Below are 56,466 nucleotides of genomic sequence, written 5' to 3' on the forward strand. Positions count from 1 at the left end.
CGGCGCCTGGCTGGTGGGAGCCGACGGGGCGCATTCCGCCGTCCGGCGCTCGGTGGGAGCCGAGTTCCACGGGATGACCTATCCGGAGCGGTTCCTGGTCGCCTCCCTGAGCGAGGACCTCCAGGCGGTCCTGCCCGACCTGGCGCCCATCGCCTACGTCCTGGACCCCGACGAGTGGATGGTGCTGCTGCGCACTCCCGACCACTGGCGGGTCCTGCTGCCCACTCCCGGCGGCACCCCCGACCGCGGTGAGCTGGACCGGCTGCCCGGCCGGCTCCGGGAGCTCACGGGGCGCGCGGACGGACCGGCGGTCCGGCACGCCAGTCTCTACCGCGTTCACCAGCGGGTGGCGGGCACCTTCCGCAGCGGGCGGGTGCTGCTGTGCGGTGACGCCGCGCACGTGAACAATCCGCTCGGCGGCATGGGCATGAACAGCGGGATCCACGACGCCGTGCTGATGGGCGGCGCTCTGGCGGACCTCCTCACGGGTGACGGGACCGACGAGCGGCTGTCGGAGTGCGCCGAGGAGCGCCGCGGCTGCGCGCTGGGGTACGTGGGGGCGGAGACGCACGCCAACTGGGAACGGCTGCGCGCCCGGGACACGGCCCGGCGGGCCGCGCTCATCGCGGAGTTGCGGGCCACGGCGGCGGATCCGGTGGCGGCGCGGCGGTCCCTGCTGCGCAGCTCGATGATCGACTCGCTGCGCGGGGCGGGGGCGTCGCCGTGACCCTTCCCGAGGCCGACACGATCACCGTGGAGAATCCCGCGTGCACGGCCCGGCCGGTGGGGAGCGTGCGGGTGCACACCGGTGCGGAGGTGGACGCCGCCGTCGCGGCGGCGGCCGGCGCGGCCCCGGCCTGGGCGCGCACGCCGGTCGCGGACCGGTCGGCGGCGCTGCTGCGGGTCGCCGACGGCCTGGAGGCGGCCGCGGAGGGCCTCGCGGTGCTGCTGGCGCGGGAGTCGGGCAAGCCCCTGGGCGACTGCCGCGGCGAGGTGGGCTACGCCTGCGCGGTGCTCCGCTGGTACGCCGAACGGGCGCCGGGGCTGCTGTCCCGGCACACCGTCGACGACGCCGGCGGCCGGCTGGAACGGCGACCGCGGCCGTACGGGGTGGTGGCCGCGCTGACTCCGTGGAACGCCCCCGTGATCCTGACCGCGGTCAAGCTGGCTCCGGCGCTCGCCGCGGGCAACGCCGTGGTCGTGAAGCCGTCGCCGCTGGCGCCGCTGGCCGTGTCGGGGTTCCTCCGGGGGGCGGCGGGCGAACTCCCGTCCGGCGTGCTGAAGGTGTGTCACGGGTACGCGCGGACGGCTCTGCTGCTGGCGGGCCATCCGGGGGTCGACAAGGTGTCGTTCACCGGTGGAGCGGTGGCGGGCCGGGCGCTCGGCGCGGCCGCCGCCGGGGCCCTGACGCCGACCACGATGGAGCTCGGCGGGAACGACGCGGCCGTCCTGCTGGACGACGCCGTCCTGTCGGACGCGGATCTGGACCGGCTGGTGCTGGCGAGCTTCGCGACGGCCGGGCAGGTGTGCATGGCCGCCAAGCGGATCTACGTGCCGCGGGCCGGGCTGGAGACCTTCACGGAGCGATACGTCGCGGCGGCCGCACGGGTCCTGCGGCTCGGGGATCCGCTGTCCGCCGGCACGACGGTCGGGCCGGTGATCTCGGCCGAGGCCGCGGCGCGGGTGCGCGCGCTGGTCGCGGATGCCCGGGCGCGCGGAGGCACCGCCGTCGAACTGGGGGTGGTGGGGCCCGGGACGGACCCGGCCGCCGGGCATTTCGTGCGGCCGGTGCTGCTGCTGGGGCTGCGGGAGGACGCTCCCCTGGTCCGCGAGGAGCAATTCGGGCCCGCGGTGCCCGTGCTGGGCTACGAGGACGAGGACGACCTGGTGGCCCGGGTCAACGCCGGGCCGTACGGTCTGGCGGCCTCGGTGTGGAGCGGCGACGAGGACCGCGCCTTCGCCCTGGCCGCCCGGCTCGACGCCGGCTTCCGCTTCGTCAACACCCACAACCGGACGGGGATGGCGCTGCGGGCGGCCTTCGGCGGGGTCAAGCGGAGCGGTCACGGTCGGGAGTACGGCGCCGAGGGACTGGCGGAGTACGTTCAGCCGGTTCTGACGCACGCCCCGTCCGCCTTCCGCCCGGGCGGCGGGGGGATGGCCCCGGGGGCGTACCCGCGGCTCTGAGGGCGCGGGGTCCTCGGAGCCCGTGTCGCGGGGTCCGGGGCCAGGGAGGCGGCCCCGGAGGGTCACCGCTCGACGTGGTCCACGACCGCGCGGTGGGCGAGGCGGGGGCGCAGCCAGGCGGCCAGGGCCAGGTGGTCGGGGTGGTGCTGGTAGGCGGCGAGCGCGGCGGGGTCCGTGTGGCGGGTGGTGAGGGCCAGGTCGTAGGAGTGCTCGGCGCCGGTGATGTCGAGGCCGACGTCCAGAGCGTGGATCTGCGGGACGGAGTCCGTCAGACGCCGCAGGCGCTCGGCGGCCTGCGGGGCGTCGGCGGAATCGGTGAAGCGCATCAGAACGATGTGCACCAGCACGGCACTTGCTCCTTCGCTCGATGTCGCGTCCCTCTGTCGCAAGAGGGCGCGGCGAGTGTATGTTCGGGAAACGCTGTTCCGCTAGAGGAACCGATGGAGTTCACCATGGACGAAGCGCGCACGTTCCGCGTCGCGGCCGCACAGTTCGCCGTGGGCCGGGACCGGAAGGCCAATCTGGCCGGATGCCACAGGACGATCGACGCCGCCGCGGAGCAGGGCGCGATTCTCGTGGTCCTGCCGGAGTTCTGCAATCACCTGTCCTGGTACGACGACCGGGACCAAGCGCTGGCCGCCGCCTGCCGGCCCGGGGACGACTTCCTGGGCCCGATCGCCGAACAGGCGGCCCGGCACGGCATGTACGTCAAGGTCCACGTCACGCTGGCCTCCGGCGGCGGCCCGACCGGGGCGGAGCGCATCACCGCGGCCGGCCTGCTCTACGGACCGGACGGCACCCTCGCCGGGGCCGCGGACAAGCAGGTGCTGATGGGCAGCGAGAACGACCACCTGGACCCGGCCACCGAGCCCGGCCCGGTCGTCCACACCGCCCTCGGGCCGGTCGGCCTGTACTCCTGCATGGAAGGCGTCGTCCCCGAGGTGTGCCGCGGTCTGGCCCTGCGCGGGGCGCACCTGCTGCTCAACAGCCTCAACTCGTTCGCCCTCGACGAGGCCGCACTGCACATCCCGGTGCGCGCCGCGGAGAACCGGGTGTGGGTCATCGCGGCCAACAAGGTCGGGCCGCTGCTCCCGGCGGACCGGATCGGCGCGATCAGCGACGCCATGGGCGTGCCGGCCGAAGCCCTCGACGGCGCGGGCGAGAGCCAGATCGTCGCCCCGGACGGCACGGTCGTCGCCAAGGCACCCCGGTACGGGGAGGCCGTCGTCACGGCCGACATCCGGCCGGCCGCGGCCGCCGACAAGCGCAGGGCCGACGGCACCGACGCCTTCGCCGTGCGCCGCCCCGCCCTCTACCGGCCCATCGCCTCCCGGCCCGCCCCCGCCCCCGCCTTCGCCCGGACCCGCGCCGAACGGATCGAGACCGCGGTCGTCCGGCCGGCCGGCAGCGGCCGCGCGGCCGTCGAGGACGCGGCGCGTTTGGTCGGCGAGGCCGCCGGGCGGGGAGCCGCGCTGATCGTGCTGCCCGAGCTGTTCTGGTACCCGGGAGGCGTCCTGCCCGATCCGCTACGGCCGGACGTCGAGGACGCCCGGGCGGTCCTGCGCACCCTGCGCCACGCGCTGTCGGGAAGTCCCTCGTATCTCGCCTGCGCGCTCCCACTGCCCGAAGGCCACGCCGCGCTGCTCCTCCGCCCCGACGGACCGGTGCTGACGCAGCACCAGCTGCACGAGGGCGCCCGCCACCGCGGCTGGGCCCGCGCGGGCGAGGCGCGGGCGCTGCGCACCCACGACGCGCCCTGGGGCCGGATCGCGGTCGTCACAGGCGACGACGCGGCCCAGCCCGAGACCCTGCGCCTCGCCGCGCTGGCGGGCGTCGACACGGCGGCCGTCTGCCTCGGCGGCGCGGCCGAGCCCTGGGAGTACGCCCTCGGCCTGCCCGAGCGGGCGGCGGAGAACCGGGTCAACCTCGTGGCCGCCGGCCACGGAGCCGGCGCCGTGCACGCCCTGCCCGTGGAGTTCGGCCTGTGGCGCACGCGGGAGGTGCCCTTCGACGGCGTCATCAGCACGCCCGTCACCACGGAGGCCGGTCCCGGCCTGACCCTCGCCCCCGTACGGCCCCGCCAGGCCGAGCGGCGGCTGGTCTCGCGCGCGACGGACCTGGTCGACGGCCGGCCCTGGAGGCTGGCGGACGCCCTGGTGGCGCCCCGGCCGGCCGCGGCCCTCGCGCACCGCACGACCGATCGATGACCCACGCCCGCCATCCCGCCATCCAAGGAGCGCTGTGAGCGACGTGTCGGAGACACTCAAGGCCGTCCAGGACATGACGGACGAAGCTCCCGTCACCGATGTGACCGAGACGTTCGTCCAGTGGCAGGAGCTGCTTGCCGAACTCAAGGAGAAGATCGACGCCCGCTTCGAGCTGCGCCGGGACCCCTCCACCGAGGAGCTGGAGACCTTCGGCGCGCGGGCCGACGGCCCGCGCGGCTCCCTGGCCGGCTACACCGGCCCCGAGATCGACTGGATGATCCACTCCTGGGTCGGCGACCCGGAGCGCGGCTTCGTCAACCTGCACCTCACCGTCTGGCTGGGCCCGCACGTCCGCGTCCCGCACCTGGGGATCGCCCTGCTGTGCTGGCCCGGCGGCTGGTTCTACCTCGACTCCGTGCCCCGGGCCAGCCTGGTGGCCGACGGCGACTACTACGACCGCTACTACGCCCCCGCCGAGGAGGAGTGGCTCGCGGTCCGCGAGGAGTACAAGGACCTGACCTGGTTCACCAGCCGCGCCGGCTTCATCCGCGGCAGCCTCTCCCCCACCGCCTACTGCTACTCGATGCCCCGCGACGAGCGGCACATCGGGCTGGTGCGCCGCCTGATGCACGAGCAGGTCGACCGCTGGCTGACCTGGGTGCAGGAGGCCGAGCCGGTACCGGCCGCCGAGCGCGGGGCGCTGGCCGCCGCCGACCTGGAGATCCGGCGCAACATCGTGGAGCGCGATCCGGCGAACGTGATGGGCGTGCGGTACTTCGGCGAGCAGGTGACCGACCGGCTGGTCCGTGCCCTGTGGGGCGGCGACCGGAACCTGCCGAGGCCGTCGTGAGCCGGGTCCGGTCCGAGTGGCGGGCCTGCCGGGTGCCCGGTCTCAAGGAGCCCTACGACACCGCGCACCTGCGGGTCTTCTACCCCGCCCGCGCCACCGGGTCCGACGCCGAGCGGCTGACGGGGGTGGTCGCGGCCGACGCCGGGCGCGCCCCCTTCCCGCTGGTGGTGCTGCTGCCCGGGATCAACGTCCCGGCCGACTCCTACCGCTGGCTGGCGGTGCTGCTGGCCCGGCGCGGCTTCGTCGCGGTGACGCCCGAGCTGGTCGGGGAACTCTTCGGCGGGAGCCACGGGGTGACCCCCGGCATCGATCTGGAGGCCTGCGCCCCCGGAACCTACGGGACCCGGGCGACGACCCCGCTGATCGGCGCGGTGCTCGGGGCCCTGGCCGAGTCGGCTCCGCGTTCGCCGCTGGACGGGCTGCTGGACCTGGAGCGGGTGGTGGTGGGCGGGCACTCGGCCGGCGGCACCGTGGCGCTGCAGTCGGCCGCCCATGTGCCCGGGCTGCGCGGGGTGTTCGCCTACGGGGCGCACACACAGGTGGCGGCCGCGCTCGGCCATCCGCCGGGCACGGTGCTCCCGGTCGGCGCGCACGTGCCCGTCCTGCTGATGTCCGGCGAGAACGACGGGGTGATCGCGGCGAGCGCCGACCGCTACGCCGCGGCGGACGCGGACGCCGACCCCGTCGCCCGCACCTTCCACGAGGCGCTGACGGACGCCGGCGGTGCGCACGCCTGGGTCCGGATCGCCGGGGCGGGCCACTTCACCCTCTGCGATCCGGTGGACGCGACCAGCGCCCGCGGCTTCCTGGAGGCCCCGGAGCCGGAAGGGAGCGGGGCCCGCGCCCTCGCCGGCCACCTGGTGGCGGCGTTCTGCGCGGCGGTCATGCCGCCGGGGCGGCCGGCCGCGCCGAACCCCGACGACGACGCGGAGTTCGGCGCGCTGCTGGCGCCGCCGCACCCCGGACTGCTCGACGTACGGCGGCGCTGATGTCCGCCCCCGTCCCCCGCCGGCCGCTCCCCCCGTGCCCAGACCGAAGCCGAACGTCCCGAGAACGCGAGGTGCTCCACTGATGCTGAAGAACTTCTGGTACGCGCTCGAGTTCTCCGACCGTGTCACCCGCAAGCCGCTGAAGGCCGTGTGCCTCGGCCAGTCCCTCGTCCTGTACCGCACGGCGGCAGGGAGGGCGGTCGCGCTGTCGGACCTGTGCGCGCACCGGGGGGCCGCGCTCTCCGCGGGCACCCTCGAGGACGACTGCGTCGTCTGCCCCTACCACGGCTGGCGCTTCGACCCGGAGGGCGTCTGCACCGTGATCCCGGCCAACCAGCCGGGCCGCGGCATCCCGAGGAAGGCGCGGGTCGACTCGTACCCGGTCCAGGAGCGCTACGGCTTCCTCTGGGTCTTCCTGGGCGACCTTCCCGAGGAGGAGCGGCCGCCGATCCCCCACTGGCCGGAGTTCGAGGACCTGGTCCGGGACGGCGGCCGGTTCAAGGCGGTCACCGGTGAGTTCCTGTGGCACTCCAACTACGAGCGGGTGCTGGAGAACGGCTGCGACATCGCGCACACCCCCTTCGTCCACGCGGGCTCCTTCGGCAACCCGGACCGGCCGGACGTGGAGGAGTACACGGTCGAACAGCCCGACGAGTGGTCGGCCTTCGCGACGGTGGCCCTGCACCCGCCCGCCGCCAAGGGGCTGTGGGCGAAGCTCTACACCGACCGCCGATCCCAGGGCAAGGACCGTCCTCCGGTGGTGACGACGGCCGGATGGATGCTGCCCAACCTGATCAAACTGCACGTGCGGCTGCCACTCGGCAACATGGTCATCTACGACACCAACATCCCGGTCGACGAGACCACCACCCTGGTGAAGTGGGTGGCGCTGCGCGACTTCTTCACCGGGGACTGGGCCGACAAGAACGCCCGCAAGCGGGTGCTGGGCATCTTCGACCAGGACGCCCCGGTGGTGGACGGGACCCGTCCCGAGCTGCTGCCGGCCGATCTCGGCGCCGAGCTGCACCTGCGCTCCGACATGATCTCCGTCGCCTACCGCCGGCGCCGCCAGGAACTCGCGGCCAAGGGCTGGGCGGTGAGCGACGCCGACCGGATCGTCGGTGACGTCCCGGCGCGCAGCGCCACCGTCATCGCCTCACCGGCCCGGCGGGCGGTCCCGGAGCTCGCCCGCGCCTGGGAGCAGAAGGCCCAGGGATTCCACCCGACGGTCGAGGGGGCCCAGTCCCCGGCACCGGACCGTGAGAAGGAGTAGCCCCATGACGTCCCCCCTTCCCGCCCTCGCCCCCTCCACAGGCGCCCCGACGCCCGCGGCCCGGCTCTCCCGGACCGTGCTGGACGCCCTGCTGGCCGGTACGGCGCTCCGGGAACGGCCCACGCCCTGGACCGTGCTGACCTCCCCGGCGTCGCCGGATCCCGTGGGCTCCGTGCGCTACTTCCGCGATGCGGACCGGGACAGCGGCGTCGACGCGGCCGTCGCCGTGTCCCTCGTGGTGCCCGCCCTCGGGCTCGACAGCCACATGGTGTTCGCCTTCGGCGACGGCGCCGGCCCGCTGCCGCACTTCACCCTCGACTCCGTGCAGGCGGGCGGCGGTTACGCCTTTCACCTGGACCTGGTCCAGCGCGTCGACCTCGCCGTCAGCCCCGCCTACGCCGACCTCGTGTACGGGCCGCTGACCGCGCCGTTCGCCCGCGCGGCGGAGATCCCGGGCCTGACCCCGGCGGCGATCGGCCCGCGCCAGCGCTCCCTGATGTCCCCGTGGATGCTCGTGCACCGCGCCGACGAGCCGGCGCTGCACGCCATCACCCCGATCGCCGCGGAGTACCTGCGGCATTGGCTGGAGCTGGCCCGGGCGTTCCCCGCCGACGCCGCAGGGGAGGCCGAGGAGGGCGACGCGCCGGTACGCGACCGGCGGCTGCGCCAGGCCCTGTTCAGCCGGGAGATCGACCCGGTGTGGGCGCAGGTGGACCGGCTGCTGGGCCCGGCGACGACCGACGGCCTGCGCGGGCTGCTGACCACCGGCAGACTCGCCGGCGAGGAGGCCGGGGCATGAGCGGCAACGGAAAGACCGCCCCGGCCCCCGGTCCGAGCACGTGGCAGCGGCGCATCGCCGGGGAATGGCACGGCCGGCCCTCCCTCTTCGACGCCCAGGGAACGTGGTGCGGGTACGAGGACATCCGCCGCTCCTCCGAATTCACCGACGGCCGCACCCTCTACCGGATGGACGGCGGTCTGTGTCAGGGCGGCCCGCTGGCCGGCCGGTTCCAGCTCGCCGCGCCGTTCGCCTTCGGGGTGAGCGACGCCGACGACAACCGGCTCTACACCGGGCCGGACTTCCACGGCAGCGGGCAGCCGTACGGCTCCTTCGTCGACGCCCACTACTACGGCCCGGGCTGGCAGGTGGCGCTCAACACCTGGAACCACGTCCTGCCGGACGGGCGGACCCAGGTCTACTCCTCGGTGCTGCACCAGGGCTGGACCGTGATCGGCTGCTTCAACGGCGTGTACGTGCGGACCACCGACCACGACACCGACGAGGCCACCCGCGCGCACGTCGCCCGCCACCTGGCGGCCGAGACGGACGCCGGCCCGGTGCCGTGGATCCTGCCCACCAAGCAGCCCGGCGCCTTCACCGGCTCGTGCGAGCTGTGGAGCGCGGAGCAGAAGCACCTGGGGGAGGTGGAGGTGGAGATCGCGGTGCGGCCCGTGGACCTGCTGCGCGCACGCCACGACGTCACCTGGCGGGGGGCGGGACTCGACCGGTCCTTCACGGTGGAACGGCGCCGCGACGGGACCCGCGAGTTCTGGGAGGGCCCGGACGCCTGGGGCAACGCACAGGCCTTCGGGCGGGCCTCCTTCCCGCTGTGGCACTTCACGGACGGGGACGTGCACCGCGTACGCGGCCGGGAGTTCGCCCTGGACGCCCGCCCCGGGATGGCGGCCGGCGGCCGTCTGGCCGTCACCTACGAGCTGTTCGGCGGGAACCTGCTGACGGCCGTCCTGCACGGTGTACTGGACTGGGAGGCCGCGTCATGACCTCGACGGTGGTCATCACCGGCGGCACCCGCGGCATCGGCCACGGCCTGGTCCGCGCGTTCCTCGACCGCGGCTGCCGGGTCGCCTTCTGCGGACGGAGCCCGGCCGGTGTCGAGGCCGCCCTCACGAGCCTGGGGAGCGGCGCCGACGCCGTCGGCCACACGGCGGACGTGACCGACCGCGCCGAGGTCGCCGCGCTGGGGGCGGCTGCCGAGAAGGCGTTCGGCCCGGTCGACGTCTGGATCAACAACGCCGGGGCCACGACGGCCCGCAAGCCCCTGTGGCAGCTCGACCCCGGCGAGGCCGACGCCGTGACGGCGGTCAACCTGCGCGGCGTCGTCAACGGCAGCGCGGTGGCCACCGAGCACTTCCTGCGCCAGGGCCGCGGCCGGCTGTGGAACATGGAGGGCTTCGGCTCGGACGGCCGGACCCTGCCCGGCCTCAGCGTGTACGGGGCCGGCAAACGCGCCGTCACCTACCTGACCGGCGCGCTGGCGGCCGACCTGGAGCGGGAGCGGGAGACCCGCCCCCACGACGTGCGGGCGCTGCTGCTTTCGCCCGGGATCGTGGTCACCGACCTGCTGCTGCACGACTACACCCCGGCGGAGTACGCGAAGGCCCGGCCGGTGCTGGACATCCTGGCCGACCGGGTCGAGACGGTCACCCCGTGGCTGGCGGACCGGGTGCTGGCCGACCGGACGGCCAACGGCGGCCGGGTGGCGTGGCTGACGCGCCGCAGGGCTGCCGGGCGTTTCGCGACGGGCGCGCTGCGCAAGCGGTCGGTGCTGCCGCGGGAGCTGCCCTCCCCGGCGGACCCGGAGGGGGCCTCGTGAGCGGAACCCTGGACTATCCGCTCGCGCTCGCCGTCGAGGACTTCGTCCCGGTCGTCCTGACGGGCCTGGGAGCCGCCCTGCTGACAGGCCCGCTGCGCCGGCACAGCGCGCGCACCGGGCTCACCGGCACGGTCGGCACGGCGCTGATCCTCCTGGGAGGGCTCTCCAAGGCCGTCTGGAAGCTGGTGGTGGCCCTGGACGGCCCGGACCTCCAGGTCCTGAACAAGGCGCTGTTCCCGTGCCTTTCGGCCGGCTTCCTGCTGCTCGCGCACGCGCTGCTGACCCTGCCCGCCGCCCGCGGTCCCGAACCGGCGGGCGGTCGCCGGACGCCGCCGCTGTGGGGGTTCGCCGCGGCATGGACCGCCACCGGCGTCGTCGGGTTGCTGCTGACGTCGACGGCGCCGCACATGGTGCTGACGATCGTTGCGGTCACCGTGTGCGCGGTGCGGCTGATCCTGCTGGCGCGCTCCGACCGGGACGTGGTGGCCGCGACCGCGGGCGGGCTGTGGCTGACCGGCATGTACGTCCTCGGCCCGCTGGCGGCCCGCCCCGATCAGAGCGTGGCGCTGCAGTGGGTGGAGCAGTCGGCGAACACCCTCACACAGGGGGCGTTCGTCCTGCTCGCGTGGCGGCTGGCGAGGCGCCGGCGCACGGACCCGTCCCCCGCTCCCTCCCCCTCCTCCCCTCCGGCCGAACGGCGGCGCGCATGACGGACAGTCTCGGCTGGCGGCGCAAGTTCGGCGTCATCGCCCCCAGCACCAACACCATCGTGGAACCCGACTTCGCCCGTATGGCCGTGTCCGGGGTGACCTCGCACTTCTCGCGCATTCACATCCGCGACCAGAACATGGACCGGGACGCCGGCATGGAGAGGCTCCTGGAGCAGATCCGCGACGAGATCGGCGCGGCCTGCGAGCGGGTGCTGACCTGCGAGCCCGACTACATGGTCATGGGCATGAGCGCGGAGACCTTCTGGGGCGGTGTGGAGGGCAACAGGGCGTTCGTCGAGCAGATCCACGACATCACCGGGCTCCGGGTGGCCACCGGCGCAGAAGCCTGCGAGCGGGCGCTGCGGCTGTTCGGGGCGCGGCGGATCGCCGTGGTGACCCCGTACCAGCCCGTCGGCGACGCCAACGTCCACCGGTTCTTCACCGAGCTGGGCTTCGAGGTGGCCGGCATCACGGGCCTGCGCTGCCCGACCGCCGTGTCCATCGCCCACGTGACGGAGGCCGAACTGCGCTCCGCTCTGGTCGAGCTGGCGGCGCTGCCGGGCGTGGAAGCGATCGTGCAGTGCGGGACGAACCTGTCGATGGTCTCGCTCGCCGACGAGGCGGAGCGGTGGCTCGGGCTGCCCGTGATCGCCATCAACGCCGCCACGTGGTGGATGGCGCTGCGCGACAACGGCTGCCACGACACGCTGCACGGCCACGGCACCCTGCTGCGGGAGCACTGAGCCCGTCGACCACGCGTGGCCGCTGCGCGACGAGGCCGTGTTCACCGTCTCCGAGTCCGACGGCCTCGTGGTCCGGACGCGCGACCGACCCGCTGCCGCCGCGCAGGGCGTCGAGCCGATCCCCGGTGGTGCCCACCGGGAATCGGCTCGGCGCAGTCCGCCGGATCGGCACCGCACGCGCTCCGGGCGAGACCTCGCGTCCGTCAGGACGAGGCGCCGGCGAGGCCTTCGGCCGAACGGTTCGGAGCCGATGCCCCACCGCTCGGCCGCGAGCCTCGCCGGCGCCTTTCACCTGCCGTCACCCGGTCGGTGACCGCGCTCAGGATCTCTGGGAGACCTGCTGGACGGTGACCGCGGGGTCCGCGCCGTCGCCCCAGAAGTGGACGTAGGAGCGTGCGAAGGCGTCGCCGAGGGCGGCCTTCAGGAAGAGCGCGGACCAGCGGGCGGAGGTGCGGATGCCCTCCACCTGGTCGGTGGTCTGGGGTGAGGGGTCGGGGGCGGCGCCGGGCGGGTTCTGCGCGCCGGTGATGCCGTAGTGGTTGACCCCGGCGACCGTGACGAGCGCCTTCGGCGTGCCGGTCAGGGCGTCGTAGGTGGCTTGTGCTGCCGCCGGGGCCGCGACGCCGTCGGCGGATCCCTGGATCAGTGCGACCGGCACGGTGTTGTTCACCGGGGCGACGGGGCCGCCGCCGGGCGGGACGTTGTTGGTGCCGAAGAAGGCGGCCGCCTTGAGCTCGGCCGGCTTGACCGCGCCCGGCGGCAGGCCGAAGCAGAACGGCGCGGCGCACTGTCCCTGGACGGTGGCGACGCCGGCGGCGCCGCCGAAGGAGTGGCCGAGGAGGGCGAAGCTCGCCGGGTCGAGCCGGTTCGCGAGGGGGCTGCCCGTCCGGGTGTTCTCCGTCTTCGACCAGGCGACGGTTGTCAGGCCCTGATCGGCCGAGGCCCACAGACCGGGGATGCCGAAGACGGAGCGCACGTGGTTGGGGACCACCACGACGAAGCCGAACGCGGCGACGGTGCGGGCGTATCCCTCGTAGTGGCTCTTGTCGACGTTGGCGCCCTGCTGGAGCAGGACCACGGGGAGGCGGTCGCCGTTCTCGGGGTAGTAGACGTCGGCCGCGTCGGCCCCGACCGAGGTCGCGTAGACGAGTGTCGGGACGGGGGTGGGGCTCTGCGGCGTTTCGGCGGCGGCCGCCGGGCTCGCGATGCTCGCGGCGGTCAGCAGGGCGCATCCGAGCAGGCCGAAGGCGATGCCTCGGTTCCTGCTGCGGAGCGTGCGGGTGCGTCGCGTGTGTGAGGCGTACTCCATCGGTCGTCCAATCTTCTCGGGGTCTTCGGCATGCGGGTCAGACGGAACGGTGGGTGGCCGCGGCGGCGTCGGCGTCGTAGTGCCGGCGGCCGCGCAGGACGACGGCGGAGCCGACGAGCAGAGGTACCAGTACCGCCGCGAAGGCGTAGCGGAGCGATCCCGTCGCGTCGGAGGCGAGCCCGATGAGCCAGGGGCCCAGTGATCCGCCCAGGGTGACCAGGAGTTGGAGTACGGCGAAGCCGAGCCCGCGTCGCTCCGCCGCGACGACGTCGGCGTTGGCGGCGGTGAGGTTGGCCAGCGCGGCGGCGAAGCCGAAGTTGGCGAGGCCGAAGCACAGGGCCTGCGGGACGAGGACGGGAACCGCCACGGCTCCGGCCAGGGCGACGGTTCCCAGCATCAGTCCGGCCCCGCCCAGGGTGACACGGCGCCCACGGCGGGGTCTGCCCTGCCGGTCGCCCAGCCAACTGCCGGTGATGATGCCCGCGACGATGCCGACCAGCCCGGTGCCGCCTGCCACGGCGGCGGCCTGGGCCTCGCCGAGGCCGAAGAAGCGGCCGTAGTAGGAGGGCATCCAGTAGAAGAGACCGCCCAGGCCGAAGAAGAGGATGCTGAGACCGGTGACGACGGTGCGCAGGGTGCGGATCCGCAGGAGTTCGCGGATCTGGGCGCGCAGCGGGACGGCTGCGGCGCCGACGCGGGCGTCGGGGACCGCTCGTGCGGCGGGCGGGGTGCCGCTGTCGTCCCGGTACCACAGGGTGAGGCGGTCGCCGGTGCCGCGGACCGGCTCGCGCAGGGTGAGGACGAGCAGGGCGACGAGCAGGCCGGGGACGGCGACGAGGAAGAAGCCGATGCGCCAGCCGACGCTCTGCGCGAGGGCGCCGCCCGCGATGACCCCGATGGGCAGACCGCCGAAGTAGGCCATGCGCTCGTATCCGAACGCACGGGTGCGGCCGGGGCCGGGGTAGTAGTCGGCGAGGAGGCTGGAGGCGGGCGGGTTGTAGAGCTGTCCGGCGGCCCCGAGGAACACCCGGACGGTGAACAGGGTCAGGTAGCCGCCCGCGAGCCCGGTGCCGACGGTCAGCAGGGACCAGACGGCCACGACGGCGGCGATGGTCCAGGTGCGGCGGGCGCTGTCGGCGAGCCGGCCCGCCGGGAGCAGCAGGACCACGGCGGCCAGTGAGCCTGCGGTGGCGATGGCCCCTCCGGCGGCGTCGCCGAAACCGAACTCCTCCTGGATCCGGGGCAGGGCCCCGGCGAGGAGGTTGTACTCGATGCGGTCGATCGCGGCGACGAGGGCGATGCAGATCGCCGGCCACCATCCGAACGGTGCGGGTGCGCCGCGTCGAACGGTGACCGGGGGCCGCCCGGGGAAGGGACTGAACGCGGCCGGCTCTTCGTCGGGTTCGGAGCGGGAGGCGGTCGGGCTCATGTGGCTCCTCCGGGCGGGCGGTGGGCGGGGGAGGTCAGGGTTTGGCCGTGTACACGACGCCCGGAAGGGTCTGGGCGGCGCTGCCCCAGACCTGGTCCCGCAGGGACGTGTCGAGGCCGAGGGTGTAGAGGAGATAGGTGGTGGTCACGGCCCGTGTCAGCCGCTGCTGTTCGGCGCGGGTGACCGAGCCGCTGTCGCAGCCGAAGCCGCCGCTGTCGGTGAAGCCGCAGTGGAAGCCGCCGGTGATGACGCGCAGTTGGGTGGGGGCGGGCTTGGCGTCGTACATCTTCCGCTGGTGGCCGTCGACTCCGGCGACGGTGTCCCTGCTGCCCCCGACGTACTGGGAGGGGACGGCGAGGGTGGCGGAGGCGCTGACCGCGGAGGGGTTCGTCTCCGCGGCGGCGAGGGTGCTGACGGACTTGACGGCCGGGTTCCGCGCAGCGGCGAGCAGGGCCGCCCCACCTCCCATGGAGTGGCCGGAGAGGGCGTAGCGGCTGGTGTCGACGGCTCCGGCGAAGCGGGATCCGGTCGTGGAGTTCTGGGTGGTGAGCCAGGCCAGGGCCGCGTTGAGGTCGTCGGCGAAGCCCGTGTGACTGGGTGCGATGCCGCCCTGGGACTTGGGGGCGACGGCGATGAAGCCCCAGGAGGCGTAGTGGCGCAGGGTGCTCTCGTACTTGGAGATGTCCTGGAAGAAGCCGTGGCCGAAGGCGAGGCCGGGGTGGAGACCCGGTGCCACGGGGGCGTTGGCACCGGCGGCGTTGCCCGGGTACCAGACGCGGGCGCTGTAGGTGCGTCCGGAGGCGGAGACCGTGAGGTCGGTGTAGGCGACGGGGTAGGCGCCGGGCGCGGCGGGGTCGGCCGCGGCGGCGAGCGTGGTGTCGGGGGCGGCCGACGCGGTGGAGGGTCCGGCCAGGGCGGCCGCGATGGCCAGTGCGACGGCCGGGACGGCACGGGCGAGGGTGCGTAACACAGGTGTCTCCTCTTGTGGGGTATCGGAGAGGGAAACGCTGTCTCCCACTTCAGCACATGGGCGCATACACGCCAAGACCTCTGTCGTTTCTTTCAGTGAAACGGAGTTGCTTCAGGGCGAACAACCTACGGGCGCGCGAGCACCGGGGCGTTCTGGTCGCGCAGCGCCGACACGAGCCCCGCCAGCATCAACGCTTCCCCCAGATTTCCCAGGGGCGGCGCCGCGACGGCGACGGCCGACGCCGCGAGGACGGCGAGGGCGCCCAGGGCGATCCAGGGCGTCGAACGCCGGATCCAGGCGATCAGCCCGATGAGGAGCATGACGACGATCGCGAGGACGGCGGCGACGGGGAAGGCGCCGGGTTCGGCGTCCGCGTACCGCAGGGTGTCGGCCCAGACCCGGGGTCGCAGGTGCAGTCCCGGCAGGGTGGTGGCGGCGCCGAGCACGACCAGGACGCCGGCGGTGGACCAGGCCCCGAGGAGGGCGGCGCGACCGGTGCGCAGCGCGAGAACCGCGCAGGGCACCACGAGGGGTGTGGCCAGGACGTGCACGACGAAGCGGCCGACGCTCAGCGCCTCCAGGGCCCGGCCCTCGCCGATCAGGGCTCCGGCCGCGACCACGGCCGAGTCGTACGCGAGGGCGCATCCGAGGATCACGGTGAGCCGTCCCGCTCCCCCGCCGCGCCGGGCGGCGGCGGCCAGCAGGAGCTGCACGAGGGCGAGCAGCGCCAGGGCGGTGGAGATCACCGCCCGTCCCCGGCCCGCCGGTACAGCGCCTCGATCGTCTCGGCGTGCCGGCTCATGACGGCGGCCCGGCGGGTCTTGAGCGTGACGGTGAGGTCCGGTCCGCCCGGGATCCACTCCTCGGCGAGGAGTTCGTGCGCCCGGATCCGTTCGGGCCGCGAGAGGCGGGTGTTGGCGAGGGCGACGGCTTCGCCGAGGGCGGCGGCGAGTTCCGGTGCGTGGGTGTCCCAGGGCGCGGTCGATTCGATGCCCGCGCGCCGGGCCCAGGCCGCTACGGCCTCCCGGTCGGCGACGAGGAGCGCGACGTTGAAGGGGCGGCCGTCGCCGATGACGACGGCGTGGGCGATCAGCGGCGAGGCTTCCTTGAGGACGCCCTCGATGCGGGCGGGAGCCATGTTCTTGCCCCCGGTGTTGATGATGAGGTCCTTCTTGCGGTCGACGATGCGGACGTCGCCGGAGGGATCGACGGTGGCGAGGTCGCCGGTGTGCAGCCACCCTTCCGCGTCGACGGCCCGTGCGGTGAGCTCCGGCTCGCCGCGATAGCCGCGCATCAGGAAGGGGGCGCGGACGAGGAGTTCGCCGTCGGCGGCGATGCGGATCTCGGCGCCGGGGACGGGCCGGCCCACGGTTCCCGGCCGCGGGCGGCCGGGCGGGGCGATGAGGGCGATGCCGCTGAGCTCGGACATGCCCCAGGCGTCGGCGAGCGGCAGGCCGAGTGCGTGGAAGAACTCCTGGAGGCCCTCGGGTGCCGGCGCGGCCCCCGTGATGCAGACACGGGCGCGGTCGAGGCCGACGCGGTGGCGGAGACGGGCGAGGATGCCGTCGGCCTGGTCGAGCTCCCTCCGCTCCGTTTCGCCGAGGGAGCCTTCCCATCGGCGCGGGGCGAGGCGGCGGCCCGTGACCAAGGCCTGGTCGACGAGGGCGCGGAGCCCGGGGTCCGTCTCGGCGAGCGCGTTCTCCAGGCCGGTGCGCAGCCGCTGCCAGACGGCGGGTACCGCCCCGAAGAGCGTGGGCCGCACGGTGACGAGCGCCTCGGCGAGCCGGGAGAGGTCGTCCAGGCACGTCAGCCTGGTCCCGCAGAGGAGGTTGGTGTAGTGCGAGCCCCACCGGTCGGCGATGTGCGCGGCCGGCAGGAAGGAGAGGTGGCTGTCCTCGCCGGTGACCTCGAGCACCCTCTGGGTTCCCGACAGCTGACTCAGCATGGCGCGGTGGGTGATCTCGACGGCCTTGGGCCGGCCGGTGGTGCCCGAGGTGTGGATCAGGGTGATGACGGCGTCGGGGCGCACGTCGTCGAGGGCCGCGAGGAGATCGACGGGCGCGGGCGCCAGCGCCTCCGCTTCCGTGAGGGAGAGGACACCGTCCGCGGCCGCGCCCTCGGAGCCGTCGACGGACACGAGGGAGCGCACGGCGGTGTCCGTGCAGGCGGCGCGCAGCACCGGCAGGAAGCGGCGTTCGGTGACGACGACGCGGGCAGCGGTCGAACGCAGCAGTTCGTGCACCTGGTCGGCCGGCAGGCTGTTGTAGAGGGAGAAGGGCACGGCCCCCAGGTGCAGGGCGGCGCAGTCGGCGACGTGGAACTCGGGCCGGTTGGTGAGCATGAGGGCCACCGGCTCGTCACGGCGCACGCCGAGGCCGCGCAGGGCCGCGGCGACGGAGGCGACGCGGTCGGCGTACTGGCTCCAGGTCAGGGCGGTGCCCGCGAGGGTGAGCAGGGCGGGTTCCCGCGGCCGGGCCGCGGCCGTCCGCCGGAAGGCCTCGCAGAGGTCGGTCGGCATCGTGCTCGGTGACGTCATCTGAACTCCTCGCGGAGAAGGGGTCGTCGGAGGCGCTCGACCGCGTGCGCTTCGCCCGGGGACGAGCGGTCCGGCCGACGGGCCGGCGGCCGCACCGCCGAAGTGGCACCCGCACTCGGCATGACCGGGCGGTCACGTGACCGCCCGGTCATGGTGCGGCGCCTCCGGAGCCCTGTCAATGAACCGGACGGCACCGACACCCATGACCGGAACCGGAACCGCACCCATGACGGGCCGAGTTGACCTCCCCGCGCCGACCCGCACCCGTTGACGATCGAGGGACCCGGTCCTAATTTTGTGAAACATCGTTCCAACCAAGGAAACACTTCCGCACCACCGTCAGCTGTGCCCCTCGACCCACCGCCCTCCTCACGGCATCCGGACTGGAGCATGCGAAGTGACCAACAGCGTGGGCCCTCGCGCCGTCTTCGGGGTGATCGTCCCGAGCACCAACACCGTCGTCGAGCACGACTACTGGAGTGCGCGAGTCCCCGGCGTCGCCTATCGCGCCGGTTCGATGCACATCCCGCATCCCGTCATGGGCAGCGATCGGGACTTCGAGGCCCTGCTGGGACAGATCCGCTCCTCCATCGACGTCGCGGTCCGCGACGCCCTCACCGCGGAACCGGACCGCATGGTGATGGGCATGTCCGCGGAGACGTTCTGGGGAGGTGTGGCGGGCAACGAGGCCTTCGAGCGCAGGCTGGGAGAGCGCACGGGGCTGCCCGTGACCACCGGCGCGAGCTCGTGCCGAGCGGCGTTGCGCGAGCTGGGGTGCCGTCGCATCGCGGTCTTCTCGCCGTACCAGCCCGTCGCCGACCGCGAGGTGGGCCGGTACTTCGCGGAGGCCGGATTCGACGTGGCCGCGGTGACGGGACTGCGGTGTCCGACGGCCACGGACATCGCCCGCGTGGGGCCGGAGCGGATCCTGGAGACGGTGCGCGCGCTCGACACCTCCTCGGTGGAGGCGATCGTGCAGGTCGGCACCAACCTGTCCTTCACGGCCCAGGCCGACGCCCTCGAATCCGAGTTGGGCAAGCCGGTCGTCGCGATCAACGCGGCGACCCTGTGGCACGCCCTGCGCGAGCACGGTCTGGACGATCGCGTCACCGGGATGGGAAGCCTGCTCCGGAGCCACTGAGGAGTCGCCGCGTGAACCCGTCCGCAGTGGGAGCGGCGCGGCGGCCGGGACCTCCGCTTCCGTCAGCGGAGCGCGCGGGCCTCCGCGGATCTCGCCGCCCTGCGGGCCCGCGCGCGTTCGCGGCGCAGTTCCCTCACGTAGTCGAGCGCGTCGACCTGGATGGTGTGGCGGGCCGAGGCGACGTACCTGCTCCTGGTGCGGGCCTGATAGGCGGCGATCTCCGCCCGCATGGCGCGCGGCGAGGGCAGGACGCCCCTGCCGGACAGGATGTCAGCGACCCAGTGCGACTGGGCCTCGGCCAACGGCATGATGGCGCCGAGCGGCTGGATGAGGCCGATGAAGAACAGCCCGCGGTGGTCGGGGGAGGCGACGCGGCGGTACAGGCCGACCTCGTTGCCGGCCGGATCGATGAGGTCCTCGGCGAGGAAGGGGAAGTCGATGTCGTAGCCCGTGCAGTAGACGACGCTGTCGATCTCCTGGTGGCTGCCGTCGGCGAACAGGGCGCGCGCGCCGTCGAATCCCGTGATCATCGGCACGACGGTGACGTCTCCGTGGCCGATGCGTGTGAGCAGGTCGTCGGAGATGGTGGGGTGGGCGGCGAGGACGCCGTGGCCGGGTTCCGGCAGGCCGTACGAGCCGAGTCGGCCCCGGCTGACCCTCAGCAAAGCCGAGAGTCCGGCCGCCTGCACGGCGAGCGGCGCGCGGGCGAGCCAAGACCCGGTGAGGTGGTCGGTCGGCACTCCGAAGAGGTACTTCGGCAGGATGTGCGCCCCGCGTCGCATCGACAGGAAGGTGCGGGTGGAGACGCGGGAGGTCTCGACCGCGATGTCGCACGCCGAGTTCCCGATGCCGAGGACAAGCACCTTGCGGTCCCGGTAGGGCTCGGGCGTCCGGTAGTGGTGGGAGTGCACCTGTGTGCCGGGAAACGAGTCCGCACCCGGCAGCGCGGGGTCGGGGTGGCGCGGCTTCCAGTGGTGGCCGTTGGCGACGAGTACCGCGTCGTAGAGGTGCGCGGCCTCCGTCCCGCCGTCCCGGCCGCGGACGCTGACCGACCACCGCCCGTCGGAACGCTTCTCGACCCTGGTCACCTCGGTACGGAAGGTGATGGACGTGCGCAGTCCGAAGTGATCGACGAAGTCGTCGAAATAGCGGGCTATCTGGAAGTGGCTCGGGTAGGTCGGGTAGTCGCCGGACATGGGATGGCAGGCGTACTCCATGACCTCGCGGGAGGTGTTGATGTGCAGCGAGCGGTAGGCGGAGGACATGCCGTTGTCGTTCATGTAGCGCCAGTTGCCGCCGACTTCGGATCCGCTTTCGAAGCAGTCGTAGGGTATGCCCCGCTCCGACAGGACCTGGCACGCGGCGATGCCGGACGAGCCGGCTCCGATGACGCAGACACGTTTCACGTCGACCTCCCCTGTGACCACCCGGTCACATGACCGGCTGGTCACAGGCTCCGGCCATCCCCTCCCGTCTGTCAATCACCTTGCCGGCAACGGCAGTTCGACGGGGGCGACGAACGGCCGAGGGTCGTCGCCGCATTGACAGCGGCCGGGGACGGCACCACTATGACCGGGCGGTCACATGACCGCCCGGTCACACCACGGGGCAACTCCCCCGTACCCGTGGTGTGCCGGCCAGGAGCCCGGGCGGGAGCCGCGATGCAGCCAGCGCCACCCAGCAGCGCACCACCTCGACATGTCGACGTCCTCGTCGTCGGCTCCGGATTCGGCGGCAGCGTCGCCGCCCTGCGCCTGCGCGAGAAGGGCTACGACGTCGCCGTCCTCGAAGCCGGCAGGCGCTTCGAGGACGCGGATCTCCCCCGCACCTCGTGGCAGGTGCGCGACTACCTCTTCGCCCCGCGACTGGGGTGTCGGGGCATCCTGCGCATGACGCTGCTCGGGAAGGTCCTGGTTCTGACGGGAGCCGGCGTCGGGGGCGGGTCCCTGGGCTACGCGAACACCCTCTACGACCCTCCCGATGCCTTCTACGGCGGCACGGACTGGGCCACGATCACCGACTGGAAGAAGGAGCTCGCGCCCTACTTCGACCAGGCCCGGCGCATGCTGGGGGTGGCCGTCAACCCGCTCGTGACGCCCGCCGACCGACTCCTCGAGGACGCCGCACGGGAGATGGGCCGCGCGGACACCTTCCGCCCCACACCCGTCGGGGTGCACTTCGGGCCGCCCCGGACCGCTCCCGGAACACGAACGCCGGACCCGTACTTCGGCGGGGCGGGACCGGACCGGACGACATGCCTGCACTGCGGTCAGTGCATGACGGGCTGCCGCCACGGGGCGAAGAACACCCTGCCGAAGAACTACCTGGGCCTGGCGGAGCGAGCCGGGGTGACCGTCTGCCCGGAACGCACGGTCGTCGACATCCGGCGCGGTCCCGCCGGCTGGGACGTCACGTCGACCCGAACCGGCCGGCCCGGGCGCGCCCGTCACACGACGACCGCCCGGCATGTCGTTCTCGCGGCCGGCGCCCTCGGCACCCAGCGCCTCCTCCACACGCTGCGGTCCACCGGCGCCCTCACCGAGCTCTCACCACGCCTCGGGCACCTGACCCGCACCAACTCGGAGGCCCTCCTCGCCGTCCGCTCCCCCCGCGCGGACGCCGACTTCACGCGGGGCGTGGCCATCACCTCGTCCGTACACCTCGACGACGCCACGCACGTCGAACCCGTCCGCTACGGTCCGGGCAGCGACCTGCTCGCCCTGCTGGGCGCGCCCCTGACGGACCCGGTCCCCGGCCGGTCGCGGCTGCTGTCAGCACTGGCGCACATGGCGAGGAACGTGTCGCTCCTGCCGGCCCTCCACCGCCCGCGGCGCTGGGCGAGACAGACCGTGGTGCTGCTGGTCATGCAATCGGCGGACAACTCCCTCACCACGTTCCTGCGCAGAGGGCTCTTCGGATCCCGCCTGTCCAGCCGCCCCGGCGAAGGGCCGCCCAACCCCACGTGGATTCCGGCCGGCCACGAACTGGCGCGCACCGCGGCGCGGCAGAACGGCTCGCTGGCCTGCGGCACATGGGCCGACCTTCTCGACATCCCCTCCACGGGCCACCTCATCGGAGGGTGTGCCATGGGCGAGTCGCCCGAGCAGGGCGTCGTGGACCCCTACCATCGCCTGCACGGGCATCCCGGACTTCACGTCATCGACGGCTCGACCCTCTCGGCCAACCTCGGGGTGAACCCCTCGCTGACCATCGCCGCACTCGCCGAACGGGCCGTCGCCCTGTGGCCCAACCGCGGCGGGACCGATCCGCGCCCCGAACCGGGCGCGCCCTACCGGCACGTGTCTCCCGTGCCACCGGCCCACCCGGCCGTGCCCGAGCACGCCGTGGGCGCGCTGAGACTCGCACCGCACCCGCTGGACGAGGAGGAACCCGATGCCGGCCTACCCGCCTGAGCCCTGGCATCTCGCCGGTCAGATGTTCCTTTCCCTGTGGGTCGTGCCGAAGCGCGAACTGCCGGTGCTTCCGGACGCCGTCACACCGCTGACCGTGGCGGGCAGAGCCGTCATCGGCGGCGCATGGGTGGTGTACGAAGACGACAGCGTCCTGCGCTACAACGAACTCCTGACCGCGGTCCTGGTCCGCGACGGGATGCGGCCGCGCGTCACCATCACGGACATCTGGGTGGACAGCGAGCAGTCCAGGACCGGCGGCCGCGAACTGTGGGGCATCCCCAAGGACATGGCGCGCTTCGCCGTCACGCGGGGCGGCGCACGCACCACACTCGCCGCAACCGAGGGCACTCCCCTGGCCTCAGCCGTCTTCCACCTGGGACGCCGACTGCCCGGCCGGTGGCCCGCGTCGTACCACGTGTGCCAGACCCTCGACGGCCGGCTCAAGACGAGCCCCGTACGCTGCCGAAGCACCCTGCGTCCGGCCCGGGGGGTCTGGGAGATCGCCCCGCGCGGCGGCCTCCCCCTCCCCGCCCGGCCCCCCGCGTTCAGTCTCTGCCTGCAGGACTTCACCCTCGCCTTCGGCTCCGGTGGTCAGCGGGCCTGAAAACCGCCGACGACGGGCCGGACCAGCCGCTCGATCGCGGCTCGGCGCGTGCTCCGGTCCCCCTTCGGCAGGACCACGGGTCCGGTCACCGCCGGGAAGAACGTGGCCAGCGCGACGTGCGGCAGCAGCAGGAGGAGCAGGGACAGCAGCGCGTCCACGTCCGCGTCCGGACGGAGGTGCCCGGCCGACTGGGCCCGCGCGAGCAGGGGGCGCAGACCGAGAAGGTAGAGCTCCTGGACGGGCTCCAGGACGGCCTGGCGCACGAGCGGGTCGATCTCCATGTTGGTCGCGGCGGTCACGCCGCGTTCCAGCGGGTTCTGCTCGAAGTAGTCGACCCAGGCGTCCATGGCGGCTACGAGGTGCGCGTCGAAGGCGACCGTCCCGTCGTAGTCGTCGAGCCACGGACGCATGGCGTCGAAGATGCGCAGCGAGGTCTGCTCGGCCACGTAGGTGAAGAGGTCCAGCTTCCCCGAGAAGTACTGGAAGAGGGAGCCCTTCGCCACACCCGCTTCGCGGGCGATGACGTTGAGGCTGCCGGTGGAGTAGCCATGGGTGCCGAACTCGTCCATGGCGGCGACCAGCACGCGTTCGCGACGCTCCGGCGACAGGTGCGACCAGGTGGTGGTGGGCATGGGCACTCCCCGAGACGACCGAGCGGCTGGCTGACCGCCCGGTCATGATCAGGTGTGGGACGAGTGGCTGTCAACGCGTCCCGGAGGGAAGGCGGGAACCGTGGAGGAGTGCCCGGCGCCGGGAGCGCGAGGCCCGGCGGCGCCCCCGTCAGTCGCCGTGGCCCGTACCGCCACTGCCGAAACCGCCGCTGGAGATGCCACCCCACTTGCGCTTCTCCTCGCTCTGCGGATCCGGGTCGGCCTGACCCGAGCTCTGGAGGTTGTAGGGCATGAGCCGGTGCTCTCCGTCGGTGTGGGGCATCTCCGACGCCTTGCGGTACTCGGAGACCTCGCCGGGGAGTTGGTCCGTGTCGGGCCGGCGCGGATGTGATGCCGGATCGGGCGGGGGAAGCTCCCGGTTCTTGATCCGGATCCCCAGCATGAAGGCACCGATCAGGACCGCAACCACGAGCAGCCCGCCCAGGACCTGGGCCAGTCCGGACTGCCAGACACCGGCCGCGAGGGCCGGCTCCCCGAGAAGTGGCGTATGCGTGGCCATGGCTCGTTCCCCTGTTCCTCGTGACCGGACGCCGAGCCGTGAGCCCGACGATTCCTGCCGTCCTTCTGTTCATGTCCCGACGTCGAGTGCGTCGGCGCGGGGCGCCCGTGCACCCCGCGCCCGCCGCTGGTCGGGGCTCTGTCGCCCATCGTGCGGTGCGGACTCCGATCCCTCCCCCTGGGAGGGCGGGACCGGCTCGCCTCCTACGCCTCCTCGCTGTACAGGCTGGCCTCCGTGGCGAGATCGTTCTGCTCGTAGTTGGCGAGAGCCAGGCCGAGGGCGAAGAAGGTGGGAGCCCATTCCCCCACGAAGATTCCCCATCGGTCCGCCCTCTCGAGGTTCTCCTGCTTGTTCGAGGTGATCCAGGAGGCGAGGGACAGGCCGATCGATCCGATCGCGGCCAGGTAGGCGTGCTCGCTGCGCACACCGGAGTCGTGCAGCTTCTTGACGATCATGCGCCCTCCTCGGACGATACTTGAGAGCCTTCGAGCACACTTCACACGTTTTGTACCTTTCGGATTCAGCCGGCACCGACCACCGCGTGCGCCTCGGTGGGCAGATCACCGACGGGGCGCGCGCCCCTACCTGGGGCGGGCCCCCCTGGCCGGACGACCCCGCCGGTCCGCCGCGAGAGCCCGGTAGTCGTCGGCCAGGGTCCTGGCCATGCGCTCGACCGAGTACGCGTCACGGACCAGCTTTCGGGCGCGGCCGCCGATCGCACGGGCGGCGGGTTCGTCGAGCGCGAGCAGCCGGCGCAGGCCGGCGCCGAGCGAGCGTGAGGTCGACGTGTCGAGGAGCAGTCCGTTGACGCCGTCGACCAGGTAGGTCGGTATGCCGCCGCGGGCGGGGGCCGCCACGGCGAGCCCTGATTCCATGGCCTCCAGTACGGCGAGCCCGAACTCCTCCTTGGCGCTCGGGCACACGTATCTGGCGCGTACGCCGGTGGCGGGATCGGCCAAAGCCCTTTCCAGGCAGCGGACTTCGGCGTTCGACCAGGCGGGGAGCAACTGGATGCGGCTCCTGGCCCCGGGATAGGACGCGAGGGATTCCTCGATCCGATCACGCATCCGCTGTTCCACCGGATCGTCGGCTCCGGGACTTCCGCCGATGAGGACCAGGCGGGAATCCTCGTGGCTGCCGGATTCCAGCCATGCACGCACCAGCAGGTCCTGCTGTTTGACCGGGTGGAGGCGGCCGACGCTCAGCAGCAGGGTCCCTTCGCCGGCCGCGACCGGGGCCGGCCGGACCCCGACCCGGCGCAGCAGTGAACGCCGCCTCGCCTTCTCGTTCCCGGCGGGGTCGTACGGGCCGATGCCCTCCGGGACGGCGAGGGGACCGGCGGAGCCGGAGGGCAGCTGCGGGAAGTGGCGCAGCAGCTCGTTCGTCCCGCCTCCGCGGCCCGCGAGGGCGACGACGCGGTCGGCGCGGTCGACGAGGCAGTCGGCGAGGAAGACGCGGTGGAGGTCGAGGCGCAGGGCGTCGGGATCGGCTCCGGGGATGCCGTGCCGCTCGGTGATCTGGCGGTGCGGATCGGGAGTGGCGGTGAACACCAGAGAGGCGCCGAGACGCCTCGCGGACTCCGCCAGGGCGAGCGAACCGTCGTCGGCGTAGCGCACGTGCACGACATCGACGGAACGCCCCAGCGAACCGAGCAGGCGTACCGCCCACCAGGCGAGCGCCTCGCGGTGGAGGCCCATGGTCTCGGGGCCGAGGGGGCGGTCGCTGTCCACGGGCAGGCGTACGACCCAGTGGCCGGGACCTCGCCGGCGGATCAGAACCGGGTCTTCGACCAGCTCCGCTCGGCAGGCACCGACGACGGTGACGACCGCGGCCACCTGCTCCGTGCGGACCAGGGCGTCACCGAGCGACCCGAGGAGGACTCCGAGTCCCCCGCTGAGCCCTTGCCCGGGCGTATCGAGTCCGCCCATCAGCATGGACTGGACCACGACCGCGCCCGGCGCTGCCTGCTCGGCGGCCAGGGGCGCCCCGGGAAGCGGTGTCAGGGCCTCCAGAAGCAGCCGCTCGTACACGTCGATGGCGCGCACGCCCCGCAGCGCGGCCGCCACCGCGGGCAGATGTGCCGCGAGTGCGCGCCAGGCGGCATGCCGGAGCCCTCGGTCCTCGCTGTGGGCGTCCCTGATCACCTCTCGGACGGGAAGGAGCGCGGGTACCGCCGGTTCGTGCGCGGCAGCGAGGTCGAGTAGCAGTGCCCGCGCCTCTGGCTTCTGTTCGTGCAGCAGACCTGCGTGCAGCGCCGCCGCGGCACGCGCTGCGCCGTGGCATTCCGCGATTCCGGCCCACAGGGCGGCGACGGCCGCCCGGCGGAGGGGGCTGCCGGCGCAGCCGAGGACGCCTTCCTCCGGGGTCGGCGTCCTCCCCGCCCGCATGCCCGCGCGCAGGCGGGCGACGGCCCGGTCCTCCGCGCCGAGCCGGACGCTCCCGCCGGCGTCTCCCTCCGGTGCCCGGTACTCCGCCGCCAGGAGGTCGGCCAGAAGTGATCCGGATGCGCAGATGCGGACCGAGTCGGGGAGGGGGTCCGCAGCGGACGGCGCCTGCCAGTAGCGCTGCCGGACGGCCGTGAAGACGTCCTCTCCCCCCGGAGCACCGGGGGGAGCGCTGCTCGTGCGGCCGTCGGCGGTCGCCACGGCGATCGCGGGATCCATGCTTGCTCCTCGGGAGGAAGGGTTCGAGCCGTGGTGATTCCTTCCGTCGCCGTCCCAGGGATGCAGCGGGCGCGGGGTTCGATGAGTGCCGTACGCGTGCATCCGGCCGGCGCCCTCCGGGCGAAGGGCCGGGCTCCGGGCCGGGAGTGGCTCCGCTCCCGCGGGAGGCGAGATGCCGCGCGTCGTGGTGATCAGCCCGCCCTTCCCCTCCCACGCCCAGCCGATGCCGGTTCTGGCGGGAGCGCTGGCGTGCCGGGACCGGCTGGCGCGGCACCTGGTGCACGTCGTGTCCGCGGTGCCGGCGCCGCCCGCCGGCACCGCGGACACGACGCTCGGAGAGGGCACGGCGGGCACCGCATCCGAGCGCGTCGGACGTCCGGAAGGAAGCGGTACACCCGGTCACCAGCAGGAGGTGCTCATGGCCCACCCCCCGGCGCCCGCACCCGGTGAGCCCCTGTCCCGCGCCGCACCGCACGAGATCGCCCGCCCCCTGTTCCGTCAGTTCTGGGACGACGTCGTCCTTCTGCACTGGCCGGTGGCGCCCGGGGCGGTCGCCCACCACTTCCCGGAGGGCACCCGCCCGGACGTGGTCGGTGCGCACACCTACGTCGGACTCGTCTTCTTCCGGATGAGGGGGCTCGCGCTGGGTCGAGGTCCGGCGCTCCCCGTCGTCGGGTCCTTCACGGAGGTCAACGTCCGCCTGTACAGCGTGGACGAGGAGGGACGCCGCGGAGTCGTGTTCCGCACGCTCGACTGCGAGCGGTTGCTCCCGACCGTGGTGGCACGGAGCGTGTGGCGACTTCCCTATCACTGGGCTTCCACCCGCTCGCTGCACTTCGGCGACCGGCTGCTGTTCACCACCCGGCGCAGACGGATCCGGGGGCCGGTGTCCCGGGTCTGGATCGCCCGGAGCGAGCGCCCGTACGTCCCCGGAGAGCTCGACGACTTCCTCACCGCGCGGTGGGGCCTGCACGCACGCGCCTGGGGGCGCACGTACTTCTGGCCCGTGCACCACGCGCCGTGGACTTTCCGGGAAGTGGCGCTCCTGTCGCTCGACGACCAACTGGTGGAGGCGGCCACCCGGCTCCAGGTGGCCGCCCGCACGCCGGCGAGCGTGCTGTACTCCCCCGGTGTCCGGGTCAGGTTCGGCACACCCACGCGAGCGTGACCAACCGGCCGGTGCGACCGTGCCGGAGGTCAGAGGCCCGGGCGGCAGCGCGCCGCCCGTCCAGACCTGCCGGAGGTCCCGGCGTTCACGACCCGTCGCCGACCGTTCCCACCCGCAGTAACAGGCGATACATTTGGGACCGCAGGACACGTGTCCTGTACTCTGGTACACGAGCGGCGAGGCTCGTAGGCGACACGAGGAGCGTTGGGTGAGCGGCACTTTGGCTGACGAGATCCGCAGTCGTCTGGGCGAGTTGAGTCCGGCCGAACGCAAGGTCGCGCGGGTCCTCCTGGCCGGCTATCCCGCCTCCGTCTTCGAGACCGTGGCCACGATCGCGGAGCGTGCCTCGGTCTCCGCGCCGACGGTTCTGCGCTGTGCTTCGCGGCTGGGCTACGGGGGTTTCCCCGACCTGCAGGCCGCCCTGCGGACGGAGCTGGACGCGCGCACCGCCTCTCCCGTGACGCTCTACGAGGCGTCGAGCCCTCACGAGCGCCGGGCCTCGACGGGTCCGGAGTCCGGAAGGGCCGCGTTGCCGGGACTGGCCGTCGTGCAGCAGGCGGTGGAGCAGACCTTCCGGGAGGTGACGGCCCACGAGTTCGACGAGGCCGTGACACTGCTGGCGGACTCGCGGCGGCGGGTGCACCTGGTCGGCGGGCGATTCACGCACCTGCTGTCGCAGTTCCTGGGACTTCACCTGATGCAGTTGCGGGATCGGGTGGCCTTCGTGCCCGATGGGCACGTGGAGCGGGTCTCCGCCCTGACGCAGCTCGCACGCCGGGACGTCGTCGTCATCTTCGACTTCCGCCGCTACGAGGACGACAAGACGGCCATCGCCGAGCTCGCGCGCGAACGGGGCGCGAAAGTCATCGTCTTCACCGACCCGTGGTTGTCGCCCGCCACGGCTCAGGCCGACGTGGTGCTGACGAGCCAGGTGACGTCGGAGTCGCCCTACGACAGTCTGACGCCGACCCTCGCCCTGGTCGAATCGCTGGTCACCGCCGTCCTCGCGCGACTGGGCAGCACCGCGCACGACCGGATGAAGGAGGGCGAGGCGGCGGCCCGGGAACTCGGCCTGCTGTGAGTGCCACGGAGGCCGGGGCTCCCGTCGGGCACGGTCGCCCCGGCCGCCGGCTCAGTCGAGGGCGCCGTTGATGGTGGCCTTCGGAATGCCGATGCCGGGAACGTTGTACGCAGTGAGGATCTTCTCGTAGGAGCCGTCGTCCATCAGGGACTGCAGGGCGGCCTGGATGGCTTCCTTCAGGCCGGGGCGGTCCTTGGAGACGCCGATGCCCATGGGCGAGGCGCTGTAGTCACCGACCGCGGGCCTGCCGGTCACGGTGGAGAAGGTCGCGCCGTTGTCGGCGGTGGCCGCGACGTAGCCGGCGGTGACCTCGTCGAGGTAGTCGGCGACGACCTTGCCGCTACGGAGGGCGAGCTGGGCCTCGGAGTCCTTGGAGAAGGCCAGGATCTTGATGGGCGGCAGGTTCTCGGCCTTGCACAGGGCCTGGCGCTCCTGGAGCAGCTTCTGGTGGTTGGTTCCCGTCTGGACGCCGACGGGCTTCCCGCAGACGTCGGTGACGACCTTGATGCCTTCGGGGTTGCCCTTCTTGACGAGCCAGCCCGGTCCGGCGTTGAGGTAGTCGACGAAGTCGACCGACGCCTGACGGGCCTTCTTGTCGGTCATGGCGGACATCACGGCGTCGAACTTTCCGGCCTGGACCGCGGGGAGGATGCCGTCGAACTTCTGTGCCTGGAACTCGAATCTGATGCCCAGGCGGGCGCCGATGGCCTGACCGAGGTCGAAGTCGATGCCGGTGATCTGCTTGCTGGTCTCGTTCTCGTACATCTCGAACGGCGGGTAGGGCACATCGGTGGCCACCCGTACGACACCCGCGGAGCGGATGGCCTGGGGGACCTTGGCCTGCAGCGCGGGATCGGGCTTGACGGCCAGTCCGGGCTTCACCTCGACGGGGCCGGCCTGGGCGGGCTTGGCGTCGGCGGCCGGCGTCGTGCCGGGGGTGCCGCAGGCACTGAGCGCAGCCGTGGCGGCGATCAGGAGCAGAGCGGGTGTGACGCGGCGGGCGGGCATGGCGGGCCTCCTGCGGGTGTGGGATCGGCGTTTCGGAAGAGCTGGATGCGGCGAGCGGTCGCCTCGCTGTGCGTCATGTGCCGGTGGGCTTCGTCGCCCAGGGCGATGAGCAGACCGGCGACCACCGTCTCGATGACGGCGAGTGTCGGCACGAGGCTGTCGTAGGGCGAGGGCGTGTCCACGCGGCTGGGGAGCACGACGTCGGCGTGGGCGCCGGCGGGTGAGAGCCAGGTGTCGGTGAAGACGACGGTGCGTCCGCCGTGGTCGGCGACGAACTGCGCGATGGCGAGTGTGTCGTCCTCGTAGCGGCGGTAGTCGAACAGGACGACCACGTCGCGTCGCCCCATTCCGGCGAGCGCGGCGGTGCGTTCGACGTCGCGGTCGGGCAGGAATCGGACGTCGTCGCGCAGCTGCATGAGGTGCAGCGCGAGGTAGTGCGCGAGGAGATGGGTGAAGCGGCCGCCGGCCAGGGTGATGCGGCGCCTGCGGTCGGCGAGCAGGTCGATGGCGGTGTTCAGGTCGTGCGGCGGGATCTCGGTCAGGGTCGTGGTGAGCGCGGAGCTCAGCAGCGTGCTGATGCGGGCCATCAGCCCGTCGGTGGAGTCGTCGGCCGATCCGGCCGTGGTGTCGTAGAGGGTGAGCGGGGAGGCGTTGCGGGCGTCGAGTTCGCGGCGCAGGGCGGCCTGGAAGTCGGGGAACCCGCTGTAGCCGAGTCGTGCGACGAAGCGCAGGACCGTCGGGGCGCTGACGGCGGCCCGCAGGGCGAGGGTGGCGACGGTCTCGAAGCCCGCGGAGGGGTAGGCGGCGAGGAGAACGCGCGCGACTTTACGTTCGGCGGGGCTCAGGGTGCCGAGCTTGAGGCGGATGTCGTCGGCCAGGGAGCCGGAGGCCATGGGCGGGTTCGTCCTTCCGGTGGGTGGCTCGGACCTCCTGGCCGGAGGGTGTGTCCGGTCGGCGGCGCCGACCGGACGACGGCGGGGCGGGAGCTATCGGGGGCTGATGCCGACCTCGAGGCCGATGAGCGTGGGGGCACTCGCGGAGGTGTCGGTCAGCGCCACGAAACCGTGGCCCTTGGTGAGGGTGACGGCGTACTGCGGCTGCGTCTCGTACGTGGTCGCCGTGGCGCTTCTCTGCGTCCTGGTGGCGAGGGCGCGTGCGGTGCTGCGGAAGGAGTACGGGGTGCCGTCGGGGTTGGCGGCCGAGTAGAAGACGTCGGTGTTCGCGGGGACGGCCGTGGTGTCCTCGGCGGTGGCGGGCGTCTTGCCGGGGGCGGCGGAGACGCGCCAGGTGCGAGCGGTGTAGCGGTCGCCGTTCGTGAGGTAGTTGTAGCGGGCGCCGCGCAGGGACCAACCGGAGGCGTCGGTACGGGCGCGGGCGTGGCGCAGGTCGAGGACGGCGACACCGTTCGGGCCGAGCACACTGAACTGCTCGCCCGTGGTGCCGGGGTTGTCGACGACCAGGGCGGTGTTCTCCTCCAGGGCGTAGACGCGGTCGTGGTGCGTGTCCGCGGCGAGGCGCAGCGCGCGTCCCTCCCTGCCGTAGGCGCCGGTGTGGGTGTCGATGAGGCCGGAGCGCAGGAAGCCGAATCCGCCCTCGGGGATGTATCCGAGGCGGGTGGGGTCCTCGAAGTAGCCGGGCGCGCTGCCGTCGCGGAGGCCTTCGTAGGACTCGCCTCCGCTGACCATGTCGCGGCCGGAGGCGATCTGCGCGCCGGCGGAGGAGCCGGAGACGACCGCACCGTGGGCGAGCTTGCGGCGGATGGCCGCGAGGACCTTGGAGTCGGTGTGCCGGTCACCGTGCAGGAGGGTGGTGATGTACCGGTACTGGTCTCCCCCGCCGAAGAAGAAGCCGGTCATGGAGTCGATCTGGCGGACGACGGTGTCGGAGTCGGCGTTGGAGATGTGGTCGAGGTCGATCGGGACCCACTGGGCGTCGGCGGCGCCGTGCCTCTTGAAGAGGCCCGCGTAGTAGGCGCCGTTGCATTCCGAGTTGCTGCACAGCTCGGGGTCGCCGGCGTCGGGGTCCTGGCTGGCGGGGACGGAGGCCGCGGTGATGACGCCGATGCGGGCCTCGGCGCCGCCGGCGCGCCGGATGATCTCGCCGTAGACCTGGGTGTTGTCGTCCTTCAGGCCCCCGCCCACCAGCACGAGGGAGCCGTGGGCGGGGGTGCGGTGCGTGGGTGCGGCCTGGGCCGCGGGTGCCGCGGAGAGAACACCGAGTACCAGGGCGGTACTGCCGGCGATGATGGCGCGGCGTGCAGGGGTCTGGGCGCGCATGGTGCCTCCGTTGGTTCGGATCGGGGAAGGTCAGGGCCGGCTTCCGTGGGACCGGCCCTGACCGTGTCCGGCGGCGCGGAGCACGCACTGCCGGAGTTGGGGGGGACTCCGCGACGCTTCTTTCCGCGTCCTACGGAGTGCCGGTGGTGCCGAGCGTGGCGACGAGGGCGGCCAGCAGGGCGACGCGCTCCGGCACGCTGGAGACGTCGAGCCATTCGTCGGCGGTGTGGTCGGCGCCGCCGACGGGTCCGAGCCCGTCCAGGGTCGGGACGCCCATCCCCGCGATGAGGTTGGCGTCACCGACGCCTCCCGTGGCCGCCGCTCCGATGCCCATGCCGAACCTGTCGGCGATCTGGCGGGCGGCGTCGAACATGCGCCGGGAGACGGCGGTGTCCTCCATCGGCGGGCACAGGTCGAGCTGCTCGACCGTGACGCTGGTGCCCGCCACGGCCGGGTGCGCGGCGGCCCGCCGGATGGCTTCGTCGACGCGCTGTACCGCGGCGGCGGTGGCGGCTCTGACTTCGATGCGGAGTTCGGCCTCGGCGCAGACGATGTTGGGGCGGGTCCCGGCGCGCACGACGCCGACGTTGACGGTGACGTCGTCCCAGTGCCCGTTGAGTGCCTGGAGTTCGACGATCAGGTGGGCGGCGGCGAGTGCGGCGTTGGCTCCGCGTTCCGGCTCGATCCCGGCGTGGGCGGCCTTGCCGGTGACGGTGAGGCGGAAGTCGGCGACGCCCTTGCGGGCCACGACCAGGTCGCCGTTCTCCCGGGCGCACTCGAGGCCGAGGCCGTAGTGCATGCCGGCTGCCGTCCGCTCGATGATCGGCCGGCTGGCCGGGGAGCCGATCTCCTCGTCCGGCGTGGCCAGGAGGACGAGTTCGTCGTAGGCGTCGACGCCTGCCGCGTCGAGGATCTCCAGGGCCGCGAGGCCGGCGAGGAGTCCGCCCTTGTCATCGCTGACACCCGGGCCGTGAGCGAGACCGCCATGTCGCCGGAAGGGCCGCTCGGCCGCCGTTCCGTCGTCGAAGACCGTGTCCATGTGCCCGGCGAGGAGGATCTTCCGTCCTCCGTCGACGGCGCCGAGGGAACCGATCTTCCGGCCGACGACGACGTCTCCCGCCGCGTGCGTCCCGGTGAACGGGCACGGGATGCGCTCCACGGTGAAGCCCAGTTTGCGCAGTCTGCGTTGCACCCAGTCCGCGACCTGGTTGACTCCGTCGGGGCTGTAGGACCCGGAGTCGATGGAGACGAGTTCGCGCAGATCGCTCAGGTACTGGTCCTGGCGGGCCCGGGCGAGCGCCAGCAGTTGCTCGGTGAGCGACTGCCGGCAGGTCGGCGCGGTCACAGCACCTTGGACAGGAACGCACGGGTACGCTCCTGCTCCGGCTCGACGAGCACCTGGCGCGGGTCACCGGCTTCGACGACGACGCCTTCGTCCATGAAGACCGCCGTGTCGCCGACCTCGCGGGCGAAGCCGATCTCGTGGGTGACGACGACCATGGTCATGCCGTCCGAGGCGAGCCGGCGCATCACGTCGAGGACGTCACCGACGAGTTCGGGGTCGAGCGCGGACGTCGGCTCGTCGAACAGCATCAGCTTGGGCTTCATGGCGAGGGCGCGGGCGATGGCGACGCGCTGCTGCTGGCCGCCGGACAGCTGCGCCGGGTAGTGACCGGCCCGGTCGCCGAGTCCGACCTGGTCCAGGAGCTGGTGGGCGTGCTCTCGTGCGTCCGCCTTGGAGACGCCGGCGACCTTGACCGGCGCCTCGACGATGTTGTCCAGGGCCGTCATGTGCGGGAAGAGGTTGAACCGCTGGAAGACCATGCCGATGTCGCGTCGGCGTGCGGCCACCTCACGCTCGCGCAGTTCGTGCAGCTTGGTGCCGTGCTGACGGTAGCCGACGAGGTCGCCGTCGACGGTGAGCTTGCCGCCGTCGACCTTCTCGAGGTGGTTGATGCACCGCAGGAACGTCGACTTGCCGGAGCCGGAGGGGCCGAGGAGGCAGCAGACCTGTCCGCGCTCCACCGTGAGGTCGATTCCCTTGAGCACCTCCAGCTTGCCGAAGTGCTTGCGTACACCCTCGGCGCGCACCATGGGCGCGTTCATCGGCGGGTCTCCTTCTTCTTCCTGGCGATCAGCCCGGTGGCTCCGCCGAGCATGCGCTGCAGGGGTGAGGCCTGTGCGGCGCGAGCGGTGCCTCGTCCGTAGCGGCGTTCGAGCCACGCCTGGGGGACGCTGAGCAGGGTCACGAGCGCGAGGTACCAGAGGCTGGCGACGACGAGCATCGGGATGACCTGGTAGTTCTGGGCGTACACGTCCTGGATGTTCGACATCAGGTCGTGGGCGGAGATGACCGAGACGAGGGCGGTCATCTTGAGCATGTTGATGGTCTCGTTGCCCATCGGGGGGATGATGACGCGCATCGCCTGGGGCAGCACGATCCGCCGCATGGTGAGGGCGGGCCGCATGCCGAGGGAGTGGGCCGCTTCGGCCTGTCCGGTGTCGACGGACTGGATGCCGGCGCGGACGATCTCCGAGGCGTAGGCGGCCTCGTTGAGTCCGAGGGCGAGCAGGGCCGCGATCGCGGGGGTCAGCAGGGCGTTCGTCTCGGCCTGGAAGAACGTGATGTCGGTGAAGGGGACGCCGATCTTCACGTACTTGTAGAGAGCGGCGGCGTAGCCCCAGAAGATGATCTGGACGAGGAGGGGTGTGCCGCGGAAGACCCAGACGAACGCGGTGGCGAGGCCGTACAGCACCGGGCTGGCGGACAGGCGCATGACGGCGATCAGCGTGCCCAGTCCCAGGCCGAGGGCCATGGCCGCGGCGGTGAGCCAGAGGGTGGTGCCCAGGCCGTCGAAGATCAGGTCGGCGAAGAGGTAGCGGCCGACGACGTCCCAGTGCAGGTTGTCGTTCTTGGCCAGGGAGCCGATCAGGCCGACGAGTGCCAGGACGGAGACGGCTGCGGCGATCCAGCGGCCGTAGTTGCGGACCGGGACGACTTCGAAGTCGTCCCCGGTGGGCCTGGTCACGGCGGTGTCGCTGTGCGAGGGCTTGGTGTCGATCATGTCTAGTCCACCGCCGCGTTCTTGGTGGCCTTCTGCACGGCGATCGAGGCGACGCCGTACTTGGCGTAGATCTGGGTGAGGGTGCCGTCGTCGATGAGGGACTGCAGGGCCTTCTGGATCGCGTCGGCGAGTCCGGGCACCTGCTTGCCGACCGCGATGCCGTTGGGCGAGGCGTTGTATCCGCCGGGCGCCGCGGGGTCCTCCACGAGGTCGAAGGACTTGCCCTGGTCGGCGGTCTTCGCGACCCAGCCGGCGGCCGGCTTGGTGAGGACCTGGGCGACGACCTTCCCGGACCGCAGGGCGAGCTGGGCGTCCGAGTCCTTGGGGAAGGTCTGGATCTCGATCTGGCCCTTGCCGGCCTTGGCGCATTCCGCCTGGTGCTTCTTGAGGAGGTCGAGCTGGTTGGTCGCGGCCTGGACGGCGACCTTCTGACCGCACAGGCTGTCGAGGTCGCTGATCTTGGCGGGATTGCCTTCCGCGACGAGGACGCCCGAGCCGGACTGGGAGTAGTCGACGAAGTCGACGACCTGCTGGCGTTCCTTGTTGTCGGTGATGGCCGACATCGCGGCGTCGAACTTGCCCGCCTGGATGGCCGGGACGATGCCGTCGAACTTCTGCGGGGTGAAGGCGAAGGTCACGCCGAGCTTCCCGCCGATCGCCTGGCCCAGGTCGTAGTCCAGTCCGGTCAGGGCGCTCTCGCCCTCCTTCACGAACATCTCGAAGGGCGGGTAGGGGACGTCGGTGGCGACGCGGACCTTGCCCGCCTTTCTGATCTGCTCCGGAAGCAGGTCGTACAGGGCCTGGTCCTTCTTGATCTGCACACCGGCGACGGACGTCACGCCGCCGGCGGCGGGGGCCGGGTCGGAGTCGCCGCAGGCGGCCAGTGTCGCAAGTGCCGAAACCGCCAGGGCAACGGCGAGGGGGCGAGTCAAACGAACTGTCATCGGATCTGGCCTCTCGGTGATCTGCCGACGGATTCAAGCCGTCGAGCACGCACCACGGAAGTTACAGAACAACAGGCAGCTTGCCTAGATGTATCTCGCGTTACGTTCACGTAACGCGCCAGAGGCAGTCGATCCAGCCTCGCCAAGTACACGTTTTATCGGGCAAAACGCTGCGGCATGGCTGTCGTTTCGGAAGATCGGCGCCTTACATCTTCCGCTCGTCATGGCCTCCTTGTATGTTCCGCTACCAACCTCGGTCGCCGCAGGATGGCCAGAAGTCCGGCCCACTCCCCTCGCGCCCGCCGCCCCCCTCCCTTTCCAGGAGCACCCCTATGGCTTCACGAGCCGCCTCCCGCACAGCCTTCGCCACGGTCGCACTGCTGACCGCGGCCATGACCCTCACCGCCCAACAGCAGTCGGAGGCGGCCGCCAACCGCGTCCGGCTCGGGTCGGCCACCGACGTCAGCCGCACGAGCTGGAACGGGCCCGCCTTCACGATGAACGGCGCCGGCGCGATCGTGCCCGCCTCGATGACCCGAGCCATCGACGAGATCCGCGGCGGCACGGGCAGCATGGACGTGGTCGTGCTGGCCGGCTCGGCCCCCACGTCGGGCAGCCAGACGCCCGAGTGCGACACCGTCATGGGCCTCACCGGCGTCAACTCCTGCACCACCTGGACCCTGACGGCCGCCTCGGACGGCAACAACAGCCAGGTCAACACCGACGTGCGCAACGCCGAGTTCGTGTACTTCGCCGGCGGCGACCAGTGTCGGTACGCGGCATGGAAGGGCACCGCACTGGAAGCCTCCGTCGAGTCCGTCGTGGCCAAGGGCGGCGGTTCGGGCGGCGGCAGCGCCGGCCACCACATCAACAGCCCCGTCGTCTACGACGCCTGCAACGGCAGCGTCACCAGCGCCGAGGCGCTCGCCAACCCCTACGACCGCTACATCAGCTTCACCACCGGCATGTTCCAGTGGGCGAACTATGGAGGCGTCATCAACGACTCCCACTTCGTCACCCGCGACCGCATGGGCCGCAGCATGGCGTTCGTCGCCCGCGCCCTCAAGGACGGGCTCACCACGGGCGGTGCCGCCTGGGCCGTCGGTGTCGAGGAGGGCGGCGGCTCCCTGTTCATCGACCGCAACGGCATGGCCACTGAGTACGGCAAGGACGCATATGTGATCCTTGGCGACCACCAGCCCGAACAGGCAGTCGACCGCAAGCCGCTCACCTACTCGGGTTACAAGATCTGGCGCCTGACCCCCGGCTCGACCTTCGACTTCAAGAACCGTCCCACCTGCGGCTACTACCTGCGCAGCGTCACCAACGGCGTGGCCGACGCCAACCTCTACAGCGGTACACCCGTCACGAACTGCGGGGCCTCCGGCAGCGGCAGCCTCGCCGAGACCGAGCCCAACGACACCCGCGACACCGCCAACGACGCCACGGGCCTGTCCTCCCCCGCCACCCTCACGGGCGGCATGAAGTCGTCCAGCGACCGGGACTACTTCAAGGTCACGCTTTCCTCCGGACAGACCGCCACTGTCAACTGCGCCGTTCCGACCGCCTACGACGCGGACCTGTACTGGCTGGACAGCGCCGGCAGCACCCTGACCCGATCGGTCAACAACGGTGCGGGAGCGGACGAGTCGGTGAGCTTCACCCGCACCGCGACGGGAACCGGCACCTACTACGCCGAGATGGAGGCGTACAGCGGATCCGGCACCGCGACCTACACCTGCACGCTCGCCAAGAGCTGACGGCCGGGCTCCACGAGCCCTGACCGGCCGACCCGCTCCGCTCCGGCGTGAAACGCCCGGCCGCCCCCGGTGTCCCGGGGGCGGCCGGCCGCATCTCAGCGTGGTGGCCTCACCAGCCTGTGCAGGTCGAGCAGACCGTCCAGCTCCTCCGCCGACAACAGCCCGTCCCGCAGCGCCAGCTCCCGGACCGGCACTCCGCCGGTCACACATCGGCGCGCCAGTTCGGACGCCTTGGGGTAGCCGATCACGGGGTTGAGTGCGGTCGCCAGCCCCGCGGACCGCTCGACGGCGAACCGCAGGTGACTCTCGTTCGCCTCGATCCCCTGGACGCAGTGCTCGGCGAGGATCCGGCACGCAGCGTCCAGACGACGTATCGCGGTGAGCAGAAGGTGGGCGACGAGTGGCTCGAAGGCGTTGAGCTGCAATTGCCCGGCCTGCGCCGCCATGGACACCGCCGCGTCCGCGCCGACGACGTCGAAGCACACCTGGTTGACCGCTTCCGGGATGACCGGGTTGACCTTGCCCGGCATGATGCTCGACCCGGCCTGCCGGGCCGGCAGACGGATCTCCCCCAGCCCAGCCGCGGGACCGGAGGCGAGCAGCCGCAGATCGTTGCAGATCTTCGACAGCCGCAACGCGAACCGGCGCAGCGCCGCCGACATCTGCAGGAAGGCACCCATACCCTGGGTGCTCTCGATCGGGTCACGCGCTTCCCGGACCGGTACCCCGGTGACCAGCGCGAGGTGCGCCACGACGGCGGCGGTGAATCCGGGATCCGCGTTGAGCCCGGTGCCGATGGCGGTGCCGCCCAGGTTCACCTCGCACGTCTCCGCCCTCGCCGCCTGCAGCACGGCGGCATCGTCCCGGACGGTCAGGGCGAAGACGTCGAACTCCTGCCCCAGCGTCATGGGAACGGCGTCCTGAAGCTGCGTCCTGCCCAGCTTGTAGGTCTTCGCGAAGGCGCCGCCCCGCTCGGTGAACGCCCGCGCCAGGTCCGTCATCGTGTCGAGCAGCACACCCGCGGCCGCACGCAGGGCGAGCTTGACGGCCGTCGGGTACACGTCGTTCGTGCTCTGCGCGCGATTGACGTCATCGTTGGGGTGCGCATACCCATAGGCCCCGCGGGGGTGCCCGAGGATCTCCAGCGCACGGTTGGCGATCACCTCGTTGGCGTTCATGTGGGTGGATGTGCCGGCGCCGCCCTGGAGGACGTCGACCACGAACTGGTCGTGCAGCGCCCCGGCCCGGATCTCCCGGCACGCCGTCACGATGGCGTCCGCACGGTCCGGCGGAAGCGTGGCGAGGTCGCGGTGCGCGAGGGCCGCGGCCTCCTTGACGCTCGCCAGTGCCACGACGAGCTCCGGGTGAGCGGACAACGGGACGCCGGAGAGCGGAAAGTTCTCCACGGCACGCAGCGTATGGATGCCGTAGTAGACGTCGGCCGGCACATCTCGCTCACCCAGCAGGTCCCGCTCACGCCTGACAGCGGCCATCGGCCCTCTCCTCCACATGCCTGCGACACACCTCGACATCAGCAGTATGGTGCGTTACTCATCGACAGGACAAGAGGCAATCTGAAACAGACGTTACGGAGCGAGGTGAAAAACGGGAGCCAGGCGCGGTGTGCCTTCGCTCGCGGGCGAGGTGGGCGCGAGTCCGCCGGGACTGATCCCGTTCCCGACGTTCAGTCGTACTCGCGCACGACGACCACGTCGCCGCCTCCCAGCCTGCATTTCCCCTCGTAGCTGCGGCCGCTGACCAGGTCGGTACCCCGCACCGGCACGGTGACCGACTCGTCCAGATGGTTGATCAGGAACAGGAAGCTGCCACCGTTCGCGCGACGCCGTACGGCTTCCACGCCCACCGGTACGTCCGCCGTGGGCAGGACGCCCGCCTTCCGGCAGAGCGCCGCCACGGTCCGGCGCAGCACGGCGGGTTCCGGGTGGGTGGCGATGTACTCGGCGGAGCCCGCCGCGACGCGGTTCACGGTGACGGCTGGTTCGCCGGGCGCCGGTCCACCGGGGGCCCCCGCGGCGAAGCGGAGTGTCGCCGTCGCGTCGTGCAGGACCAGGCGCTCTGCCCAGGTGTGTGCCGTCGAGCCGTCGGACAGGGCGATGCGGTCCGTGGCGCGCACGGGCAGGTACTCGTCGACGTGGAGGCCGAGGAGGTCGCGGAGGGCTCCTGGTTGGGGTCCCGGCCTGACATGGTCGTTGACGTCCACGACACCGCTGAAGGCCCCGATGAGGAGGTGTCCCCCGCCTCGCGCGTACGCGTGCAGGTTCGCGGCGTCGTCGTCGGTGACGAGGTAGAGGCTCGGCACGAGTACCGCCCGGTAGGCGCTGAGGTCGGAGCCGGGCGGGACGATGTCGCAGGTGTGTCCGAGGGACCACAGTGCCTCGTACCAGGAGTGGACGAGGTCCAGGTAGCGCAGATGGGCGGAGGGGCGCGCGTCGAGTTCCAGTGCCCACCAGGCGTGCCAGTCGAACACGAGGGCGACATCGGCGTCGACGGTGGATCCGCGGACGTCGGTCAGGGCGCGCAGGTGCCGACCGAGCCGGGTGACCTCCCGCCAGGTGCTGCTCTGGGTCCCGTTGTGGGGAAGCATGGCGGAGTGCCACTTCTCGGCGCCGGCCTTGGCTTGCCTCCACTGGAAGAACATGACCGCGTCCGCGCCCCGGGCGATGTGGGCGAGGCTGTTGCGGCGCATTTCGCCGGGCCTCTTGGCCACGTTCACGGGCTGCCAGTTGACGGCGGAGGTGGAATGCTCCATGAGCATCCAGGGGGCGCCTGCGGCCATGCCGCGGGCCAGGTCGGCGTTGAGCGCCAGGCCGACGTGGGCGCGCGGGTCGGCCGCGGTGAGGTAGTGGTCGACGGAGACGACGTCGCACTGCTCGGCGAAGGCGAACCCGTCGATCTTCTTCTCCAGGGTGCCCATGAGGTTGGTGGTCAGGGGCGTCCTCGGGGAGTGCTCGCGGATGAAGGCGCTCTCGGCCCCGTGGCGTCGCAGCAGGGCGTCGGAGGAGAAGCGCCGGTAGTCGAGGTCCTGGGTGGGATTGATGAACGCGGGTGTGTCGCGGGGCGGTTGGATCTCCTGCCAGTCTCCGTAGCGCTGGCTCCAGAAGTCGGTGCCCCACGCGGTGTTGAGCTCGTCGAGGGTTTCGTAGCGCTCGCGCAGCCAGAGACGGAACGCGGCGGCGCTGACGTCGCAGTAGCAGAGGGCGTTGTGGTTGCCCCATTCGTTGTGGACGTGCCACAGGACCACGGCCGGGTGGTCGGCGTACCGCTGGGCGAGTCGGCGCACGATGGCGTCGGCGGCGTGCGCGTAGTCGGGGTTGCTGGGGCAGAACACCTGGCGGGAGCCGGGTACCTGGCGGGTGCCTGTTCGGGTGACGGGGAGGGATTCCGGGTGGGCGTGGCTGAACCAGGGCGGGGGTGCCGCCGTGGGGGTGGCGAGGTCGACGGCGACGCCGTGTGCGTGCAGCAGGTCCAGCACGTCGTCGAGCCAGGCGAAGTCGTAGTCGCCGGGGCGGGGTTCCAGGCGGGACCAGGAGAAGACGCCCACGGTGACGAGGTTGACTCCGGCCTCCCGCATGAGGCGGGCGTCCTCGGTCCACACCTCTCGCGGCCACTGCTCGGGGTTGTAGTCGCCGCCGTACGCGATGCCGCCGAGCCGGTCGGTGACGGTCTTCAGGGCGTCGCGGTGACGGACGAAGCGGTCGTCGGTGCGGCGGGTCATTTGACTGCTCCTGCGGCAAGTCCCGCGCGCCAGTGGCGCTGCAGGGTGAGGAAGGTGAGGACGATCGGGAGCACCGAGACGAGGGATCCGGTGATGGCGAGGGTCTGCAGCTCCGGGAGACGGCTGATCTGCGATTGCCAGGTGAACAGGCCCAGGGTGACGGGGTAGAGCCGTTCGTCCTGGAGCATGACCAGCGGCAGGAGGAAGTTGTTCCAGATCACGACGAACTGGAACAGGAAGATCGTCACGAGGGCGGGGGCCATCATGCGCAGGGCTATCGTGCAGAAGATCCGTGCTTCTCCGGCGCCGTCCAGGCGGGCCGCCTCGACGACCTCGCCGGGTATGGAGGCGGTCGCGAAGATGCGGGAGAGGTAGACGCCGAACGGGCTGACGATGCTGGGCAGGAAGACAGACCAGAACGTGTTGGTCGCGTCGACCTGGGCGAAGAGCAGGAAGAGGGGCAGGGCCAGGGCCGTGGCGGGCACGAGGACGCCGCCTAGGACGAGGGAGAAGAGCGCTTCGCGTCCGCGGAAGCGGTAGACGGCCAGGGCGTAGCCGGCCATCGCGGACAGCAGGGTCCCGACGGCTGCGCCGGCGCCCGCGTAGCCGAGGCTGTTGAGGAGCCAGCGGCCGAACACGCCGTCCTGGTGGGTGAAGAGCGCGGTGAGGTTGTCGCCGAGGTGCCAGTCGGCGGGGAGCAGGCCGGGGGTGCCGACGAGATCGCTCTGCGATTTCGTGGCGGCGGTCAGCAGCCAGTACACCGGCAGCAGCATGTAGCAGGCAACCAGGGTCAGGAAGAGCATGGCCGCGGCCGTGGACCGGGCCTCGGCGCGGGCACGTGGACGCGTCCGGAGCGGTGTGGCGTGGGCTCCCGCGGTGCGGGTCAGGACGCTCATGTGTTCTTCCGTCGGGTGAAGGTGAGGAATCCGAGGGACAGCAGGAAGGTCGCGCCGGCCAGCAGGACCGACATGGCCGCGGCTTCGGCGTAGTTGTCGGCCGCGGCCGCCGAGTAGGCGGCGAGGTTCGGCGTGTAGGTGCTGGTCACGCTGGTGGAGATGGCCCGCAGCACCTGGGGTTCGGTGAACAGCTGAAGGGTGCCGATGATGGAGAACACGCCGGTCAGGACCAGGGCGGGCCGGATGATCGGGATCTTGATCCGCAGCGCGGTGGCCAGGGCGCCCGCGCCGTCGGCGCGGGCGGCGTCCAGGACGTCGGCGGGGACCGTCTGCAGGGCGGCGTAGATGATCAGCATGTTGTAGCCGGTGTAGGTCCAGGTGACGATGTTGCCGATGGACCAGAGGATGGCTCCGGGCCCCAGCGGGTCGAGATCGGACCCGGCGCTGCGGAGCAGGTCGACGACCGGGGAGAGTCTGGGGTCGTAGAGGAAGGCCCACATCAGCGCCGCCACGACCCCGGGAATCCCGTAGGGGACGAAGAAGACGACGCGGAAGAACCTCTTGAGCCGGGTGACGGCGGAGTCCAGCAGGAGGGCGAGGGTGAGCGCCAGCAGGAGCATCACGGGGATCTGGACGACGCCGAACGCGAGGACGCGCAGGACGCCGGTGGTGAACGAGGTGTCCTGGAGTACCACGGCGTACTGCTCGAAACCGGCGAAGACGGTGCGGGTGCGGCCGAAGGTGCCGCCGGTGCGTTCGGTCCGGTGCAGGCTCTGCCAGAAGGCGTAGCCGACGGGGATCAGCGTGAACAGGACGAACGGGACGAAGAAGGGGGCGAGGAAGCCCAGGGGGGCGAGGGTGCGGCGGCGTGCGTGCGTACCGCTCACGGGGGTCGTCGGAGAGCGCCGGCCGGCGGCGGCCACCTCGGCTGTCATGTCAGGTGACCTTTCACGGTCGGGCGGGTGACCGCCGCGGGCGTCATGGGGCCTGCGGCGGTCCGGGTGGGTGCGGGGTGCACGTCAGCTCAGTCGGTGACGTCGAGGGACTGCTTGCGCAGCGATGCCACGCTCTTGGCGTCGGCCGTCGTGAGCGCGTCGCCGAGGGTGCCGTTGCCGGAGACGGCCGCCGAGGTTCCGTCGCTGAGGAACCGGTAGGTGTCGGTCATGGTGGGGCCCCAGGTGAAGTCGGTGTTCACGTTCCCCGAGGCCTCGGCGAACACGTCGAAGATCTTCTGCTTGCCGTAGAAGTCGACGGGCTGCTGGAGCGCCGGGAGCTTCAGTCCGGCCTTGGCCGCCGGATAGAGCCCGCCCTCCCGGTTGAGGATCTCCAGGGCCTGCGGATCCGAGTTCAGCCACAGGGCGAACCGCGACGCCTCGTAGGGGTGTTCGGCATCGGCCGTGACGACGGTCGTCGATCCGCCCCAGTTGCCGGCGGCCCTGCCGCCCTTGTCCCACTGCGGCATCGGGGCCACTGCCCACTTGCCCGCGGTCGCGGCGGCGTTGTCACGGATGGTGCTGTACCCCCACGCGGCGCTGATCCAGGTGACGACCTCCCCGTCGGTCCATGCCTTGTAGAGCGCCGGCGAGAAGCCCTGCAGATCGGTCGCGACGAGCTTGTCGTCGATCAACCGCTGCCAGTACGCGGCCACCTTCCGGCTTTCGGGCCGGTCGACCGTCACCTTCCACGAGTCGCCCTGGCGGTCGAACATGCCGGCGCCGTTCTGCCAGAGCAGTCCGGTGAACCAGTTCGGGTCGGTCTGGGAGAAGTGGGTGACATAGCGGCCGGGGGCGTCGGCCTTGATCCTGCGCGCCGCCGCCTCGTACTCCGCCCACGTGGTGGGGGCGGCCAGGCCGAGCTTGTCGAAGACGTCCTTGCGGTAGAACAGGGCCATGGGGCCGGTGTCCTGGGGTACGGCCCAGACACCGTCCTCGCCGTCGGCTCCGAAGGTCGCCTGGGACCACGTCCAGTCCACGAAGGCGCTCTTCGCCGCCGTCACGCCCTCGCACCGCGCGAGGTCCCGCAGGCCTTCCTTGAGACGGAAGCTGGCCAGTGAGTCGTACTCGACCTGGGCGAGATCGGGAGCCTTCTTCGCCTTCAGGGCGTTCGAAAGGTTCTGGTACGTCCCGGCGTTGCCGGCCGGCGTGGTCTTCACCTTCACCTGGACACGCGGGTTCTTCGCGTTCCACGCGGCCACGGCCTTCTCCATGCCGGGCACCCACGACCAGTACTCCAGCGTCACCGGCTCCTTGCTCGGCTCGCAGGCGGACGCCTTCGCACCGCCGCCGGTGGAGGAGTCGTCACCACCGCAGCCCGTCAGCCCGACGAGCGCCAGCGCCAGCGCCGGAGCCACCAGTCGCCCGCGCCGCCCACGTCCCCTGTGCATCGCCATGTTCTCGCTCCTCGTCGTTCCCACCCGCCCCCTCGGAGCGATGGCGGCAACCTTCGGGACCGCGATCCACGACCGTCAACAGGCCCGCCGTCGTCGTTACCGGTTCGACACCCCGCCGTGATGGACGCCGCTGGCTCAGGAGGGTCATTTATCGTCTCTGACCTGCGATATGTCGATCCGTCAAAAGTAACGACGCACGACCACTCCCGCTGACGTAATCGATTACGTTACTGTGCGGTCCGCTCGCCTCGACCGACGTCAAACGTCTTGGAGGATCGATGTCACGTGCCGTCGTGCACGCCACCCGAAGCGGACCGCGTCAGACCGACGCGCGCCTGATGTACCGAGCACCGATCTCGACGGTGCTGCGCTCGGAACGCCCCTCCAGGCGCTCGGCCAGCAGCCTGGCGCAGGCACGGCCGACCTCCTCGGCCGGGTACCGGATGGTGCTCAGCCGTGGACGGACGATCGACGCGAACTCGATGTCGTCGTGCCCGACCAGGGCCACGTCCTGGGGCACGCGGAGGCCGAGCTGCTCCGCCCGCTCCAACGCCCCGACCGCGGCCACGTCGTTGGCGCACAGCACGGCCTCCGGTGGATGCCGGTGCCGCATGAGGAGGCCGAAGCCCTCGGCGCCCGCGTCGCGGGTGTGCTCGCCGTGGACCACGAGCGCGTCCGGCAGCCTCAGGCCGAACGCCGGCGCCTGTGCGCGGATGCGCTCCAGCCGCGGATCGCCGCCGGCCGCGTCACGCGGTCCGGCGATGACGCCGATCCGCCGACGCCCCGTGTCGGCGACGTGCTCCAGCGCCGCGCGGACCGCCCCGTCCGCCGCAGGAGTCACCAGGTCGTGGTCGCCGAACGGAAGGTCGGCGCTGACCACGACCGGGATGGAGGCGGAAGCGAGGACGTCGAAGTCGCCGGGCGCGAGACGGAACGGTGTGATGACGACACCGGCCAGCCGCTGCCGCACCGCTTCGTCGAGAAACGCCCGCTCGTCGGCGAGCCTCGCACCCGTGTTGCAGATGGCCACGTGGAATCCCCCGGGCCGCAACGCCTCCTGCAGACCGTGCGCCAGCTGCGCGTAGAAGGGATTGGCGATGTCGGGGACCACGAGCGCGATCAAGGTGGACCGACCCGTCCGCAGGCTGCGCGCCACGGTGTTGAGCCGGAATCCGAGCTCCTCGATCGCGGCCTCGACCGCCCTGCGCGTCTCCGCGGACACCGGCCGCTTCCCGCTGAGCACATAGGAGACCGTCGCCGAGGAGACCCCCGCGGCCCTCGCCACATCGCTCATGGTGACCGCTCTGGCGATGGCAAACCCTCCTGTGATCAGCCGACAGGCTCCGTACGGCGATGGCTCCCGCCCACTCGCGCGCGGGAGCGGCTCCACCAGCAGTGACCTTACCCGCGGCTCGACGGTCGGGCTCCCGCACCCCGACCGCTCCCCAGGAGCCGACGACTTCCGGACGGACAGACCGGCCCGGACCACCCCCACCCCCATGGAGGCTTCACATGCGAAGATTCCGCGCGTTCTCCGCATCACTCACCCTGCTGGGCACGCTCGGCGCCCTGCTGGTCGGTACCGGCACCGCCCAGGCCGCGGGCGAACGCTACGTCGCGCTCGGGGACTCCTACTCCTCCGGTGTCGGTGCCGGCTCCTACTTCTCCGACAGCGGCAGCTGCAAGCGCAGCTCCAAGTCCTACCCCGCTCTGTGGAGCGCGTCGAACGCCCCCGCCTCGTTCAGCTTCGTCGCCTGCTCCGGCGCCACCAGCACGACCGTCCGCAACACCCAGCTCGGCAGCCTGACCGGCTCGACCACCCTCGTCAGCGTCAGCGCGGGCGGCAACGACATCGGCTTCGCCGACATCATGACCGTGTGCGTCCTGCAGTCCGACCAGGCCTGCGTCAACGCCGTGAACACCGGAACGGCCAAGGCGCGCAACGAGCTTCCCGGCCAGCTGGACCAGCTCTACTCCGGCATCCGCACCCGCTCACCGGGGGCCCGGGTCATGGTGCTCGGCTATCCCAGGTTCTACAAGCTCGGCAGCTGCATCGTCGGCATCGGCGACACCAAGCGCAAGGCACTCGACGACGCCGCCGACACCCTGAACTCGGTCATCAGCGGACGCGCGGCCGCGGCGGGGTTCCGGTTCATCGACGTCCGCGGCCCCTTCACGGGCCACGAGATCTGCTCCGGCGACGCATGGATCCACAGCACCCGCATCCCAGTCGACGAGAGCTACCACCCCAACACCAAGGGGCACCAGTACGGATACCTGCCCTCCTTCGACGCCATCGCCTGACCCACATCTCCTCGGGCGGCCGGTGCCCGCAGCACCGGTCGCCCGAGGGAACCGACGGCCGGCCCCCGGGACGGCCCCGACGCCACCGAGGAGACGGGCGTGCCCCTGGCCCGATACGACCCCGCCACCGGCCTGCTGCTCCTGACCGCCGCGGACTCCAGCTACGCCGTACGCCTCGACCCGCTCAGCGGCGGCTTCCGGCTCGTGCACTGGGGGCCGGCGCTCACCTTCGACGAAGCCCTCACCGCTCCCCTCCCCGCCGGCCCCCAGGACAGCTTCGCCGGTCCCTGGGACGGCACGGAGGAACTCGCCGTCGAAGCCGGCCCGCGCTACGGACCACCCGGCCTCGCCGTGCGGTTCGCCGACGGCGACCACCTGCTCGCCCCCGTCCTGGAGGACTGCTCGACCCGCTGCGGCTCCGGCAGCTCCCGGGCCGTGATCCGCATGCGCGACAGCATCAGGCCCCTGGCCTGGGAGCTGCACTACACCGTCAGGGAACACAGCCCCGTCATCGAGCGGCGGACCCTGTTCCAGCACACCGGCACCGCGGCGGACGGCCCTATCACCCTCGGCCGATGGGCCTCCGCCCAGTGGACGCTGCCGCATCGCGACACCTACCGGGTGAGCTCCGTTCACGGCGGATGGAGCCGCGAGAGCCAGCTGCGGCGCGGGGAGCTGCCCATCGGCGAGTTCACCCTCACCAGCCGCCGCGGTCACACGGGACACGACGCGGGGCCCTGGATGATGCTGGACGACACGAACACCGGCGAAGAGCACGGCGAGACCTGGACCGTCCAGATCGCCACCAGCGGCACCTGGCGCATGACCGCCCTGCACACCACGACCGGCCGGTGCTCCGTCACCGCCGCCGCCGGGCACGAAGGGGTCGAACGGATCCTGCACCCCGGCCGGAGCTTCCTCACACCGACCAGCACCGGCTGCTGGAGCGACGGAGGCTTCGGCGCGGCGTCCCGCGCCCAGCACCGCTGGGTCCGCGACCACGTCCTCCCCCACCCGCGGGAGACCAGGCCCGTGCTCTACAACTCCTGGGAGGCCACTGGTTTCGACGTCACCGAAGCCGACCAGAAGGAGCTCGCCACCCGTGCCGCCGCGCTCGGCGTCGAACTGTTCGTGGTGGACGACGGCTGGTTCGGCACCCGCGACGACGACCGCAGCGGCCTGGGCGAGTGGACCCCCCATCCCGGCAGGTTCCCCCACGGCCTCACTGCCCTGGCCGACCACGTGCACGCCCTCGGAATGCGGTTCGGTCTGTGGGTCGAACCCGAGATGTTCAGCCCGCAGGGCCTCCTGGCCACCGCCCACCCCGAGTGGAGCGCGCACGCCGCCGATCGTCCGCCGACCCTGCGCCGGAACCAGCTCACGCTGGACTTCTCGCTCCCCGAGGTCGTCGAGTGGGCCACCGAGACGCTCTCGCGCATCGTCCGCGAACACCGGGTCGACTTCCTGAAGTGGGATTTCAACCGCTCCTTCACCGAGAGCGGCAGCACCCCCGCGGGGGCACGGTCCCGGCCGGCGGCCCACGCCGACGGATTGCACCGGGTGCTCGACCGGCTGCGCGACCGATTCCCCGCCCTGCGCATCGAATCGTGTGCCGGAGGAGGCGGCCGCGTCGACGCGGCCGTGCTGCGCCACGCGGACCAGGTCTGGCCCTCGGACAACACCGACCCCTGCGACCGGCTCGCCATCCAGGACGGCTTCAGCCAGATCTGGCCGGCCCGCATCATGTCGTCGTGGGTGACCGACAGCCCCAACCCACTGACCGGACGCCGAACCCCCCTGCGTTTCCGGTTCCACGTGGCGATGGCCGGAGCCCTCGGCATCGGGGCCGACCTCACCCGCTGGACTCCGGAGGAGTCGGCCCAGGCGGCCGAACTGGTGCGCACCTACAAGGAGGTGCGGCACCTGGTCCAGCACGGAGACCTCTACCGTCTGCGGAAGCCCGCGGTCGGTCGCGCGGGTGCCGTCGCCTTCGTCCGACCCGACGGCCGGGAGGCCCTCATCCTCGCCTGGAACCCCCACCACGCCTTCGGCCCCGAGCAGGCCCCCCTCCGGGTGCCCGGACTTGAACCGGACGCCCGGTTCACCGCGGGAAGCAGCCGGGAAAGCCTCACGGGCGCCTATCTGGCGGCCTGCGGGCTTCCCCTCACACTGCCGTCCGAGCCCTACGCGAGCACACTCGTGCGGCTGCGCGCCGGACGGGCCTGAAGCGGCGGCGTACGCGTCTACGAGGAGGCCACCTCGTGGGTGGAGGAGGTGAGGACCCCAGCCACCTCGCCGGTGCTCCCCCCGGCAGAACCTCGGTCGGCTCGATCAGGTGCCCTCGGGGGTCGGGCGGTCGGCCGTGCCCCCGGGGGCCCCGCGCGAAAGATCGTCAAGGGCAATCCGCCCCTCCACCAGGCGTGTTAGGTTACCGGCCGATCTCACAGCCGTCCCAGGGGGATACCCGTGAACCGCCGAACTCTGCTGAAGAGTGCTGCCGCGATCGGTGTGGGGGCGCCGCTCGCCGCCCTCGCCGGCGCGACGCCCGCCCACGCCGCGGGCAACTACGACGTGCTCGTGACGGAGCAGGTCAAGAACAAGATCATGCTGTTCCGCGCGATCAACCTGTGGCGTCCCGAGAACCTCGGATGGTCCTGGGCGGCACCCGCCCAGAGCGCCTGGGAGCGGCTCAACGACGCGCGCTTCCGCGAGACCGACCGCTTCGGCTGGGTCTGCCTGGTCGCCGCGGGCGGCGGCAAGGTCGGCATCGTCAACTTCGGTGACGAAGACGCCCTGTTGTGGTCCGCGAGCCCCGGCGGGAACCCCCACGCGGTGGAGTACATCCGCAGCCACGGAGTCGTGGTCGCGGCTTCGTCGCAGAAGTCGTCCGAGGTGGACTACGACGGCTTCCTGACCGTCTACGCCCCCACCGACGCCGACTCCCCCGCCACGCTCGCACAGGTCCAGCAGATCACCTTCACAGGCGCGCACGGCCTGTGGTGGGACGGCTCGTACCTGTACGCCCTGGGGTCGTGGACGCTCGCCAAGTACCGCGTCACGGGGTCCCTGCGCAGCGCCAGACTCGAACTCGTCCAGAAGCACGTCTGGAACGAGGTCTTCTACGGCCACAGCCTCGACATGGACTTCACCGACACCAACAACCTGCTGTTGAACGGGGCCGGGGCCCTCTGGACCGTCGACAAGCGAAACCTCGCGCTCACCGCCGTCCGGCCGGCCGCCGGGGTGAAGTCCTTCTCCCGCGCCGCCGACGGCGAGTCCTTCTGGGTGCAGGCGCGTGACGTCACGCACCCGGGAGAGGAAGGCTGGTGGAACGAATACGTCCAGTTCTTCGACGCCGCAGGCGCCCCCACCTACCGGCGCGGACTCGACTACTACGGGTACGAGGGCAGGTTCTACCGCGCCCGAATCGCCAGCACACGGCTCACCTGAACCCTCGCAGACCCGGTCCCGAGCGACCGGCGCAGGAAGCGACCGCCGGAGGAGACGAGTTCGCGTGCCGCGAGCTTTCTGGCCGCGTCGCCGCTACCGCGATCACGGCTTCCGCAGCGGGAAGGCCCCCGTTGCCGCCACCGCGTTCCGTCGTGAACCAGCAAGGCGACGCTCTTGATCCGCGCAACGATGGGGAGTTCGGGGAGCAGGTCGGCCTCGACCTGCTCCCACATGGCCTCGTGGTCACCGCGTTCCTGGCCGTCTCGCGTCTCCTCGGCCACGGCACCACCTGCCCGGGCGCCGGTGAAGCGAGCGGGAGGGGCGTCCACGTGAACCTTCCCGGACCACGCCTACGGATGTACGCGCCCGACCGCGAAAGCGGCCGGGCCTGCCGTGACCCGAAGCCTCATTGAGCGACTGCGGTCAGGCAAGCGAGCATCACTCCGTGAGACTCGTCGTGCAGCGCGTGCGCACATCGTGGACCAAGGCGTCCCGCGGCGGCACCCCGGCGCACCGCATCGATGAACGAGGCCGACTCCGCTGAGCCCTCGATCCGTCGGGCGACCTTCATGCTGCCGGCGATTCCACCGTGTCCCGCTCGTCTTCGAGGCGGACGGTCAGGTCGGGCCAGTGCTCGGACCACCGTGCCACATCAACACCGGTCGGCGACCACGGCACACGCAGGGTGCCGTCCGGGAGGAAGCGGACGCAGGTCCCCGTGGTCCCGTCGGCCTCGACGGGTTCCAGGTCGGTCACCGGGATGCCGCGTGCGTAACGCTGGCTCCAGGATCCGTTGAGTCGTCGGTTGGTGTGAACCAGCCACTCGCTGAGCGCCGCGACGACCGACATACCGCGTCGGGCGTATCCGTCCGGAAGCGCCTCCACGTGCGGGAGATCGAAGAAGCGGAGATCCTTCGTGGCCATGACCGGCTTCCTCACCGCGCGGCGGTGCTCGTCGACGCGCGTGTCGGTGCCCCGCCCGTCGTCCTTCACCGACACGGAACCGTCGGTGTGCAGCGTGACCACGCACCGTCCGCCGCCTCGGCTCGCCGCCTCGTCGGCGGCGTACGCAACGACTTCGAGTACGAGGTGTCCCACCCCGCCTGGAGCGAACTGCGCCGGTCCCCGGCGGATCTGTTCGAGATGGCCCGCATCGACGAGGGCGGCCCAGTCATGCGTGGTGTTGACCCAAGAGGCCCTTGATCCGTCCATCTGACAAGTATCCCTGCGCTTCGAGGGCGTTCGTGGGTGGTCGCCCCGGGGTGACCGCACCGCCAGGAGGGCCGGCTCCTCCGGAGCACTCCAGCGGGGGCGGGGGACTCGTAAAGCCGGTGAGGAGCGTCGGGCTCTCGTGGCACACTCTCTCCTTGATCGCGAGGGTGCACGACCCCCGCGACCGGGGAGGAACACCTGTGAGCCGACCGAAGTGGACGGCGATCGCGGCAGCGGTCGTCGTGCTGGGAACAGCGGGCTGCGGCACGGACGCCGGGGCGACAGCCGCTCCCCCGTCGCCACGCCCCGCCGGCACCGGACCGCTCTCGAAACAGGTGGTGCGTACCGATCTCGACGGCTCGGCCGCCGACGCGGGTGCCCCGGCCAACGATCCGTGGGTCGCCGGTCGGGACAACGCCGCTCCGGCCGACTCCCCGAAGGCGTGCACCATCGCCTACAAGGGCTTCGCCACGGAGACCCAGCCGATCGAAGCCGCGCACCTCGACAGAGTCGTGCGCGAGCTCGAAGAGCGGGACTGGAAGCAGTTCGGGGACAGGAAGGAGCGCAAGGCTCCGGACGGGGTCGTCTTCGAAGCTCATGCGGTCCTCGCGCAGCGGGGCTGGAGGTTGCTCGCGGAGTACCGGCACTCCCCGGCGAACGACGTCCTCACCCTGTCGGCCTTCGACGACACGTGCCTCAAGAAGAACGGCCCGCTCCCCGATCCGATCGGCTGACCCGTGAACAGCTCGCCAAGGGTTCGCCCAGGGACGAGGGCCCGCTCGTGGCGCGGCCACAGGGTGGAGGAGACTGACCTCTGCCTCAGCACTTCGGACTGACTGCAGGGCGAGAGGAGGGGCCCATGGCCGACCGCGGCTGGGACGACGACAGCGAGTACCAGGACGCAGTCCAGCGAGCCGAGCGAGTCACACGATTCGGCTGGGCAGCGATGGCCGGAATAACGGGAGCCCTCGCGATTGCGGCTCTGGTCGCAGCCGTTGTCTGTGTCGTGGCAGTGGTCGCGGGCGTCTACTTGGTGATGGACTCCTAGGACGGGGTGGTGCCCTTAAGGCGCCCACGGCCCGAGCATGTCCTTCATCGCGTCCGCCATCGCGAACTGCAGCAGCGGGCCGTACGTGACGCGGCCGACGCCGAGGCGGCGGAAGCGCTCGAGGTCGTGCTTCACAGGATGGGCCGTGGAGTTCACGGGAATGGCGACCGCGCCCGTCACCGCCACCAGGAGGTCGTCGTCGTCCTGGATGCTCACCGGGTAGACGCTGTCGGCGCCGGCCTGCTCCATGGCCCGCAGTCGCTCGATCGCCTCGTCGAGAACGCCCGAGGCATCCTCCGCGTGCATGAAGAGGTCGGTCCGTCCGTTGATCCACAGAGGGATGCCCGCCTCGTCAGCCGCCGCGCGCAGGCCGGCGATGTAGTGCGCGTGCTCCTTCGTGCTCCGCACGCGTCCGCCGTCCGAGTGGACGGTGTCCTCGATGTTCAGACCGACGCCGCCGACCTCGGTGAGTCCGGCGACGAGAGCCGCAGGCTCCTGCCCGTACCCGGACTCCAGGTCCACGGACACGGGGACGTCGACCGCCGCGATGATCGGCCTGACGGCGGCGAGCACCTCCTCGAAGGTCTGCCCCTCGTGGTCCTCGGCCCCTCGGGATTCGGCGAGCGGATGACTGCCGACGGTCAACGCGGGGAAGCCGGCGCCGGCAGCCGTCCGCGCGGACCAGGCGTCCCAGACGGTCGGCAGCACAAGAGGCTTGTACTCGGCGTGCAGCTGCTTCAGGCGCTGAGCGCGCGCAACGGTGGTGCGAAAGTCCATGCCGAGGACGCTACCCCGGATCGCGGGAAACGACGCAGCGGCAAGCGGCGTGGAGACTGTGCGAACTCCGGGCACTCCCCCGGCCGCCCGTGCCGCATGCGCCCGGTCAGTCCGCCGAACGCGAGCGGGGGACGGGAGTCGGAAGAGTCCCGACGGCAGCAACACCGCCGTGCCGAGCGTGACCCGTTCGGTGCCCGGGCCGCGGCGGCCAGGAGCAGCAGCGGGTCCGTTCGTGGCCGGGTAACGGGGCTGTCTCCCGCCCACACGGAATCGAGGCCGAGCCGCTCGGCCCATGACCAAGGCGCTCTACACAGCACAGGCCCACGTCACCGGAGGCAGGAACGGTCACGGGCGCACCACCGGCGGACAGCTCGCGCTGGATCTGCGACAGCCGAAAGAACTGGGCGGCAACGGCGCCGGAGCCAACCCCGAGCAGCTCTTGGCCATCGGATACGCAGCCTGCTTCGGCACCACCCTCGCGCCGGTCGGACAGCGCACCGGAGCCACGGCCGACGACGCGGAGATCGAAGCGTCGGTCTCCCTACTCCGAACGGCGGCGGAGGGGTCAGATTTCGATAACGATCTTCCCCGGAGTGTGGCCTTCCTGGCTGAGGGCGAAGGCCGCCCCAAGCTCAGCCAGCGGGAACGTCGCAGCGACGTCGACTGTGAGTTGGCCGGCATCCGAGAGCTGGCCCAGGGCCGCAAGATCCTCACCGACGGGACGAACCCAGATCCACTGACCGCCCGCGCCCAGCACACTGTGGTCCGCGATGGAAGCATGCCGCCCACCCTCGGCCAACACGGCAAGGGTGGTCTCAAGAACTCCGCCCACGAAGTCCGCAACGACGGAAACTCCGTCCGGAGCCAAGTCCCGGACGCGTGCAGTCAGCCCGTCCCCATACGCAACCGGCTCACAGCCGAACCCGCGCAGTCGGTCGTGGTTGCGTAGGGAAGCAGTGCCGATAACCCGGGCCCCGAGCGCTCGCGCAATTTGGACGCCGATGGACCCGACACCGCCGGCCGCACCGTGCACGAGCACGGTGTCGCCGACGCCTGTGCCCAGGCGTGTGAGGAGCTGGTAGGCGGTCAAGCCAGCCAGCGGAAGCCCGGCAGCCTGCGCCCAGTTCAGCGACGCGGGCTTGGCGGCGAGAGCACGTACAGGAACGCTGACGTACTCTGCGAAGGTGCCGCCGTGAACATAGTCCTTGCGAGCGTAGGCCATCACCTCGTCGCCGACTTCGAACTCAGGTACGTCGATGCCGACGCGCTCGATCGTGCCGCTGACATCCCACCCTGGAACCACGGGATAGACGACATCCATCAAGGTGTCGAGCCCACCCGCCATGATCTTCCAATCGACCGGATTGACCGCAGCGCAACGGACCTTGACGAGCACCTCGCCAGGAGCGACTTTCGGCAACGGCAGCCGAGCCGCAGCGAGCACTTCGGCGCCTCCGTAAGTTTCATACGCCATCGCCCTCATGGTGTCCTCGGGCATCCCTGCACTCCTTCGTAAGCCGCCACTCTCTACACCGCTCCATCTGAGCACGATGCAGCTCTGACATGCCGCGAGACTCGCTCGCACGCCGTGTCGGACTCTCCGAGTGCCTCCAGTGGTCGTTTCTGCTCCTGATCGACCATAAGTACTGCCGCGCCAGCTCCGCGATTCCTTGCTCTCACGGCTCCTGAACGGCTTGGAAGGTCCACATACGCACGACGAGGAGGACACCCGCTCCCCAACGGAAGCCTCCACGGTCGGCCTCCTGCCATTCGCTGCAGGTATAACCCAAGACCACTGATCAGCGGGAACATCACCGTGCCCTGTGGGGCCTCCCGCACCCGCACCGACCTGCCCACTCAGGCGTCTCCTCGCGATGCCACCCGGGGAACCTCGCATGGCCCCCCCTGCCGCCCTCATGACCAGGTCAGAGCGCCGCTGTCACGGGAACCCGCATAACCCCCCTGACCGAAACGACTCCCTCAGGCTTCGACGCCGAAAAGCCCGTCCGCGAGCGCAGGTCGAGAGGGTTGCCCGAGATCTTGTTCGACCCAGATCGTCTTGCCTCGACGGGCACCCCTCACCCCCCACCGGCGCGCAAGCTGCGCGGTGATGAAGAGTCCCCTCCCGTGCTCGTCCGTGTCGAGAGCCCGGCGCAGATGCGGAGCCGTGCTGCTGTCGTCGGTGACTTCACAGGTGAGGGTGTCGCCCAAGATCAATCGGAGCTGAATCGCGCCCCGGGAGTACCGGACAGCATTGGTGACCAATTCGCTGACGATGAGCGAGGTGCTGTCGACGAGGTCCGCCTCGATGCCCCACTGCGCCAATTTCCTTGTGGCGGCCTTGCGTGCCCGGGAGACAGCCGACGGGGTATTGGGAAAGGTCCAGGCGTCGGTGTGGTCCGAGCCGATCGTGCGGGTGCGAGCCAGGAGTAGGAACGCGTCGTGGCTCAGTCGGTCGGGACCAAGGTCGCGGGCCAGGGAGTCACAGAGCGCCTGCGGAGATGAGGCGGAGGCGGTGACACTGTAGGAGGCCGCGAATTGAGCGC

At 71.8% G+C, this 56,466-nt stretch carries 51 protein-coding genes (2 of these 51 running past the window's edge); 22 read left to right on the plus strand and 29 right to left on the minus strand.

The genetic code is table 11. The features are described from left to right. Together ACE1OA_RS00525 and ACE1OA_RS00530 are read left to right on the plus strand one after the other, a co-directional pair. Positions 1-727, plus strand: partial view of an FAD-dependent oxidoreductase gene (locus ACE1OA_RS00525; RefSeq protein ID WP_432751985.1) — the 3' portion only. Its footprint begins 467 nt before the window's first position; only the last 727 of its 1,194 coding nucleotides appear in the window; its start codon lies off the left edge, out of view; its stop codon occupies positions 725-727. Next, the gene (locus tag ACE1OA_RS00530) at positions 724-2,184 is read left to right on the plus strand and encodes an aldehyde dehydrogenase family protein (RefSeq protein WP_432751986.1); all 1,461 of its coding nucleotides are present in this window, start codon (positions 724-726) and stop codon (positions 2,182-2,184) included. Before ACE1OA_RS00525 ends, ACE1OA_RS00530 begins: the two co-directional genes overlap by 4 nt. 62 nt (positions 2,185-2,246) lie before the next feature. On the opposite strand, the gene ACE1OA_RS00535 is transcribed toward ACE1OA_RS00530, so the two are convergent. Beyond that, positions 2,247-2,531 (minus strand): Dabb family protein, encoded by a 285-nt coding sequence (locus ACE1OA_RS00535; RefSeq protein WP_356778182.1) that lies wholly within the window; start codon positions 2,529-2,531, stop codon positions 2,247-2,249. Positions 2,532-2,636: 105 nt separating this feature from the next. Between ACE1OA_RS00535 and ACE1OA_RS00540 the strand changes: the two genes are divergently transcribed. The 9 genes from ACE1OA_RS00540 (at position 2,637) to ACE1OA_RS00580 (ending at position 11,571) form a co-directional block, all read left to right on the plus strand. Next, positions 2,637-4,391, plus strand: coding sequence for a nitrilase-related carbon-nitrogen hydrolase (locus tag ACE1OA_RS00540; protein ID WP_432751987.1), 1,755 nt, complete (start codon positions 2,637-2,639; stop codon positions 4,389-4,391). 34 nt (positions 4,392-4,425) lie between these two features. Continuing rightward, positions 4,426-5,241 carry a hypothetical protein gene (locus ACE1OA_RS00545; RefSeq protein WP_432751988.1) on the plus strand — a complete coding sequence of 272 codons (816 nt, stop codon included), beginning with the start codon at positions 4,426-4,428 and terminating at the stop codon, positions 5,239-5,241. After that, the gene (locus tag ACE1OA_RS00550; protein ID WP_356606145.1) at positions 5,238-6,230 is read left to right on the plus strand and encodes a dienelactone hydrolase family protein; all 993 of its coding nucleotides are present in this window, start codon (positions 5,238-5,240) and stop codon (positions 6,228-6,230) included. The genes ACE1OA_RS00545 and ACE1OA_RS00550 overlap by 4 nt, the downstream gene beginning before the upstream one ends. An 82-nt stretch (positions 6,231-6,312) precedes the next feature. After that, positions 6,313-7,503 carry an aromatic ring-hydroxylating dioxygenase subunit alpha gene (locus tag ACE1OA_RS00555; protein WP_361312511.1) on the plus strand — a complete coding sequence of 397 codons (1,191 nt, stop codon included), beginning with the start codon at positions 6,313-6,315 and terminating at the stop codon, positions 7,501-7,503. Positions 7,504-7,507: 4 nt separating this feature from the next. After that, positions 7,508-8,302 carry a hypothetical protein gene (locus tag ACE1OA_RS00560; protein ID WP_432751989.1) on the plus strand — a complete coding sequence of 265 codons (795 nt, stop codon included), beginning with the start codon at positions 7,508-7,510 and terminating at the stop codon, positions 8,300-8,302. Then, entirely contained in the window at positions 8,299-9,285 is a 987-nt protein-coding gene (locus ACE1OA_RS00565) for a hypothetical protein (RefSeq protein WP_432751990.1), read from the plus strand. Before ACE1OA_RS00560 ends, ACE1OA_RS00565 begins: the two co-directional genes overlap by 4 nt. Next, positions 9,282-10,118, plus strand: a complete 837-nt coding sequence (locus ACE1OA_RS00570) for an SDR family NAD(P)-dependent oxidoreductase (protein ID WP_432751991.1) — start codon at positions 9,282-9,284, stop codon at positions 10,116-10,118. The genes ACE1OA_RS00565 and ACE1OA_RS00570 overlap by 4 nt, the downstream gene beginning before the upstream one ends. Beyond that, positions 10,115-10,828, plus strand: a complete 714-nt coding sequence (locus tag ACE1OA_RS00575) for a hypothetical protein (protein WP_432751992.1) — start codon at positions 10,115-10,117, stop codon at positions 10,826-10,828. Before ACE1OA_RS00570 ends, ACE1OA_RS00575 begins: the two co-directional genes overlap by 4 nt. Then, positions 10,825-11,571, plus strand: coding sequence for a maleate cis-trans isomerase family protein (locus ACE1OA_RS00580; RefSeq protein ID WP_432751993.1), 747 nt, complete (start codon positions 10,825-10,827; stop codon positions 11,569-11,571). Before ACE1OA_RS00575 ends, ACE1OA_RS00580 begins: the two co-directional genes overlap by 4 nt. 319 nt (positions 11,572-11,890) lie before the next feature. On the opposite strand, the gene ACE1OA_RS00585 is transcribed toward ACE1OA_RS00580, so the two are convergent. From ACE1OA_RS00585 to ACE1OA_RS00605, 5 genes are all read right to left on the minus strand, one after another. Further along, positions 11,891-12,880 (minus strand): hypothetical protein, encoded by a 990-nt coding sequence (locus ACE1OA_RS00585; RefSeq protein WP_432751994.1) that lies wholly within the window; start codon positions 12,878-12,880, stop codon positions 11,891-11,893. 37 nt (positions 12,881-12,917) lie between these two features. Then, positions 12,918-14,309: an MFS transporter gene (locus ACE1OA_RS00590; protein ID WP_386544408.1), complete on the minus strand. Its 1,392-nt coding sequence runs from the start codon at positions 14,307-14,309 to the stop codon at positions 12,918-12,920. 34 nt (positions 14,310-14,343) lie between these two features. Then, complete coding sequence (locus ACE1OA_RS00595; protein WP_386544406.1) at positions 14,344-15,279, minus strand: chlorophyllase/cutinase-like alpha/beta fold protein; 936 nt, start codon at positions 15,277-15,279, stop codon at positions 14,344-14,346. Positions 15,280-15,404: 125 nt separating this feature from the next. Beyond that, positions 15,405-16,025 (minus strand): hypothetical protein, encoded by a 621-nt coding sequence (locus ACE1OA_RS00600; protein WP_432751995.1) that lies wholly within the window; start codon positions 16,023-16,025, stop codon positions 15,405-15,407. Further along, the gene (locus ACE1OA_RS00605; RefSeq protein WP_432751996.1) at positions 16,022-17,815 is read right to left on the minus strand and encodes an AMP-dependent synthetase/ligase; all 1,794 of its coding nucleotides are present in this window, start codon (positions 17,813-17,815) and stop codon (positions 16,022-16,024) included. The genes ACE1OA_RS00600 and ACE1OA_RS00605 overlap by 4 nt, the downstream gene beginning before the upstream one ends. 397 nt (positions 17,816-18,212) lie before the next feature. Between ACE1OA_RS00605 and ACE1OA_RS00610 the strand changes: the two genes are divergently transcribed. Continuing rightward, positions 18,213-18,956 (plus strand): maleate cis-trans isomerase family protein, encoded by a 744-nt coding sequence (locus tag ACE1OA_RS00610; protein ID WP_386544399.1) that lies wholly within the window; start codon positions 18,213-18,215, stop codon positions 18,954-18,956. Positions 18,957-19,018: 62 nt separating this feature from the next. Here the strand turns inward: ACE1OA_RS00610 and ACE1OA_RS00615 are convergent, their stop codons facing one another. Then, positions 19,019-20,362 carry a flavin-containing monooxygenase gene (locus ACE1OA_RS00615; RefSeq protein WP_432751997.1) on the minus strand — a complete coding sequence of 448 codons (1,344 nt, stop codon included), beginning with the start codon at positions 20,360-20,362 and terminating at the stop codon, positions 19,019-19,021. 255 nt (positions 20,363-20,617) lie between these two features. On the opposite strand from ACE1OA_RS00615, the gene ACE1OA_RS00620 reads away from it, so the two are divergent. Together ACE1OA_RS00620 and ACE1OA_RS00625 are read left to right on the plus strand one after the other, a co-directional pair. Then, complete coding sequence (locus tag ACE1OA_RS00620) at positions 20,618-22,369, plus strand: FAD-dependent oxidoreductase (RefSeq protein ID WP_432751998.1); 1,752 nt, start codon at positions 20,618-20,620, stop codon at positions 22,367-22,369. Beyond that, positions 22,350-22,973 carry an acetoacetate decarboxylase family protein gene (locus ACE1OA_RS00625; protein WP_384867128.1) on the plus strand — a complete coding sequence of 208 codons (624 nt, stop codon included), beginning with the start codon at positions 22,350-22,352 and terminating at the stop codon, positions 22,971-22,973. Before ACE1OA_RS00620 ends, ACE1OA_RS00625 begins: the two co-directional genes overlap by 20 nt. Here the strand turns inward: ACE1OA_RS00625 and ACE1OA_RS00630 are convergent. The 4 genes from ACE1OA_RS00630 to ACE1OA_RS00645 all read right to left on the minus strand — a co-directional run bounded on the left by ACE1OA_RS00630 (position 22,961) and on the right by ACE1OA_RS00645 (position 26,806). Next, entirely contained in the window at positions 22,961-23,605 is a 645-nt protein-coding gene (locus tag ACE1OA_RS00630; RefSeq protein WP_384867129.1) for a TetR/AcrR family transcriptional regulator, read from the minus strand. The genes ACE1OA_RS00625 and ACE1OA_RS00630 overlap by 13 nt on opposite strands. A 148-nt stretch (positions 23,606-23,753) precedes the next feature. After that, the gene (locus ACE1OA_RS00635; protein WP_356606180.1) at positions 23,754-24,143 is read right to left on the minus strand and encodes a DUF6479 family protein; all 390 of its coding nucleotides are present in this window, start codon (positions 24,141-24,143) and stop codon (positions 23,754-23,756) included. A 203-nt stretch (positions 24,144-24,346) separates the two neighbouring features. Beyond that, positions 24,347-24,598, minus strand: a complete 252-nt coding sequence (locus tag ACE1OA_RS00640; protein ID WP_384867130.1) for a hypothetical protein — start codon at positions 24,596-24,598, stop codon at positions 24,347-24,349. A gap of 126 nt (positions 24,599-24,724) precedes the next feature. After that, on the minus strand, positions 24,725-26,806 hold the full coding sequence (locus ACE1OA_RS00645) for a glycosyltransferase family 4 protein (protein WP_432751999.1): 2,082 nt from the start codon (positions 26,804-26,806) through the stop codon (positions 24,725-24,727). Between the two features lie 172 nt (positions 26,807-26,978). On the opposite strand from ACE1OA_RS00645, the gene ACE1OA_RS00650 reads away from it, so the two are divergent. Both ACE1OA_RS00650 and ACE1OA_RS00655 read left to right on the plus strand, forming a co-directional pair. Next, on the plus strand, positions 26,979-27,974 hold the full coding sequence (locus ACE1OA_RS00650; RefSeq protein WP_432752000.1) for a YqjF family protein: 996 nt from the start codon (positions 26,979-26,981) through the stop codon (positions 27,972-27,974). 208 nt (positions 27,975-28,182) lie between these two features. Next, the gene (locus tag ACE1OA_RS00655; protein ID WP_432752001.1) at positions 28,183-29,055 is read left to right on the plus strand and encodes a MurR/RpiR family transcriptional regulator; all 873 of its coding nucleotides are present in this window, start codon (positions 28,183-28,185) and stop codon (positions 29,053-29,055) included. A 51-nt stretch (positions 29,056-29,106) separates the two neighbouring features. On the opposite strand, the gene ACE1OA_RS00660 is transcribed toward ACE1OA_RS00655, so the two are convergent. The 7 genes from ACE1OA_RS00660 to ACE1OA_RS00690 form a co-directional block, all read right to left on the minus strand. Next, on the minus strand, positions 29,107-30,063 hold the full coding sequence (locus ACE1OA_RS00660; RefSeq protein ID WP_432752002.1) for an ABC transporter substrate-binding protein: 957 nt from the start codon (positions 30,061-30,063) through the stop codon (positions 29,107-29,109). Continuing rightward, positions 30,027-30,956, minus strand: a complete 930-nt coding sequence (locus ACE1OA_RS00665; protein WP_386544390.1) for a MurR/RpiR family transcriptional regulator — start codon at positions 30,954-30,956, stop codon at positions 30,027-30,029. The genes ACE1OA_RS00660 and ACE1OA_RS00665 overlap by 37 nt, the downstream gene beginning before the upstream one ends. Before the next feature lie 93 nt (positions 30,957-31,049). Beyond that, positions 31,050-32,339: a cyanophycinase gene (locus tag ACE1OA_RS00670; RefSeq protein WP_432752003.1), complete on the minus strand. Its 1,290-nt coding sequence runs from the start codon at positions 32,337-32,339 to the stop codon at positions 31,050-31,052. A gap of 130 nt (positions 32,340-32,469) precedes the next feature. Continuing rightward, complete coding sequence (locus ACE1OA_RS00675; protein WP_356606196.1) at positions 32,470-33,684, minus strand: M20 family metallopeptidase; 1,215 nt, start codon at positions 33,682-33,684, stop codon at positions 32,470-32,472. Further along, on the minus strand, positions 33,681-34,433 hold the full coding sequence (locus ACE1OA_RS00680; RefSeq protein ID WP_356606327.1) for an amino acid ABC transporter ATP-binding protein: 753 nt from the start codon (positions 34,431-34,433) through the stop codon (positions 33,681-33,683). The genes ACE1OA_RS00675 and ACE1OA_RS00680 overlap by 4 nt, the downstream gene beginning before the upstream one ends. Before the next feature lie 8 nt (positions 34,434-34,441). After that, positions 34,442-35,404, minus strand: coding sequence for an amino acid ABC transporter permease (locus ACE1OA_RS00685; protein ID WP_384867136.1), 963 nt, complete (start codon positions 35,402-35,404; stop codon positions 34,442-34,444). A 2-nt stretch (positions 35,405-35,406) separates the two neighbouring features. Further along, positions 35,407-36,336, minus strand: coding sequence for an ABC transporter substrate-binding protein (locus tag ACE1OA_RS00690; protein ID WP_386544385.1), 930 nt, complete (start codon positions 36,334-36,336; stop codon positions 35,407-35,409). 344 nt (positions 36,337-36,680) lie between these two features. On the opposite strand from ACE1OA_RS00690, the gene ACE1OA_RS00695 reads away from it, so the two are divergent. Further along, the gene (locus ACE1OA_RS00695; RefSeq protein ID WP_356606202.1) at positions 36,681-38,108 is read left to right on the plus strand and encodes a pre-peptidase C-terminal domain-containing protein; all 1,428 of its coding nucleotides are present in this window, start codon (positions 36,681-36,683) and stop codon (positions 38,106-38,108) included. Positions 38,109-38,203: 95 nt separating this feature from the next. On the opposite strand, the gene ACE1OA_RS00700 is transcribed toward ACE1OA_RS00695, so the two are convergent. From ACE1OA_RS00700 to ACE1OA_RS00725, 6 genes are all read right to left on the minus strand, one after another. Next, positions 38,204-39,601 carry an aspartate ammonia-lyase gene (locus ACE1OA_RS00700; protein WP_432752004.1) on the minus strand — a complete coding sequence of 466 codons (1,398 nt, stop codon included), beginning with the start codon at positions 39,599-39,601 and terminating at the stop codon, positions 38,204-38,206. Between the two features lie 191 nt (positions 39,602-39,792). Then, the gene (locus tag ACE1OA_RS00705) at positions 39,793-41,844 is read right to left on the minus strand and encodes a beta-galactosidase (RefSeq protein ID WP_432752005.1); all 2,052 of its coding nucleotides are present in this window, start codon (positions 41,842-41,844) and stop codon (positions 39,793-39,795) included. Continuing rightward, on the minus strand, positions 41,841-42,740 hold the full coding sequence (locus tag ACE1OA_RS00710; RefSeq protein ID WP_386542557.1) for a carbohydrate ABC transporter permease: 900 nt from the start codon (positions 42,738-42,740) through the stop codon (positions 41,841-41,843). The genes ACE1OA_RS00705 and ACE1OA_RS00710 overlap by 4 nt, the downstream gene beginning before the upstream one ends. Beyond that, the gene (locus tag ACE1OA_RS00715) at positions 42,737-43,675 is read right to left on the minus strand and encodes a carbohydrate ABC transporter permease (RefSeq protein ID WP_432752006.1); all 939 of its coding nucleotides are present in this window, start codon (positions 43,673-43,675) and stop codon (positions 42,737-42,739) included. The genes ACE1OA_RS00710 and ACE1OA_RS00715 overlap by 4 nt, the downstream gene beginning before the upstream one ends. Positions 43,676-43,764: 89 nt before the next feature. Continuing rightward, entirely contained in the window at positions 43,765-45,129 is a 1,365-nt protein-coding gene (locus ACE1OA_RS00720) for an ABC transporter substrate-binding protein (RefSeq protein ID WP_384867143.1), read from the minus strand. Positions 45,130-45,448: 319 nt separating this feature from the next. After that, positions 45,449-46,423 carry a LacI family DNA-binding transcriptional regulator gene (locus ACE1OA_RS00725; protein WP_356606214.1) on the minus strand — a complete coding sequence of 325 codons (975 nt, stop codon included), beginning with the start codon at positions 46,421-46,423 and terminating at the stop codon, positions 45,449-45,451. 218 nt (positions 46,424-46,641) lie between these two features. On the opposite strand from ACE1OA_RS00725, the gene ACE1OA_RS00730 reads away from it, so the two are divergent. From ACE1OA_RS00730 to ACE1OA_RS00740, 3 genes are all read left to right on the plus strand, one after another. Next, positions 46,642-47,433, plus strand: coding sequence for an SGNH/GDSL hydrolase family protein (locus ACE1OA_RS00730; RefSeq protein ID WP_356606216.1), 792 nt, complete (start codon positions 46,642-46,644; stop codon positions 47,431-47,433). Between the two features lie 99 nt (positions 47,434-47,532). After that, complete coding sequence (locus ACE1OA_RS00735; protein WP_384867144.1) at positions 47,533-49,659, plus strand: alpha-galactosidase; 2,127 nt, start codon at positions 47,533-47,535, stop codon at positions 49,657-49,659. Positions 49,660-49,899: 240 nt separating this feature from the next. Continuing rightward, a complete protein-coding gene (locus tag ACE1OA_RS00740) occupies positions 49,900-50,883 on the plus strand; it encodes a hypothetical protein (RefSeq protein ID WP_432752007.1) in 984 nt (327 codons plus the stop codon). Here ACE1OA_RS00740 and ACE1OA_RS00745 read toward each other — a convergent pair. Continuing rightward, positions 50,847-51,164, minus strand: coding sequence for a hypothetical protein (locus ACE1OA_RS00745; protein WP_356606222.1), 318 nt, complete (start codon positions 51,162-51,164; stop codon positions 50,847-50,849). The two genes, ACE1OA_RS00740 and ACE1OA_RS00745, sit on opposite strands and share 37 nt — an antisense overlap. Positions 51,165-51,450: 286 nt before the next feature. Next, positions 51,451-52,095, minus strand: coding sequence for an ATP-binding protein (locus ACE1OA_RS00750; protein ID WP_432752008.1), 645 nt, complete (start codon positions 52,093-52,095; stop codon positions 51,451-51,453). A gap of 200 nt (positions 52,096-52,295) precedes the next feature. On the opposite strand from ACE1OA_RS00750, the gene ACE1OA_RS00755 reads away from it, so the two are divergent. Next, a complete protein-coding gene (locus tag ACE1OA_RS00755; RefSeq protein WP_432752009.1) occupies positions 52,296-52,829 on the plus strand; it encodes a hypothetical protein in 534 nt (177 codons plus the stop codon). Positions 52,830-52,954: 125 nt separating this feature from the next. Beyond that, positions 52,955-53,143: a hypothetical protein gene (locus tag ACE1OA_RS00760; RefSeq protein WP_386542553.1), complete on the plus strand. Its 189-nt coding sequence runs from the start codon at positions 52,955-52,957 to the stop codon at positions 53,141-53,143. A gap of 15 nt (positions 53,144-53,158) precedes the next feature. On the opposite strand, the gene ACE1OA_RS00765 is transcribed toward ACE1OA_RS00760, so the two are convergent. The 3 genes from ACE1OA_RS00765 to ACE1OA_RS00775 form a co-directional block, all read right to left on the minus strand. Continuing rightward, on the minus strand, positions 53,159-53,920 hold the full coding sequence (locus ACE1OA_RS00765; RefSeq protein WP_356777270.1) for an isocitrate lyase/PEP mutase family protein: 762 nt from the start codon (positions 53,918-53,920) through the stop codon (positions 53,159-53,161). Between the two features lie 565 nt (positions 53,921-54,485). After that, complete coding sequence (locus ACE1OA_RS00770; RefSeq protein ID WP_432754019.1) at positions 54,486-55,403, minus strand: NADP-dependent oxidoreductase; 918 nt, start codon at positions 55,401-55,403, stop codon at positions 54,486-54,488. A gap of 497 nt (positions 55,404-55,900) precedes the next feature. Beyond that, positions 55,901-56,466 carry the 3' portion of a SpoIIE family protein phosphatase gene (locus tag ACE1OA_RS00775; protein ID WP_432752010.1) on the minus strand. 1,636 nt of this gene lie beyond the right edge of the window, so the window shows 566 of its 2,202 coding nt (coding positions 1,637-2,202); its start codon lies beyond the right edge, outside the window; the stop codon is at positions 55,901-55,903.

The sequence above is a fragment of the Streptomyces sp. JL2001 genome, assembly GCF_050917515.1.
Taxonomy (GTDB): domain Bacteria; phylum Actinomycetota; class Actinomycetes; order Streptomycetales; family Streptomycetaceae; genus Streptomyces.

What these genes read in the sequence shown, in the direction of transcription:
- ACE1OA_RS00540 (WP_432751987.1), top strand. Translation starts at nt 2,637, where the DNA reads ATGGACGAAGCGCGCACGTTCCGCGTCGCGGCCGCACAGTTCGCCGTG.
- ACE1OA_RS00555 (WP_361312511.1), top strand. Translation starts at nt 6,313, where the DNA reads ATGCTGAAGAACTTCTGGTACGCGCTCGAGTTCTCCGACCGTGTCACC.
- ACE1OA_RS00560 (WP_432751989.1), top strand. Translation starts at nt 7,508, where the DNA reads ATGACGTCCCCCCTTCCCGCCCTCGCCCCCTCCACAGGCGCCCCGACG.
- ACE1OA_RS00565 (WP_432751990.1), top strand. Translation starts at nt 8,299, where the DNA reads ATGAGCGGCAACGGAAAGACCGCCCCGGCCCCCGGTCCGAGCACGTGG.
- ACE1OA_RS00570 (WP_432751991.1), top strand. Translation starts at nt 9,282, where the DNA reads ATGACCTCGACGGTGGTCATCACCGGCGGCACCCGCGGCATCGGCCAC.
- ACE1OA_RS00580 (WP_432751993.1), top strand. Translation starts at nt 10,825, where the DNA reads ATGACGGACAGTCTCGGCTGGCGGCGCAAGTTCGGCGTCATCGCCCCC.
- ACE1OA_RS00585 (WP_432751994.1), bottom strand. Translation starts at nt 12,880, where the DNA reads ATGGAGTACGCCTCACACACGCGACGCACCCGCACGCTCCGCAGCAGG.
- ACE1OA_RS00590 (WP_386544408.1), bottom strand. Translation starts at nt 14,309, where the DNA reads ATGAGCCCGACCGCCTCCCGCTCCGAACCCGACGAAGAGCCGGCCGCG.
- ACE1OA_RS00605 (WP_432751996.1), bottom strand. Translation starts at nt 17,815, where the DNA reads ATGACGTCACCGAGCACGATGCCGACCGACCTCTGCGAGGCCTTCCGG.
- ACE1OA_RS00620 (WP_432751998.1), top strand. Translation starts at nt 20,618, where the DNA reads ATGCAGCCAGCGCCACCCAGCAGCGCACCACCTCGACATGTCGACGTC.
- ACE1OA_RS00625 (WP_384867128.1), top strand. Translation starts at nt 22,350, where the DNA reads ATGCCGGCCTACCCGCCTGAGCCCTGGCATCTCGCCGGTCAGATGTTC.
- ACE1OA_RS00630 (WP_384867129.1), bottom strand. Translation starts at nt 23,605, where the DNA reads ATGCCCACCACCACCTGGTCGCACCTGTCGCCGGAGCGTCGCGAACGC.
- ACE1OA_RS00635 (WP_356606180.1), bottom strand. Translation starts at nt 24,143, where the DNA reads ATGGCCACGCATACGCCACTTCTCGGGGAGCCGGCCCTCGCGGCCGGT.
- ACE1OA_RS00640 (WP_384867130.1), bottom strand. Translation starts at nt 24,598, where the DNA reads ATGATCGTCAAGAAGCTGCACGACTCCGGTGTGCGCAGCGAGCACGCC.
- ACE1OA_RS00645 (WP_432751999.1), bottom strand. Translation starts at nt 26,806, where the DNA reads ATGGATCCCGCGATCGCCGTGGCGACCGCCGACGGCCGCACGAGCAGC.
- ACE1OA_RS00650 (WP_432752000.1), top strand. Translation starts at nt 26,979, where the DNA reads ATGCCGCGCGTCGTGGTGATCAGCCCGCCCTTCCCCTCCCACGCCCAG.
- ACE1OA_RS00660 (WP_432752002.1), bottom strand. Translation starts at nt 30,063, where the DNA reads ATGCCCGCCCGCCGCGTCACACCCGCTCTGCTCCTGATCGCCGCCACG.
- ACE1OA_RS00665 (WP_386544390.1), bottom strand. Translation starts at nt 30,956, where the DNA reads ATGGCCTCCGGCTCCCTGGCCGACGACATCCGCCTCAAGCTCGGCACC.
- ACE1OA_RS00670 (WP_432752003.1), bottom strand. Translation starts at nt 32,339, where the DNA reads ATGCGCGCCCAGACCCCTGCACGCCGCGCCATCATCGCCGGCAGTACC.
- ACE1OA_RS00680 (WP_356606327.1), bottom strand. Translation starts at nt 34,433, where the DNA reads ATGGTGCGCGCCGAGGGTGTACGCAAGCACTTCGGCAAGCTGGAGGTG.
- ACE1OA_RS00685 (WP_384867136.1), bottom strand. Translation starts at nt 35,404, where the DNA reads ATGATCGACACCAAGCCCTCGCACAGCGACACCGCCGTGACCAGGCCC.
- ACE1OA_RS00695 (WP_356606202.1), top strand. Translation starts at nt 36,681, where the DNA reads ATGGCTTCACGAGCCGCCTCCCGCACAGCCTTCGCCACGGTCGCACTG.
- ACE1OA_RS00700 (WP_432752004.1), bottom strand. Translation starts at nt 39,601, where the DNA reads ATGGCCGCTGTCAGGCGTGAGCGGGACCTGCTGGGTGAGCGAGATGTG.
- ACE1OA_RS00705 (WP_432752005.1), bottom strand. Translation starts at nt 41,844, where the DNA reads ATGACCCGCCGCACCGACGACCGCTTCGTCCGTCACCGCGACGCCCTG.
- ACE1OA_RS00710 (WP_386542557.1), bottom strand. Translation starts at nt 42,740, where the DNA reads ATGAGCGTCCTGACCCGCACCGCGGGAGCCCACGCCACACCGCTCCGG.
- ACE1OA_RS00715 (WP_432752006.1), bottom strand. Translation starts at nt 43,675, where the DNA reads ATGACAGCCGAGGTGGCCGCCGCCGGCCGGCGCTCTCCGACGACCCCC.
- ACE1OA_RS00720 (WP_384867143.1), bottom strand. Translation starts at nt 45,129, where the DNA reads ATGGCGATGCACAGGGGACGTGGGCGGCGCGGGCGACTGGTGGCTCCG.
- ACE1OA_RS00725 (WP_356606214.1), bottom strand. Translation starts at nt 46,423, where the DNA reads ATGAGCGATGTGGCGAGGGCCGCGGGGGTCTCCTCGGCGACGGTCTCC.
- ACE1OA_RS00730 (WP_356606216.1), top strand. Translation starts at nt 46,642, where the DNA reads ATGCGAAGATTCCGCGCGTTCTCCGCATCACTCACCCTGCTGGGCACG.
- ACE1OA_RS00750 (WP_432752008.1), bottom strand. Translation starts at nt 52,095, where the DNA reads ATGGACGGATCAAGGGCCTCTTGGGTCAACACCACGCATGACTGGGCC.
- ACE1OA_RS00760 (WP_386542553.1), top strand. Translation starts at nt 52,955, where the DNA reads ATGGCCGACCGCGGCTGGGACGACGACAGCGAGTACCAGGACGCAGTC.
- ACE1OA_RS00765 (WP_356777270.1), bottom strand. Translation starts at nt 53,920, where the DNA reads ATGGACTTTCGCACCACCGTTGCGCGCGCTCAGCGCCTGAAGCAGCTG.
- ACE1OA_RS00770 (WP_432754019.1), bottom strand. Translation starts at nt 55,403, where the DNA reads ATGAGGGCGATGGCGTATGAAACTTACGGAGGCGCCGAAGTGCTCGCT.